Below are 55,350 nucleotides of genomic sequence, written 5' to 3'. Positions count from 1 at the left end.
GTGGGGAACCTGATCCCGCGGAAGGGGGCGACGACGCTGCTCTCCGCGCTCGCTCGCGTCGACCGCGAGTACGGGTGGCGACTGACCGTCGTCGGGAGCCACGACGCCGACCCGGCGTACGCTCGAGCGGTCCGGAATCGTGCCGTCGCGCTCGGAGTCGCCGACCGCGTCGCGTTCACGGGCGACGTGCCTGCGAGCGACCTCGAGGCGATCCTCGAACGGAGTCACGTCCTCGCCGTACCCGCCCGCCACGAGGGGTTCGGGATGGTCTATCTCGAGGCGATGGAGTACGGCGTCGTTCCGATCGCGAGCGCCGTCGGCGGTGCCAGCGAGGTCGTTGCGGACGGGCGAAACGGGTTCCTCGTCTCGCCAGACCGGCCCCGTCGGATCGCCGGCCGTCTCGAGGCACTCGCCGGCGACCGCGACCGTCTCGGATCACTCGGCGTGGCGGCGCTCGAGACGGCGGCCGACCGCCCGAAGTGGGACGAGACGATGGCGCGAGTGCGATCGTTCCTTCGCACGCGCGTCGAAGCCGATCGCGATCGCGACGACGCGTCCGTCGCGAGCGGAGAGACGAGAGGGACGCGAACGGTGGCGGGTGACTCGCCGTGACCGACGCTGTCCAGGCGTTCCTGGCGAGCAAGCGGACCGTCGACGACCGCGCACTAAACCGACGCGTTCTCGAGCAGTTCAGTACCGGGCTCGCGAGGCGGCAGCGAGACGGATCGGGGACGGCCGAGCCGGTTCGGATCGTCGAGTTCGGTGCTGGCGTCGGCACGATGATCGCCCGCCTCGCGTCGTGGGGGCACCTCCCGGATCGCGTCTCCTACCGGGCGATCGATCGCAACGAGGAGACCATCGCGTACGCCCGCGAGCACCTTCCGGCGTGGCTCGAGGACGCGGGATACGAGGTGAGCCGATCCGACGACGGCCTGCTCGCCCGGTCGGGGAAGCGACGGCTCGAGGTACACCTCGAGGTCGGGGACGCGCTCGCGGTGACCGGCGAGGAGACTGCCGCAGACGCCGTCGTCGCGGCGGCGTTTCTCGACGTCGTCGACCTCGAGACGGCGCTTTCGGCGGCGCGCGAGCAGCTGGCCGACGACGGACTACTGTACGCGCCGATCACGTTCGACGGCGGGACGACGTTCGTGCCACCCCATCCGCTCGACGAACGGGTCGAGCGACTCTACCACCGGCACATGGACGAGGTTCGCGACCAGCCGGGGAGTAGCCAGGCAGGACGCGACCTGCTGACCGCGCTACCTGACGCGGGATACGACGTGCTCGCTGCCGGCGGCGCAGACTGGATCGTCAGACCACGCGAGGGCGCGTACCCACACGACGAGTCGACGTTTCTCGAGTCTCTACTCGAGACGATCGACGGGGCGCTGGCCGACTACCCCGAGACCGAACTCGACGCCACGAGCCGGCGGCAGTGGCTCGAGACGCGACGCGACCAGCTCGAGCGGGGTGAACTCGTGCTCGTGGCACACCACCTCGACGTCCTCGCTCGCGCGTAACGTCGCGAAACTCGACATGGACCTGACTACGCTTTCCGTCCTCCCCGCCGTACTCGCCACATGTCTCGCAGGCGTTCACGCGTTCGCCGGCCGGGCGAGCCGCCTCGGCGAGGTACCCCGCAGTCAGTGGCTGTCCGTCGCCGGCGGTGCGGCCGTCGCCTACGTGTTCGTCCACCTCCTTCCCGAGGTTGGCGAGGCTGCGCGGACGGTGGTCGAAACGCTCGCCGTCCCGGTGACGCTGCTCGAGCGACACGTCTACGTCGTCGCGCTGGTCGGCTTCGTCACGTTCTACGGCCTCGAACGGTACGCGGCCGTGGCCTCCGGTCGGAAGGGAGCGGGGGGAAGGCGCATCGACGCCGGCAGCGAACGCACCCGATTCTGGATTCACGTAGGATCGTTCGCCGTCTACAACGCCCTCATCGGCTACCTCCTCGTCCACCGAGAGGCTCCCGGCGCGCTCGGCCTCGTCCTGTACGCGACCGCGATGGGGCTACACATGCTCGTCAACGACTACGGACTACGGGGCCATTACGGGGACGCGTACCACCGGGTCGGGCGCTGGCTGCTCGCGGGTTCCGTCCTCGTCGGCACCGCCGTCGGTTATCTCACCGTCGTCCACGAGGCGGCAATCGCACTCGCGCTCTCCTTTCTCGCCGGCGGCGTCGTCCTCAACGTCATCAAAGAAGAGCTGCCGGCCGAACGCGAGAGTCGGTTCGGCGCGTTCGCGGCCGGTGCAGGGAGCTACGCGGCGTTGTTGCTGGTCGTCTGATGGCGTCTGCCGTACCCGCATTGCCAGAGAACGACAGAGGAAAAACGAACGCCGGTCGCCGTCGGTCGGAGCCTCGGACGTTACTCGACGAGGACGTCGTCGAACTCGCCCGCGTCGACTTTCTCTTTGAACTCGCGTGCGTTCTCGCCTTCGATGGTGACGCCCATCGAGGCGCAGGTTCCGACGACCTCCTTGGCCGCGTTCTTGGTGTCGTAGGCGAGCAGGTCGGTCTGCTTCTGCTCGGCGATCGTCTTGACCTGGTCGATCGAGAGGTCGGCGACGAAGTCCTTCTGGGGTTCGCCGCTGCCGGTCTCGAAGCCAGCCTCGTCTTTGATCAGTGCGGCCGTCGGCGGAACGCCGACGTCGATCTCGTAGGAACCGTCGTCTTCGTACTCGACGGTGACGGGCACTTCGGTGCCGTCGAAGGCGGCGGTCTGCTCGTTGATGTCGTTGACGACCGCCTGTACGTCGACGGGCGTCGGTCCGAGCTCGGGACCGAGCGGCGGGCCAGGGTTGGCCTGGCCACCCGGAACGAGCACTTCGATGGTTCCAGCCATACCCGATAGAATCCCCGCGCGAGTTTTAAGGGTTGCTTTTTCGGGCAGTCGTCATCGACGACCGGACGGATTCGAACGACGGTCGGCGACCGCTGCGAGCAGCGTGTAAATCGTTTCAGTTGTTACTGTAGTTACGCGACGGTGTCGTCGCGCCACTCGGCGAACGACTCGAGGACGTCGTCCTCGTCGAATCGCTCGATACAGGGGACGTCGTGCGGGTGGATCTCCTGGACGTGGTCGACGAGGTCGTCGTACGCGTCGTGGGTCGTCTTCACCAGCAAGAGGGCCTCTTCCTCCCGGTGGACCTCACCCTCCCACCGGTAGGTCGACCGGATCGGGAGGTGGTTGACGCAGGCGGCGAGTCGTTCCTCGAGGAGCGTCTCGACGATGTCGTCCGCGGCGGGAATCGGCGCGGTGATGTAGACCGTCGGCATGGTCGTCGGCTACGAGAGACGCGAGGAAAAACGTGTGGAGAGATCGTACCCGTGCGCCGCTACGGTCGCCGGTCGAGTAGCCGGACGATCGATCGCAGAGTCGCCGTCAGTGGCCGTCGAGTGGATTGAACGTCCCGTTGATGTCCCACTCGTGGATGCAGTGGGGATTCCCGGTCAGCTTCTCGCCGTCCTCGCGGACGAGTTGCCAGGCGTCGAGTTCTTCGTCCCATCGCTCGCGTCGGCCACATCGTTCGCACTCGCGTACAGTCGGTTTCTTCAGTTGTGCGCTCATTATCGGGTATGAGAACTGGACACATATAACCGTGTTCGTGTCCGGCAAGGTCTGCCACCACGGCGCACTCGTGCGATCTCGAGTGACGACCCCCGACGCTCAAGGCCGATGGCGTAGAAGTCGGTCACTGGACGAACTGGAGACGAACTCGAGCGACCCCTGCCGACACACCACGATGGCGTTCGTCCGACGGAGACACGCCATGCCGACGCGCCGACGGACCGTTACGACGCTGTTCGCTGGACTGAGCGCCTGCTGTGCCGGCTGTCTCGACGAGGAGGCCGATCAGGACGAGCAACCGACCGACGACGAAACCGGCAACGCCACCGACGGCGGTGGCAGTGCCGACACACCACCCGAGGACACGACCATGCAACTCGACGCACCCGACATCGACGACGGCGAATCGATCCCGACCGAGTACACCTGCGACGGTGCGGACGTCTCGCCGCAACTCGAGGTCGACGGCGTCCCGGACGACGCCGCGGCGCTCGCCATCGTCGTCGACGATCCGGACGCTCCGGCGGGCGTGTTCACCCACTGGACGCTCTGGAACCTCCCGCCGTCGACGACCGAGGTGCCGCGGGAGGTCCCGACCGAACCGGAACCCGCCGACCTCGAGGGCGCACGGCAGGGCGAGAACGACTTCGGCGAGGTCGGCTACCGGGGGCCGTGCCCGCCGGAGGGCGACGGGCCACACAGGTACCGGTTTACCCTCTATGCACTCGAGTCCGAACTCGCCCTCGAGGGCGGCGCGACGGTCGACGAGGCGACCGACGCGATCGACGGCGAATCGACGGCGTCGACGACGCTCGCCGCGACGTACGAACGGTGACCGACGCGTCGATTTCACGTCCGGCCCAGGGGCGACGGCCGTCGCCGGCCAGGAGGCCCGCTATCCCGATCGCTCCCTGAGTCGTCCGATCCGTCTCGCCGGCGACGGCTCCATGCGAACGATCTCCTGGCGACGTGACCACGTCAGTGGACGATCGTTGATCGCACACTGCCACTCGAGTGCGTCCACGACAGCGTCCGTCCCGACTCGACTCGCCGCGTACGCGTCGCCGCGGTAGACGAGCCGTCGGCCCTGCCAGAGGGCGACGAGGCCGACGATTCCCGCAGCGACCGAGACGAGCCACGACCGCCCCGGGAGTGACTCGAGAGTCGGCGCGACCACGCCGAGCACCAGGCCGATCGTGATCGTGAGGCGACTCTCGAGGTGGAACGTCCGGGCCCGCCCGGCCTGGAGTGCCAGCAGCGCACGCAATCGGTCGTCGTCGGCACACTCGAGCAAGTAGTCGGTGACGAACAGGTGGCGTCGAGGGAGGGGAAGTCCCCGGAGGACGGCGAACGCGTGGTTCGCGTCGCTCGCTCGCAGGATTCGGACGCCGACACCGTCGAGACCCGTCCGCTCGAGGAGCGCGGCGATCCGCTCGCGCTCGTCGTCGTCCGGCCGTCGCGTCGGTTGCAGGAGTCGAACCACGAGCGGCGTCGCCCACAGCAGCGAGACGACCATCCCGACCGACGCCACCAGGACGACGACGCCCGCCGGGAGTGTGGCAAGCAGCGGGTCGACGACCGCACCGAGCGCGAGCAACAGGACGACGAACAGCGCGACGAGGCCGGCGACTGACCGCGCCAGCAAGAGGACGACGCGAGTCGGGGACACCGTGAGGTTCCGGAGATCCACCACGACTGGGAGCGCACCGAGGTAGGCGACGACCACCGCCAGTGCGGGCGTCCCCAGCAGGAGAACGAGTGCGAGCACGTTACCGACGATCGTCTCGCCGAGGGGAACCCACGCGACGACGGCGTCGACGACCTCGAGCCAGCCGGTCGCGGTCATCGTGATCACCGCGAGGACGTACGTCACGGGTAGTCCGACTTTCAGTGCCAGACGAAGCCGGGCCAGTGCACGCGTCCGGTCGCCACCACGTGCGAGTAGCCGTCCGTACCCGTAGTAGACGAGCGAGACGCCGCTCCCGACGCACGCGAGAGCGAGGAGACTCAGGGCGCGTTCGATCAGTTGCACACGCCGACTGTCTCGTCGATTGATAGAAGACGGTGTCGATTTGTCGAACGGGCTACACTGTTGATCCTCGAGACAGGATACCGTCTCCACGTCCACGCAACCGGAGACGGTCGCGGGCGCGCGCCCGTCAGTACGTCGCGTCTTTGATTTCCGGATCGAGGTCGTCGAACTTCTCGAGGTATTCGAGGCGTTCCTCGCGGAGGGCGGTGGCGGCCTCCTCGTAGTCGTCGACGTGGTCAGGGACGTAGTACTCCTCGACGTCGAGTCCGGGGACGCCCTCGGGGATCGTCAGACCGGTGCGATCGTCGTCGGTCCACTCGACGGTGCCGCGTGCGAGTTCGGTGAGGATCGTCACCGACTCGGTGACGCCGACGTCTTTCGACTCGTCGCCGAGGTAGCCAGTGTTGATGACGTAACAGTCGACCTCGAGGTCGGCGATGAGGTCGCGGAAGTGGTTGCCTTCTTCGCCCTCCGAGCCGATGATGAAGGGGTTGGTGCCGACGACGCGGATCGACTCGCCGGCGCGGGAGGGGTCGCCCGCGCTCGTCTCGATCGACTCGCCGAGCATGAACGCGACTGCGGCTTCCTCCTCGTCGAGTTTCGCCACCGGCGGCATCAGTGGGTTGCGCGTGATGAAAAAGACCTGGTCGACCCGGTCGAGGTCGATCTCGTCGTCGGCGCTCTCGAGTTCCGACCGCTGGATCACGGCCCGGGAGTTCGAGGTGTACCGGTTTTCCTCGAAGTGGACGGTGCCGTCGTCGTCGACGGCGACGTTCTCGAGGACGGCCGACCCGTCGGTGGCCGCCTGGTAGAGCGCCGGCTGTTCGTCTTCCTCGAGGCCGATCGTCTTGATGTACAGCCCCTGTCCCTCGCTCCCGGCGACGGACCCGTCGGGCAGGAGTGCACAGACGTCGTCCTGGAGCATGACGGCGTCTTCGGGATCGTCGAGCCAGAGGCCGTGGGACGTAAGCGTCGACTTGCCGGTCGCCGAGAGGCCGAGGAAGACCTGGCCGACGATGCGCATGTCGCCGTCGCCGTCGCGAACGCGGACGCGCTTGCTCCCGGCGTGGAGGCCGAGCCCGCCGAGTTGCTTCGTGCGGTACATAAACAGGCGCAGGAACGACTTCTTCGCCTCGCCGGTGTAGTCGCTGCCGAGGACCGCAGTGAATCCCTCCTCGGGAAGGATGCGAATCGCCGTCTCGTCGTAGTCCGGGTCCTGGACGGTCACGAGGTCGGGTTCGCGACCGTCCGTCGGTTCGAACAGGTTGGCCCACGCGAGCGCGATACGAGCGTACTCCGTCGGAACGAAGAGCCGACAGCAGAACGTCGCGTCGGGGTGGCGGCCCATGAGCCGGTCGACACAGAGCATCTCGCGCTCACCTGCGGCGTCGGCCGCGTCCTCGAGCAGACGCCGGTCGGCGTCGGTGAACTCGTCGTCGATCGCGTTTTTCGTTCGGTCGGCACTCCGTGATCGGAACTCGCTGACGTACGACGGCGATCCGTACTCGGTCGTCGTCTCGTCCGCGCTCGCGAACTCGCGTATTTCCTCGAGCGAGGGATTGTAGACGATGTTCGACGCCGTCTCTGGATCCGGAAGCCGTCGTGTGAGCGGCCGGGGTTCCGTCCCGGTTTCAGACATACTAGAGCAAGCATCATCCCGGTGCATAAACGTAGAGGATCTCCGCGCGTGTATATGGTAGTATAACGCGTCTCACACCCTCGTATGACACTGTATAACCGATCTGACTATCGAGGTAGGCGTGCCGTAATCAGTTTTGGATCACCGTACGGACGCGTCGCAATGACGGGGTCGGTAGCGAAGGTGACGCCGCCGACCGCCGGGCCGGACGGCGAATCGACAGAGCGAAAAGCCGACCCGGAGATCGTTCGACCGACGTGATCAAACTGGTCAACCTGCTCGTCCGGAAGGAGGAACTGACCCACGAAGAGTTTCTCGAGCGCTGGACCGGCGACCACGCCGACCTCGCCCGCGACCTGCCGGGGCTTCGCAAGTACACGACGTCCGTGCCAAGCGACCCCGAGAAGGCCGGCTACGACGGCGTCGTCGAACTCTACTTCGAGGACTCGAGCGCGCTCGCGGCGGCGTTCGACTCGGAGGTCGGCCGGGCCGTCCAGGCCGACGCGGCCGAGTTCGTCGACACGGAACAGGGGCCGACGCTGGTCGTCGAGGAGACGGTCCAACTCGACGAGACCGAGTGATCGGGGCCACCGCGGCCAAGCCCCGCTGGAGACGGAACGATTTTCACCGAGTGCTTCCTCCGGGGAGCCGATGGCTCACCTCGAGCGGATCCTCGTCTACCCTATCAAGTCACTCGACGCGGCGGCGGTCGAATCGGCGACGATCGTCGAGAACGGCGGCCTCGAGTGGGATCGCCGCTACGCAATCGTCGATGCCGACGGCGAGTACGTAAACGGCAAGCGAGAGCGGCGAATCCACCGGTTGCGGGCCGCATTCGACCTCGAGCGTGGGACGGTCGCACTCTCCGAGTACGACGGAGACGGGGCCCGGCAGACGATGGTCGACCCGCAGACGTTCCACCTCGAAGACGATCGTGGCGCGCTCGACTCGTGGCTCTCTGCGTTTTTCGACCGCCCGGTCGAACTCGTCCACGACGACGAGGGTGGGTTTCCCGACAACACGAGGGCGACAGGTCCGACCGTGGTCGCCACGGCGACGCTCGAGGCGGTCGCCTCGTGGTACGACGGGATCGACGCCGTAGAGATGCGCAGACGGCTCCGCGCGAACGTCGAGATCGGTGGGGTCCCCGCGTTCTGGGAGGACCGTCTCTACGACGATCCAGGACGAGTCGTGCCGTTCGAGATCGGCGACGTGCGATTCCACGGCGACAGCCCGTGCCAGCGGTGCGTCGTCCCGACCCGGCATCCGGACACCGGCGAGTCGACCCCGGGATTCCAGGAGACGTTCGTCGAGCGCCGGGAGGCCACCTTACCCGAGTGGGCGACCGAGTCGCAGTTCGACCACTACTTCCGGCTGATGGTCAACACGCACGTCCCCGAATCGTCGTGGGGCGACCGACTCGAGGTTGGCGACGCGGTCGACGTCTGCGATCCGATCGACGCCCCCGAATCGTCGTAACGTCACCACGACCACGGCCGGTGCGGCCGCCGACGTCGATCGAGTCCGTTCGCTGTCGATTCACCCGACCATCTGCGTCTCGGCATCGAGCGCCGTCGCCGTGTAGTACGCCGCCCCGTCGGGGACGGCGACCTCGAGGTCGCCCGTGGAGACGCCTGCTCGTTCGCTTGCCAGCGCATGGGTTCGTTACTTTCACACGGATTTCGTAGGGGCGATCGATGACCGACGTTCAAAAGCTCGAGACCGAAGACCAGTACCACCACGTTCGATTCCGCGCTCCGGATCGCTTCGACGAGATCCGGACGCCGGACTGGGCGAAGAACGCGGCGGAGTCGGTCAGCGAGGGGAGCGAAGTTCGGACGGGGAAAGTCAAAGACGGCGACGACTGGGAGGTAGAGAGCGTTCTGATCCCGAAAGAGGTCGACGAGGACGAGGCGCGATCGGACGCGAAACAGATCGTCGAGAAGATCGAATCCTGAGCACAGACGTCGCGTTCGACCGGGTCGGCTGATTTTCAGTTCTGGTACTCAGGGCCAAACTACCAATAGGGCCCCCCGTTTCTCCGCGGTCATGGTAAACGGCCTCGACATCGGAACGGGGGCTCTCCGATCGGCCAGGGACGACCTCGACGGCCCCGCCGTCGACGCGGAATCGCCGGTCGTCCTTCCGACCGACGGCGCGACCCTCGAGGCGGCCGGACTCGCTCCCGCCGACCTCCGTTCGATCGACGACCAGGACGCCACGTACGTACTCGGTGACGACGCGACGGTCGCGGCCGACGCGACCGGCGGCGACCTCGAGTCGCTGCTCTCGCATGGCTTTCTCGCGGTCGAGGAGTACGCCGAACCGGCACTCGAGGCGCTCCTCGAGGACCTCCTCGACGACGCGATGGGAAACCGACTCTGCTACACGACGCCGGGAACGCTACTCGACGCCGAAGAACCGGCACGAAGACACCGGGACGTGCTCGAGGAGATCCTCGAGCGACAGGGCTTCGACGCGACACCGGTGAGCAAGGGCTTCGCGATCGTCTACGACCAGCTCGCGGAGGACAACTTCACCGGACTCGGCGTCTGCATCGAGGCGGAGGCGACGAGCGTCGCGCTCGCGTACTACGGCGTGCCCGTGCTCGCCTTCTCGCTCGCGAAGGGGAGCGAGTGGATCGTCGATCGAGCAACCGAGGAGACGGACCACTCGCGATCGGCGGTCGCCGCGACGCTCGAGGAGTTCGCGCTCGATCCGAAGGCTGCAGCCGGTGGCGTCGAGAGCGCGCTGGCGCGGGCCTACGACGCACTCGCCGAGGAGTTGATCGACGCCATCCGCGACGAAGCCGAAGAGGCAGACCTCCAGCACGGGATCGCCGTCCCAGTCGCCATCGGCGGTGGCCAGGCGATCGAGGGAGTCGAGTTCCTCTTCGGCGGACGGTTCGACGCGGCGACGCTCCCGTTTTCAATCCGCGGTGCCAGGCTCGCGGACGAACCAGCGGAGAGTCCCGTTCGGGGTGCACTCGCGGCCGCACGGGACGACGTCGACGCCTACGAAGCCGTCACCTGGTCGACGGAGCCGGACGACGAGGGAGCCGACGCAGCCGGCGTGGACGCGAGCCTGTCGTTCGACGAGGGAGAACTCGACTTCGAAGACGAGGAGCCGACCGATCCCGGCGACGACGCCGTCGAACAGCTGTTCGACCGGCTCGCGAACCGCGACGAGGAGATCGAGTCCGTCACCGAGGAGGTCGAAGCCCTCTTCGAGGACCTCGAGGAAGTCGAGCGACGCACCGCCGCGGCCGACGAGGTCGAAGACCTCGACGAGCGGATCGAGCGGTTCGCCGCCGACCTCGAGGACGTCGCCGACTCACACGCGACGACCGACGAGGTCGCGGCCCTCGAGTCGGGACTCGAGGAGCTACGCGACGCCCTCTCGGGACTCGAGGACGACCTCGACGGGCTCGCTGCGAACGTATCGACGGTCGAAGACGCCGCTGCCGACGAACGAGCCGACCTCGCGGCCGACGTCGACGAGATCGAGTCGGACGTCGAAACGGTCGCCGAACGAACGAACGGTCTCGAAACGGCTCTCGAGGACCTCGAGGCAGATCTGACCGACCTCGCGGCCGACGCCGCGACGGAGACCGACCTCGCGGACGTCCGGGACGACCTCGGCTCCCTCGAAGACGACCTCGAGCAGGTCGACGACGGTCTCGAGCGAATCCGCACGCGTGTCGAGGGGCTCGCCGGCCGGATCGAGGAACTCTCCGAGCGGACGGACGCCCGCTTCGAGGCCGTCGAAGCCGACGTCGACGAACGGATCGACGACCTCGAGTCGACGGTCGACGACGAAGTTACGTCGCTCGCAGACGATCTCCAGGCGCGATTCGCGTCCGTCGGGAGCGACCTCGAGGACGTCCGCGACGCGCTCGACGAACTCGCGGCCGACGCCGCGACGAGCGCCGAGGTGGATGCGCTCGAGGCCGACGTCGCAGACGACCTCGACCAGGTGCAGGCCGGCGTCGAAGACGATATCGACCGACTGCAGACCGGCGTCGTGGACCTCGAGACGACCGTCGACGACCTCGAAGGCGAGGTAGCCAATCTCCGGAATCGGGCCGCTGACGCCGGCGACCTCGAGTCGCTCGCGGCCGACGTCGAGACGATCGCGGATGCACTCGACGCGCTCGACGACCGCGTCGACGAGACCGAAGCGTCGTTCGAGACCGACCTCGACGACGTGACGACGTCGCTCGAGAACGACCTCGCAGATCTCGAGGAGACGATCGCGTCGGTTGAGGCGAGGGCGGCGGGCGAGACGCAACTCGCGGCAGTGTGCGACGACCTCGAGCGAACCAACGACGCGCTCACCGACCTCGAGGACGAACACGAACGTCTCGAGACGACGGTCGCGGTGCTCGACGACCGCGTCGAAGCGGTCGAATCCGACCTCGAAACCGAGACGGCGGCGCTGTCGACGGCTATCGACGAGGTCGACGACGACGTCGACGCCCTCACCACCGATCTATCGTCACTCGAGACTGCGGTCGACGACGACGTCGACGCCCTCACCACCGATCTATCGTCACTCGAGACTGCGGTCGACGACGACGTCGACGTCCTCGGAACGCAACTCGACGACCTGGCAACCGACCTCGAGGACGTCCGCGGTGACCTCGAGTTGGTCGAATCCGCAGTGCAGTCCGCCGCGAGCGAGCGAGCAGTCGAAGGCCTCGAGACGGACCTCGAGGACGTACGAGACGATCTCGAGTCGGCATCGGACCGACTGGCCGACGTCGACACGTCGGTCGAATCGCTCGAGTCGGGACTCGAAGACGAACGCGAGCGGCGCGAGGCGGTCGGTTCGGCCGTCGACGAGGTCGACGACCGGACGATCGGCCTCGAGACGCGTCTCGGCGAACTCGAGTCGGAGCTCGAGGCGGTACGAGGCGACCTCGAGTCACTCGCGGCGGCCGACGACGAGGACGCACTCGAGAGCGTCGAGTCGGACCTGGCGACGCTCGAGCGTCGCCTCTCCGAGCTGTCGGCGACGGTTCGCGACCTCGAGGAAGACGCCCTCGACGCGGATCGCGTTGCCGCCGTCGAGGCGGACGTGGCAACACTCGAGTCGGACGTCGACGACCTGCAGCCCGCGATCGACGACGCGGCCTCCACAGCGGCACTCGCGAGCCTCGAGACGCGCGTCGACGACCTCTCGACGTCGCTCGAGACGGCAGCCGAGGGACCGAGTGACGCCGACCTCGAGGCGTTCGACGATCGGCTCGCGGCGCTCGAGGCGGCGGAAGACGAGCGCGAGCAGGCTGTCGAAACGATCGCCGACCTCCGCGAGGATCTCGAGGCGGTTCGATCGAACGGCGACGGACTGGCGACGCCGGTGCTCGCCGGCGGCGGTGGCGCTGGCGTCGTCTCCGGCGGCGTGGTCGCGCTCACCGGGAGTTCGCAGATCGGCGTCGTCGCCGCGGCGCTCGGCGTGCTGTTGCTCGTCGTCGCGTATCTCGCGTCGGATCGATAACCGTCGCCAGGCTCACGCCCTCGACGCCGTCATTCGTCGACGATCCCGTCGTCTTTGACGTTCGGCGAGCCGACGACGAGGAGTGTGCTCTCCTCGCGAGCCTCGAGTTGTCGCCAGGACTCCGGCGGGACGACGAGACAGTCGTGACGCGATAGCTCGACGACCTCTCGGTCGCCGTCGTGTTCGATCGTGGCGTCGAATCGACCGTCCAGGACGACGTAGAGTTCTTCCTGCTCGTCCTGTCGGTGGGAGACGTTCGACTCGCCAGCCTCGTACTCCCAGACGTTCGGGCGCATCTGCTCGGGGCGGAGTTCGTAACCGATCGCCCGGAGCGTCGGTCGCTCGTCGTCGACGTCGCGCTCTTCGACCTCGTCGATCGTGATACGTGAGTACATATCCAGCCGATTCGACGGGGCAGGGTAAAAACCTGCACTGTCGTCGTCGCTGGCGACGGTCGTTCGAGTGCGATCGACGTGTGAATCGTTTTGCCAGCAGTATCACTCCGCCGGGACGTACTTGTAGCCGCCGCCGTCCGTCTCGCCCTCCTCCGGGTTCGGCGCGCGTTCGGCGACGTAAATCGCTCCGTCGTGGACCCGTGGCGTGCTCGTGACCACACCATCGTGGTCGACGTGCCAGACCTCCTCGCCGGTCCGCTTGTCGACGGCGTAGAGTGTCCGATCCTTCGACCCGAAGACGATCCGGTCGGCACAGACGACCGGACAGCCGGTGAGCGCACCGTCGGTCGAGAATCGCCAGTACACCTCACCCGTGTCGGCGTCGAACGCGTAGAGCGTTCCGTCGTGACTCCCGGCGAACACCGCGTGAAGCGTCGGATCGACGGCCGGCCCGGTCATCGACAGCCCGCCGGTTTCGAACGACCAGTCTTCGGTCCCGTCCTCGAGGTCGACCCGGTAGACGTGGCGGTCCCACGAACCGAAGAACGCTCCGCCGTCGTAGGTCACGACGGGACCCTTGATCTCGCCGTTCGTCCCGTTCTCGGGCGTCGTCTCGAACGTCCACGCCAGTTCGAGCGTGGTGGCGTCCCACCCGTAGAGGACGCCGTCGTTCGCACCGACGACCAGCCGTTCGGCCGCGGGGTCGAGCGCCGGCGTCGAGTGTGGGTGATCGGTGGGCCGACGCTCTTCGTCTTCCCAGCGGATCGTGCCGTCGTCGGCATCGACGGCGAAGATACTCCCCTCGGGGTCGGAATACTCGACGGCCATGAAGACCGTCCCGTCGGCGTAGAGTGGACTCGAGCCGATCGAGCCGCCGAGTTTCGTCTTCCACACCCGGTCGCCGGTCGCCGCGTCGAAGGCGTAGAGGACGCCGTCGTACGCGCCGACGTACACCCGGCCGTCGGCGATTGCGGGCGTGCCGTGGACGCCCCGTCCGTCCATGTCGGTCTCGGCTCGCCAGCGAACGTCGCCGTCGGCAAAGAGCGCGGTCACGTGTCCCGTATCGCCGGGGAGAACGACGCCACCGTCGGGGTGTGGGACGGAGCTCGCCTTCGCGGCCGTGTGCTCGCCGGTGTTGACCTCGGGCACTCGCCACTCGCGTTCGACCGCGTCGGGTACGGTCTCCTCGGGGTAGTACCCCCAGCGCTCGAGCGAGTGACGGAACTGAACGACGCCGTCGGGGATCGTCTGGGTCAGCGCGGAGCCGTCGTGGTCGGGAATCGGCGTCGACGTCCCGGATCGCAGTTCGTCGAAACCGAGACAGCCGGCCGTCAGTGAGAGCGCAGTTGCGCCGGCAGCATGTAGCAGTCGGCGGCGAGAGGGGGAGGGAGTCGTGGGCATCGTCTGTGGCGTCTCACCACGAACGTATCAATGTTCGTCACCGCTCGCACTCGAACGACCGTCGCCAGCGGCGACGGGCCCCGAGACGCGCTCGAGTGTACTGACTGGTGTCCGGCAGTATCAGGCGAGGAGTTCCGTCAGGTCCGCCACGTCGTGCTCTTCGAGCGTCCTGATCGTCTCGACGATCTCGTCGCGTCGCGTCTCGTCCAGGTACTCGCCTGCGGTTCGATCGAACTTCTCCTCGAGGTCCGCCCATCCGATCGGATTGCGCGGGTGGCCGTGGAACGCATCTTTCTCGATGCGGAACGTGGTCCCGTCGTCCATCGTCACGTCGATGACCGCGGGCATCTCGCCCGACTCGAAGCGGTCGGTGAGTTCCGGATCCTCGGTCACTTCGACGGTCCGGAGCAACTGCTGGACGTCGTCGGCGCGAATTCGTTCTGGTTCGTACTGCTCGAAGCCGAGTTCGCGGTCGATCAGCGCCACCGCGAGCATGTAGGGGAGCGAGTGGTCGGCCTGCGCTCGACTGTCGACCTCGTAACGGCTCCCCTCGCCGCCGCCGATGATGAGTTTCGCCCCAGCGAACGTCTCGAGGCGGATCTGGGCGACGGCGTCCGGATCGATGGCCTCGCTCTCGGCGAGTTCGATGACGCCCTCGACGGCCGACTGCGCGTAGGTCTCCGCGACGTACCGTTTGGTCATCACGTCGTGGACGCGCTCGCCGGGTGACAACTCGAGTTCGAACGGTCCCGAGATCACGTCTTTCCACCCCTTCTGTCCCTCGAAGAGGTTTCGCGGCCCCTCCATCCCGTTTTTCGCGAGCATCGCCGCGTAGACGGCGTTTCGCGCCGCGTTGGCCGACGCGACACCCTTCCACTCGTTGATCCCTTCGGTCCGGGTCACGCGCAGGGCGTTGTGACCCGTCCCCGCGATGGCGATCGCGTTTCGCGTCTGCTCGCGGTCGAGTCCGAGGAGTTTCGCCGCTCCCGCGGCGGCGGAGACGACGGTGTGAGTGACGTGGTCGAAGCCCCGCTCGCGAACCGGCGCGTTCCAGGCGAGTTCACCCTGGATCTCGTAGGCGATCGCGAGTCCCGCGAGCAGTTGCGCGCCGGAGCGGTCGGCGTACTCCCCGGCGGCGAGGATAGACCCGAGGTTGTCGCTGGGATGGGGCGTCTCGCCGGGCGCGAGAAACGAGTCCATGTAGTCGAGGTACCGCACGAGGGCGGTGTTGTGCGTCGCCGCGCCGACCGGCGACGCTCCCGCGTCTCGTCCCCACAGCGTACAGGGGCCGTCCGCCTCGAGGTCGGACACCGTTCGAAAGACGACCTCGGGCGGCTCGGCGACCTCGGCGGCGATCGCGATCCCGACCGAGTCGAGTACCCGTCGTTTCAGCGCGTCGCGGACGTCGTCCGAGAGGTCGTCGTAGTCGGTTTCCTGGACGAACGAGGCGAGTTCGAACGTCGACGTCATGGTCGTCGCTTCCACGGACGGCGAAAAACAACTTCTCCAGCCTCGAGCGGACAGTCACGCTCACGGTACTGTCTGCGGCGGCGATCGGTGTGACCGCGAGTCAGGAGTCGATCGGAACCACGTTGTGCATCTCGCCCCCGCATCGTGGACAGGTACTCACGAGTGCATCGTCCGGCGTCTGCCGGAAGCCACACCGGACGCACTCGTACTCGAGTCTCACGGCGTCTCCCATGTACGACCGTTCGTCCCGTTGTATGTTAACTATTTCCACTATCCCAGGCTACGACGACGGTTGCGGGCCATCCCGACGCATGGCCATAAAGATAGTCGGTCTGATAGGTCGACGAGACTCGAGGTCAGGATCGGTCGGTAAGCAAGAGCGCAGCGGCCAGGACGGTCGCCCCGGCGACCGATGTCGCGAGCAACCAGAACGCCGGCCGGAAGCCGACGGTCTCCGAGAGGTAGCCGACGATCGCCGGGGCGATGGCACCCGCGCCCATCAACAGCGTCCGAACGATGCCGAGGCTGCCGCCCGCGATAGATGGCGGGACGGCCGACATCAGGTATGCGCCGCGGACCGGCCGGAAGCCGTGAGAGCCGAGGCCGACCGCGACGAGGGCGACGCCGAACACCAGCGGATTCCCGGTATCCGTCAGCGACACGAGCGCAGCGAGCGCCACCGACGCCAGTCCGAGCGTGAAAACGATGACCGGCAACGTTCCGATCCGATCGCCCAGTTCGCCGGTCGCGACCTGGACGAGACTCGCCGCGAACAGCGCGCTGTAGAGCAGACTCGCGGTTGCGGGGGCGAGTTCCGCCGCTTGCGTGAGATACAGCGGCGCGAACGCGACGAACCCGTTGTAGGTAAACGAGAACAGCACCGTGGCGGCGACGAAGACGGTGAACCGCCACTCGCGGAACAACTCGAGATACCGTCGGAAGTCCGTGTCGGCCGCCGCGTCGACGCCCGGCGCTCCAGTCGTTTCGTCGGGCAACCGTTTCGGGACCCAGATGGCAAACGCCACCGCCAGCGCGATTCCGACAAGTCCGGCGACGAAGAACAGGGCTCGCCAGCCCGCGTCGAACAGCAACGGGGTACTCGAGAAGAAGACGACTGCGGCGGGGGCGGCGACGCCACCGAACGCGCCGAACGTGTCGAGAATACCGAGTGCACGTCCCGTTCGCGCGGGGTAGGCACGCGAGAGGAGGCGGACGGCGACGGTCTTGTGTGCGCCCGTTCCAGCACCCATGACGAGCATCGCACCGACGAGGACCGGAAACGGCGACTCGAACACGACGGCGAACGCGGCCAGGGTCGCGACGAGCACGCCAGCGACGATCACCGTGACCGATCCGAGTCGATCCGCGAGCAGTCCGGACGGAAACTGCATCACCGCGTAGACGAGCATGAGGCCGGTAAACGCCGTCCCGAGGACGGTGTTCGAGACGCCGTAGGTCGCCTGCAGCGGTTCGAAAAGCGGTGGAAAGGCGTAGCGGAGGAACTTCGCGAGAAACCAGATCGACGCCGTCAGAAACAGGGCGTCGAATCGACCGAGTCGACGAAGCGTCAACAGTGACGGTCGAGCAGGAAGCGACGTTCGATTCACGCCCGTCAAACGACGACGGGGAAACGAGAATGCTCCGATTGCGATCGATCGTCGGTGTTCATACTGCCGGACAAAACGGTTCAGCCATCGATCGCACTCGAGACGCTGTCGTCGCTGACGACAGTCGTCGAGACGCGATCGAGTAGTCACTGACTGTTGTCCGGTAGTATCACCCCTCGACGTCCCAGTCCCGAAGCTCGTACGTCGTCTCCTCGTAGCGCTCGCCGCCGATCACCGTCTCTCCCGTCTCGACGGATTCGAATCCTGCCGTCCGGTAGAAGGCGTCCCCCAGGTCGTTCTCGGCGAGGACCATCGCCCTGATCCGGTCGGCCGCGCGGTCGGACGCTTCGCGGATCGTCCGTCCGAGCAGTTCCTTGCCGATCCCCTCACGCCGCGCCTCCGGGTGGACGTACAGCCGGAGGATCGTCGCCTCGCCGCCGGTGACGACGGCGTGTGCGAACGCCACGGGACCGTCGTCGCCGTCGTCGGCCTCGGCGACGAGCAGGATCGACCCCGGCGCGTTGAGTTCTCGCTCGATCGCGTCGCTACCGTACCACTCGTCGACTGCCTCGTCGGCGGCCGTCTCCCGGCTCAGAATGTCGGGGTAGTCGGCCTCCCACGACGCGCGGGCGATCCGTTCGATCGCCGCGACGTCGTCTCGAGTTGTCTCACGGTATCGCATACCACGTCGTTCGATATCGATCGCAATCGGTCTTTCCCACGGGACCCCCGCCGAGATCGGCCGCGCGCCGACGGTCGCGCGACAGCCGAAACCGACGTGACGGGCGATCCGCCACCACGAGAAGAACAGGTTCTTTTCCCAACCCGCCGAATTCGGGATATGGGATTCCACACGTTCCCGATCGACCGGGCCGACAACCTCGAGGACCCGTCTCGATACCGCTTTTGCTCGCGAGAGGAACTGCTCTCGCTGCTCGATCCGGGATCCGACTACGCCGTCGCCGACCTCGGTTCCGGAACGGGATTCTTCACCGACGACGTGGCACCGTTCGTCGGAACGGCCTACGCCGTCGACGTCCAGGCGGAGATGCACGATTTCTACCGCGAGAAAGACGCCCCCGAGAACGTCGAGTTCGTGACGGCCGACGTCTCCTCGCTGCCGTTCGACGACGATCACCTCGACGGCGCGTACTCGGTCGTGACCCACCACGAGTACGCGACCGACGACGCCATGTCGGAACTCGCACGGGTCCTCCGACCGGGTGCGCGACTCGTCACCGTCGACTGGTCCGGCGACGGCACCGGCGACGACGGTCCGTCGCTCGACGAACGGTTCGGCCTCGGGGAGACCGTCGACCAGCTCGAGCGAGCCGGATTCACCGTCGTCTCCGCCCGGAATCGACCCGAAACGTTTGCCGTCGTCGCTCGACGATAACGTATTTCGAGGCCAGATACCTCGCCAAAATAGAGTCGATAACTCGAGTTTCTATACATACGTTCTGAAGGAACCCCTATAGACCTACGGACGTTGTTTTCCACCATGGCACCTGCCGACCCGTACACACCGAGTGGAGCCTACTACGAGTGTCACAGCTGCGGCTACCGGGGAACGGCGGCGCACACGCCGGGGTCGTGCCCCAAGTGTAGCAGCAGTGTAAAGAACATCGGCGTCCCACAGGAGTAACGCCAGTCGATCACGAATCGACTCTCTCCTCGACCGTCGTCCGGTGTTTTCGCCGCCCAAAAGCGGTCCGCTCGAGCGGACGCTCATACGACCGGTCGACAGTCCGCACACACCCGATTGCGTCTCGAGTGCGACGCCGTCTGAACCGTATCGTCCGGCAGTATCACTCGAAGTCCGGGAGGTCCTCCGGCGGTTCGTAGTTGGCCTCCCAGTCGATGTACTCTTCTTTCAGGACCGTCGAGACGATCTGTCCCAGCTCCGTAAGTTCGGCGTTGATTCCCGAGACGGTTCCCCACGAGTCGAGTTCGGGGTGGTAAGACCGTTCACGCCAGTCTTCGGGAATCCCCGGCGCGTGGTAGCCGACCCGGTCGGCAAAATCGTCCCAGAAGAAATCAAATTCGCCGAACAACTCGAGGTCGCGGGCGATCTCGTACTCTGCCTGTTCGAGGTCGGCACGCTCGGCCCACTGCTGGAACGACTCCTCCCAGGCACCGTCTTCGAGGAACCCCTGGAGTTCCTCACGACGGTAATCTACGTCCTCGCTCCCGTCGCCGACCGTCGCATCCTCGTACTGGTTCGGATCGACGAACGACAGCTCCGGCGGATCGGGGGTTTCGACCTCGAGTCCCATGGGTCGTCGTTGGCGCGGTTCGCGGATAAGAATTCGCACTACGGTCGCGACGAGAGACGCCGCGAGACGCGGGAGTTCGATCGATTTTATTGCAGGTCGCGCAGTTGCCGCTCGAGTCGTCCGAGTTGACGCTGCATGTACAGCAGGTAAGCGAACAGTGCAACGAAGATCGAGCCGTATCCGGCAAGAAGGAGCGGCTCCATCGTCAGGCCACCTCCCCCTTCTGGAAGACGACTCGATCCTCGAGTTCGTGGAGTCGGATGCGAACTGCCATCAAGTAGACGTAGAGCAACCCGAGCGCAATAAGCGACACGACCAGCGTCAGCGGGTCGATGTTCGCGCTCACGCCGGAGTTGGCGATCGTCGGTTCGTGGAACGTCGGCGTCCACAGGCGGCCGGCGGTGTAGGTGATCGGAACGGTGACGAACGCGACCGTCCCGTAGACCGCCGCGAATCGCTCGTCGCTGCCCCGTTCGGTCGAGGCGTACACGACGAGATAGCCCGCGTAGATGAACCACACCATGAGAAACGTCACGAGTCGCACGTCGCTCCACTCCCACCAGGAGTTCCAGACGATCCGGCCCCACATGCTTCCGGTGATGAGCGTCAGCGTCGCGAACAGGAAGCCGAGTTCGCCGCCGCTGTGGGCGAGTCGGTTCCAGAAGCGCCCCTCGTACTTGAGATAGAGGACGCTCCCGACGAACGTCGTCGAGAGGGCAAACGCCGTGAGAAACGCGAGCGGGATGTGCCAGTAGGCGATGAGATTGATTCCGTGTTCGATGCCGTACATCGTCCGCGAGGCAAAGCCGAAGACGAGAGTGAGCGATACCAGTCCGGAGACGAACGCTCCCCACCGCACGACCCGACTCCACATGACGCGGTGAAGCAGGGCAATTAGAGAGCCGAGACGTCTCGAGAGTGCACGCATACCGCCACTCTTGAAAGAGGCAGACTTAACGCTTTCCAATGGCGGTCAGACCAGCGCTGCCAGCACGGCCTTGTCGAGTTCGAAGAGCAGGCCGATCCCCGTCACGACGAGGGCGTAGCCGCTCAGACGCCGCACCAGCGCTGGGCGGTTCAACGACCGGACGCGTCGAGTGAGCCAGCCACTCGCTCGCTTTCCGCCGTACGCGACGATCAGAAGCGGGATCGAGAATCCGACGCCATACGTGAACAGCAACGCCGCGCTCTGTGTCGTGTTTCCGGACGTTCCGACGAACGCGAGGACGCTGCCGAGGACGGGCCCGACGCACGGAAGCCAGATGACCCCGAGGAACGTCCCGAGGACGAACCCGCCGACCAGCGGGTGGTGTGTGTCTTCGACGGACGTGGTAAACCGGGTCGCCGGACCGGTGATTCTCGAGGCGCGGGTCGTGTACGCGGCGTGGAGGTCGTCGTCGGCCATGATCGCGCCGAACGCGATGATCATCGCCACGAACGGCAGGCGAAACGTGTCGGGCGTGACCGAACCGACCAGTGCGGTCACGACGCCGAGTGCAGTAAACGACGTAATGCTTCCGGAGACGATGGCAAGCGGGCGGAGCCGGTGACCGACGCTGCCCGCGAGCAATGGCGGGAGCATCGGGAGACAGCAGGGCGTAAGCGCAGTCAACACCCCCGCGACAAAGACTGCGGCGATCCCTGGAGAGTCAAGCATCGACTGGGTACGTTTCGGGACGGGCTAAAAGAACGTGACGGATTACGAGAGGCGACTCGCGTTTCGAGACGCCGCTCTTACAGCCTAGATCGACTCCTCACGGAGCGGCTGGTCGTAGCGGTCGACGTCGTCCGGAATGTCGTCCTCACTGAGTTCCTCGGTTCCAGTCGGGATCCCGGCCAACTCGAGTTTCTTCTTCATCGGGTTCATCTCGTACCCGAGTTCTTCCTGGTTTCGCTCGTAGTAGACTGCTTCCTCCGGCGGACCGGTGACCGGCCAGTCTTTTTCTTTGCCGACGAACTCGGGGCGGTCGTGGCCGTTCATGAAGCCGGCGATGTCCTGGACGTCGCGCCAGTCGGACACCGTGTGGGGAGCACCGTACGGCATCGCCTCGCGGATGAACGCAGACGACGTGTAGATGCGACCCATACCGGCACCGTCGTTGAAGGAGTCAGGACCCCAGAGTGCCGTACCCTGGCCCTCGACGCCCTGGCCGTCCGCACCGTGACAGGAGGCGCAGTTCTGGAGGTAGAGTTCCGCGCCACGGACGGGGTTGACCTCTTGGACCGGGACGCGTTCCTCACCTTCTGCCTTGTTCAGGTGCGACCAGTAGGGCTGGCCTTTCACCGGAACGCCCTCGCTCAGCCACTGCATGTAGGCCTCCATGGCCTGCATTTCGCGACTGTCGTAGGCCGGCGTTCCGTTCTCGGAGTCCTGGGAGTTCATACTCCGGTCGAAACATCCCATCAGTCGCTGACGGGTGTCGCGCATCCGATCGCGCCGGTTGGTCCACTCCGGCAGGTCGGCGTGCGTCCCGACGAGCGGGATCATGGTGATGTCCTGTCCGGGCAGACCCTGGGACATGTCCCGGTCGCTGCCGCCGTGGCAGCTCCCACAGGACAGTTCGTTGCCGACGTGGTCGGGCATCTCCGCGGACGTGTTCTCCATGAGTTCGCGCCCGTAGATGACCAGCTCCCGTTCGTTCTCGTTCTCGGGGAGCGTCGAATTGTTCATCGCCTTGGGAACGAACTTGATCTCGTCACCGGCCGTCGCGTTCCGGTAGACCATCTGGTCTTTCGACTCGTTCTGGCGGAGATCACCGTCTAACACGTTACGATCCGGCCACTGCTCCGGGGCCTCGACCGGCCCACCAGCGCTAGCACCGTCGTCGTCTTCCATCACTGCCGGAGCCGAACAGCCAGCTAGAGCGACCAATACTACTGTCGCGAATAGAAGCAACTTTCGATTCACAGTGTGGATACACCCCCGGTGGATGGTTCCCACATGCCTTCGATTAATGGCATCGATACCTCGTAGTGCGAACCGATAATTAAACATTTATGGTCGGCGGACGGCGACCGTCGTAGTAGACTCGAAAGTATGGGGATGACAACAGCTATCCTACCCACATCTACGCGATGACGTTCGTGACGCCACGAAAGTTACTCACGATTATGCTTCTCGTTACAGCCCTCGGAATCGGCTACTACTCGATGAACGCCGCGCCAGTCTTGAGCGACGAATCACACACCTACCACGGAGACACTGCGTGGAAGACGGACGTAGAGGAGGCTCGACAGGTCGCCGCCGAGGAGAACAAGCCGCTTCTCATCTACTTCTGGACGACGTGGTGTACCTACTGTGAGAATTACAACAGCAACGCGTACACCGATCCGACGGTTCTCGATCGACTCGACGACTTCGTCCTCCTCGCGATCAACCTCGACGACGGGAGCCCGGAAGCGCGCGAACTCCAGCAACGGTACAACGCGAACTATCCACCACAGCACGTCGCGATTACGCCCGACGGTGAGGTGCTGATCGAGATCAACGGCTACGCCGAAACCGACTCGTTCGTCGCGTACCTCGACGAGGCCAGATCGGAGTGGGAGGAACGATGACGATCGGAACGGTGCTGGTCGCGGTCGCACTGCTCGCTGGACTGGCAGCGACGGTCGTGTTGTTCCACAGTTACCTGCGTCGTGACGACCGGTACGTCGACGCCGTAACCCCGCTGATCGGAGCGACCGCCGGGTTGCTGGTGATCGCCCTCGGCTATCTCACGTACCAGTTCGTCGTCACCGACTACTCGAACGCCTATGTGTGGAACAACACGGCGAACTACATCCCGGTTCTCTACCGCATAACTGGCGTGTACGCTGGTAACGAAGGATCGGTCTTGCTGTGGGCGGCGTTTACAGCCGTCGTAGCCCTCTGGGCGGCCGTCGTTCGTGGGCTAGACGGCCGTGACACGAAACTCGTCCAGGGGATCACGATGGGCATCGTCACCTACTTTACGGCGATGCTGTTCGTCGACAGTCCGTTCCGGTCGATCACCCAGGAGTTCCCCGAAGCGGGCGAGGGGTTCGTCCCCCTCGACGGAACGGGACTCAATCCGCTGTTGATCGACCCGTACATGGCGATTCACCCACCGATCACGTTCATCGCTTACGCGCTGTTGACGATGCCGTTCGCCATCGGCGTCGCACACTTCGTCTCGACGATCCGTGGCGACGGTGGGATCTTCGCCGAGTGGATCGGCAGCGTCACGCGCTGGCTTCGAATCTCGTGGCTGTTTCTCACCGCCGCCATCGTCCTGGGATCGCTGTGGTCGTACACCGTCCTCGGCTGGGGCGGCATCTGGGCGTGGGACCCCGTCGAGACTGCAGTGTTGATTCCGTGGCTGTTCCTCACGGCGACGCTCCACGCCGTCATGAACTACCGGTCCCAGTCGACGTACGCGACGCTCGCACCCGCGATGACCGCCACAACGCTGGCGCTCGTCGTCTACGCGACGGCCATCGTCCGAAGCGGCGTGTTCCGCAGCGTCCACTCGTTCGCCAACGACGGGATCGGTGGTGCGTTGCTGATCCTGCTCGCGGCGACCGCGACGCTCGGCATCGGCCTCCCGTTCGGTTACTGGCTGCTCAGGGAGCCAGAGAAGGACGTCGACGACTCGCGGACGTGGCTCAGCCGAACGAACCTGTTGCACCTCGCCGTCCTCGGCGTCGGACTGCTCGGGTTCGTCTCCGTCTGGGGACTCACCTTCCCCGTTCTCAACAGCTACGTGACCGGCATAGAAGTCGAGGTAACGGGACGGTACTACAACCTCTGGAGCTATCCGATCGCGATCGGTGTGTTACTGTTGCTCGGCTTCTACATGGACTACGACGTCCAGGGGAAGCGTCGCGCGCTGATCTCGCTCGCCGTCTTCACCGCCGCGACGATCCTCGCGGCACTGGTCGCCCCGAGCGAAACCTGGACGCTGTCGGACGTAAGCGCGAACGACGCGCTGTTCTACCGCATCGTCGGCAGCGCGAGCGCCCTCTCGGTCGTCCCGCCGGCGGCGTACGTCTGTCTCACCGTCGTCAACCGCGCACTCGAGCTCGTTCCCGGCTCGCCGAACCGGAACTTCCAGCTCAAACAGGCGGGGATCGCGATGATTCACGTCGGCTTCGCGCTCCTCGTGGTCACGCTGGCGTTTTCCTACCTGTTTACCGCCCAGTCGTCGCTGGTCGTCGCCGACGCCCAGAACGAGGCGACACTCGAGGACGCGCCGGTTCACGACGTGCCGGGCTCTTCGTACGCCGTCGAAGTCACCGACTACCGCGACTACCGGCTGCCGGAAGATCCCGACGTGCGAAACGTCGCGCTCTCGGTCGAGCAGGTGATCGATCGCGGCGAGGGGATACACGAGACGAGACAGCCGGTCTACGGGACCGTGACCCAGGTGAACCAGGGACCGGAGGCGACGGTGATCCAGCTCGACAACTCGAGAATCTGGCTCGGCGTAGTCGGTGAAAGCGGCGAGACTGTCGACGTCTCGGAGGGCGATCGGGTCGTCGCGGTCGGCACCGTCATGTGGGACTTCCTCCCGGAGATGCAACAGTCCGACGCGGTCGTCGTGGCCGAACCGGCGAACGTCGGTCCGGTCACCGATCCCCCGCAAGCGCTGGATCAGACGCGCGTCGAAGGAAGTTCCGCCGGGCTCGTCGTCTACGAGGACGGCAACCGGATCGCGAGCGGCGAGGCCGGACAGGAGCGCTACGTCCAGCAGGGCGGAATGGAGGTCCGGAACGTCCTCGTCGATCGTGGACTCGCCCACGACACGTACGTCATCGCGGCGGTCGACGACGGGACCGTCTCGCTGACGATTCGGCAGATCCCACTGATGACCGCGATGCGTGCGAGCGTCGGCCTGTTGCTCCTGGGAATGGCCTTCGTCGTCCTGTTCGACCCCGCCTACGGCCTCGTTCGATCGTGGCCGCGAACCGCCCGCCAAACGAACGCCGTCGAAACATCTGATTAATCGATGTCGAAACTCCCACTCGTACTCGCCGTTCTCGTATCGCTCGTGATCGTCCCCGGTGCCGTCGCCGCAGACGTTACCGGAACCGTGACCGTCGCAGACGGCTCCGCCGACGGCGACGCGGTCACCGTCGCGCCGCTCGACGACGGCTTCCAGACCGTCGCCGATCCAGTCGAGACGACCGTCGGCAACGGATCGTTTAGCTACGAACCCGTCGACAACGCCTCGATGTACTACATTCGCCTCGAGCACGACGACACGTTCCACTACGCCCTCGTCAGCGAGGGCGATTCGCCCACGTTCACCCTGAACCAGACGGTCTCCGGCGAACTCGTCGACGAGAACGGCTCGCCGGTCTCGAACGCCACGATCAACGTGACGAGCCAGTCGGGCCCGCCCGTCGATCAGGTGAACGCGAGCGACGACGGTACGTTTACCGTCGGTCCGCTACAACCAAACCGGGAGTACCCGCTGCGCATCCAGGCTAACGGGGCCGTCTACAACCGAACGCTGACGACCGGAAACGACACGGAAGACGTCACGTTCGAACTCCCGACCCCGACGTCCGACCGGGACGTCCTCAGCCTCGGTGGCGGACAGCCCGCGAATCACTACCTGCAGGTCGGGCCGACGAACAACGGAACCGGACTGTTCGTCATCGACGTCCTCTCGATGGAAAACGGTGCCGACCGGCCGTACGTCGGCGACGTCGACGTGAACGTCCCCACCGACGCGGAGGTCGTGACGGCGATGGTCGGCAACCAGCGGGCCCCGGTCGAACAGGCGAACGGAACGGCGACGGTCGACGCGTCGATCGGCGAAGGCGAGACGACCGAAGTCGCCGTCTTCTACCGACTCGAGGGCAGGACGGTCGAGAAGACGGTCGATCACGACGTCGAACAGTTCGCCGTCGCGTTCGCGGAGTACGACCTGAGTCAGATCGAGTCTTCCGACAACCTGGTCGAAGGCGACGCACCGATACCGATCCTGACAAACGACGCGCCGCTCGAGGCGGGTGACCAGATTTCCGTGACCGTCGATTCCGACGGCGGCGACACCATGTCTGGAAACGAGTCGGTCGGCGGGTCGCAAAGCGACGACCTGCCGCTCGGGCTGTTGGCTGCAGGATTCCTCGCCGTGGTCGTCGGCGGACTGGCTGCGTATCGATACCTGTAGCCGTCCACTCGCCCTCGATCGAACCGTCGGAGAACGAATTTCGAGTTTCGTCTTCTCTCGTATCCATCGAACCGCGTGGCGTAGTATCGGAGATTCACCAACTGGTCATACTGCTGGACAACACGGTCCAGACATCGATCGCACTCGAGACGCTGTCGCCAGCGGCGACAGACGGCGAGACGCGATCGAGTATTCACTGACTGTTGTCCAGTAGTATCAGCCTCGGATGGCTCGACTGACCACGGTTACGGTCTGGCCGAGAAGAAACGCGAGAGCGGCGGCGAGAAGGTAGAAGTACGCGGTTCGGATCAGGTAGTAGCTGAAACCGGCCATCGGCAATAGTCCGTCGACGAGGTCGAAGAGTACGACGGCAACGTACCAGACGAGAATGAACGGGTAGAGAACCGGGTAGTACCACTGATACTGTGGCGCATTTCCACCGCTGTATCGCGAGACGGCGTTCCCGTGCGCGTCGACGGTCCCGCCGGCGTAGCCGTAAACGACGTCCGGCGTGATGAAGTCCATGAAGATGGGAAACAGGACGAAAAACGCGAAGATGGCCAGCACGTAGCGGTCCGGGCGAAGGATCCGGTAGAACCTTCCGTCGCTCATCACCGAGTGTTTGGTCCGTCTCCTCCTTAATGGTGGATGTCGGTGATTCTCCGAAACGTGGACGGGCCTGTTAACGACTGTTAGCGTTCGACTACGTACTCGAACGTCGCCAGCCCGGTGAGAAAGAGGACACCGTCGTAGACGAGCAAGAGCTGCAGCCAGCTCGCAGTCGGGAGCCCGTCGGTGATCGCGCGCGTGAGTTCGACGCCCGCGAGCAACACCGGGATGACGAGCGGGACGAGCAAGAGCGGCAACAGGAGTTCACGGAGTCGCGCTCGAGTCGTCATCGTCGCGATGAGGACGCCGGTCGAGGTGAATCCGAACGCGGCCAGGACGACGACGAGCAACAGCAGCGGGATCGACGCGGGGTCGACGTCGAAGCCGAGGAACACGACGGTACAGCAGAGCGTCACGAGCGCGACGGCCGTCGTGAACGCGGTGTTGCTCACCACCTTCCCGACGTAGATCGCCGACCGATCGACCGGTACGAGCAACAGCCCGTCGAGTCCGGCGTCGGCCTCCTCGGAGGCGGCGCTCTGGCTCACGCCGAAGGTGCCGGCGAAGACGAACGCGATCCAGAGCGCGCCGCTGGCGACGACGCCGACGTCCTGGAACGACCGGGCGAAACTGAACGCGAAGATGACGACCACCAGCAGCGAGAACACGACCGCCGTGTTGAGCACCTGTCTCGAGCGCAACTCGACGAGGAGGTCCTTGCGCGCGACCTCGAGGACGACGCGTCGGTAATCGCGGACGGCGTCGATCATTGCGGTTCGGCCAGGCCGATCGCCCGTTCGTACACCGTCCGGAACGCGTCGGCGTCTCGGTCGTCGGTTCGAACGTCGCGGACGACGTCGCCGTCGACGAGGACGAGCGCCCGATCACAGACGTTCGCCCCCCGCTCGAGGTCGTGCGTGGCGAGCACGACGGTCCGGTCGTCGAACTGCTCGAGGATCCGTCGGAGGTCGGCGGCCGAGCGCTGGTCGAGACCGGTGTAGGGTTCGTCGAGCAACAGGACCGTCGGATCGTGCAACACCGAGCGGGCGATCGCGAGTCGTTTTCGCATTCCGTGTGAGTACTCCTCGACGCGCGTCGAGGCACGCGTCCGGAGATTTACCTGCTCGAGGACCCGTTCGACGCGGTCGGTACTGACGCCGCGCAATCGGGCGTGGAGGCGCAAGTTCTCGCGGGCGGTGAGCGTTCCGTAGACCATCGGGCGGTGTCCCACGACGCCGAGTTTCCGGCGGACGTCGGTCGCGTCGGGAGTCACCTCGGCACCGTCGATGCGGATTCGTCCCTCGGAGGGCGCAGAGAGCGTCGAGAGCATCTGCATCAGCGTCGTCTTGCCCGCCCCGTTAGGGCCGAACAGCCCGACGTGCTCCCCTGATTCGACGGTGAAACTCACGTCGCCAACGGCGACGGTCGATCCGAGCCGTTTCGTCACGCCGTCGACGTGAATCGATCCCATCTCAGGCGTGTTCTTCCGGTGGCTCGGCGCCGTCCTCCTCGTGTGCTCTGACCGAGAGTTCAGTGGCCCGGAGCGTATCGCCGTCGACGGTCCCTTTCGCGACGACGATTCGGCCTTCGGCCATCGTCTCCGGCATGGTTCCGTCGTAGACCACGTCGACCGACGTGTTGCCGTCTTCGACGGCGAAGGTCAGTCGGCCGTCGGCCTGTTCGAGGTCGGCCACCTGTCCTTCGAGGTTGACCCACTCACCTTCGTAGTCGCCCTCGTCGACCGACGTCGGCGTGACGAACTCCGCGGAGGCGCTCATCACCGTCGTTCCGAGGACGGCGAGGAGTAACACTACTCCCACGCCGGCGAAGAGTAGCTTATTTTTTCGTCTCATAGCCCGGTATGACCGGCAGGCGCATTTCAATCTTCTGTGTTCGGACCGTCACTACCCTCGGTCTATTCGATGGTCACAGCTAGCACGGCGAGTCCCGTTCGTCGGGGACCCAAACGCTCAATCGACCCGAGGCCGTCGATTCGCGTGATGACCCGATACGAGGCGGCGATCCTCGACGTCGACGGGACGATCGTTCGCGGCGACCGGTTGCTTCCCGGCGCGACCGAGGGACTGCGGGCACTCGAGGACGCGGGACTGTCGTGGCTCCTGTTCTCGAACAATCCGACTCGAAGCCCGGACCACTACCGGAAGCGGCTGGCCGAACACGGGATCGACGTCGATCTCGAGCACGTCCTCACGTCCGCCACGGTCACGGCGGAGTATCTCGCCGCGAATCACGACGACGACGCGGTGTACCTCGTCGGCGAGGACCGCCTCGAGTCGATCCTCGAGGAGACCGGCCTCGAGGTGACGACCGATCCGACCGAGGCGACGCTCGTCCTCGGGTCGATCGACCGGGGGTTCACCTACGAGCGCCTGCGATCGGCGCTCGAGACGCTCGAGGGGGACGTCCCGTTCTACGGCACCGATCCGGACGTGACGATCCCGACCGACGACGGCGCGATCCCGGGATCGGGTGCAATCCTCGCCGCGATGGAGGCGGTCGCGGGTCGCAAACCGGACGCAGTCTTCGGGAAGCCGTCGTCGGTCGCGGCGAGTGCGGCCACGACGAGACTGGGAGCCAGCGCAGAGGACACGCTCGTGGTCGGCGATCGACTCGACACTGACGTCGAACTCGGTACTCGCGCCGGGATGACGACCGCGGTCGTCCTGACGGGCGTCACGACCCGGGCGGACCTCGAGCGGTCGGCCGTCGAACCCGACTACGTCCTCGACTCGCTCGCCGAGGTCGACTCGCTGCTCGAGCGCTGAACAGTGTGGGGATCGATGGCACACCGAACATAACTATTTGAACGACCCGCGAGTTCGACCGAGCATGCCGGAATTTCGTACGCCGCCGCCGCTCGAGCGCGGTGACAGGGTCGCGATCGTCGCACCCGCGTCGAATCCCGCACCCGAGGCACCGCACGTCTACGAACGCGGTCTCGAGCGCCTCCGGACCGTCTTCGACCTCGAGCCGGTCGAGTTCCCGACGGCCACGAAGGATTCGGCGTACCTCTACGAGCATCCCGAGGAACGGGCGAAAGACGTGATGGACGCGTTCGAGGACCCCGACGTCGGTGGCGTCGTCACGGTCATCGGCGGCAACGATCAGGTGCGGATCATGGATTTCCTCGAGCCCGACGTGCTCCGGGACAATCCAACGCGGTTCTACGGCTACAGCGACAATGCGCACCTCTCGTTGTTCCTCTGGACGCTCGGCGTCGTCTCCTACGCCGGACCGAGCGTAATGACCGAACTCGCGATGGACGGCGAGCTGTTCGACCTGACCGTCGAGTACACCAGGCGAGCGTTCTTCGAGGAGTCACTCGGGGAGATTCGACCCGCAGCGGCGTTCACCGACGAACCGGGCGACTGGGAGGACGAGGACGCACTCGAGGAGCCTCGAGAGACGGAGCCGAACCCGGGCTGGACCTGGGCCGGTGGCGACTCGCGCGTCGAGGGTCGCGTCTGGGGCGGCTGTCTCGAGATTCTCGACCAGGCGTTTCTCGCCGCGAAGAATCTGCCGGATCCCGACGCGCTGGAGGGGACGGTCCTCGCACTCGAAACGTCCGAGGAGATCCCGGACGCAGACTGGGTGGCCGGCGCGTTGCGCGCGCTGGGCGAACGTGGGCTGCTCGAGCGGTTCGCCGGCGTCCTCGTCGGCCGCGCGCCCGCTCGGTCGCACGTCGAAGACCGTCCGCCGGCGTGGCGCAAGCGATATCGACAGCGCCAGCGGGACGCGATCACGAGCGTCTTCGCGGAGTACAACCCCAACGCGCCGGTCGTCCTCGACGTCGACTTCGGCCATACGTATCCGACGATCCCGATCCCGATCGGCGGGCGCGTCGAGATCGATCCTGGAACGGAGACGATTCGATTTCGCTGACGGGGCTACCGACCGCCGTTTTCGCCCTCGAGCGCCTCCCGTCTGAGCCGTTCGCCCTCCGCCGAACTGACGGTGAGTTCCGGAACCGGGGTCGGAGATCCGTCGTCGTCGATGGCGACGAACGCGAAGTACGACTCCGTGGTCTTCTCCTGTTCGCCCGTTCGGAGGTTCTCGCGGTAGACCCGCAGGCGAACCTTGATACTCGTCTCGCCGGCGTCGTAGACGTAGGCCGTGATGAAGGCGGTGTCACCGACGGGGATTGGCCGCTCGAAACTCATCTGGTTGACCCAGGCGGTGACGCAGGTTTCGCCCGAGAACCGCATCGCTGACATCGCGCCCACCTCGTCCATCCACTTCATGACGTTGCCGCCGTGGGCGGTCTCGAGCATGTTCGCGTGGTTCGGTTGAACCATCTCGCGGTTCTCGATGAACGTCTCCATCAGATCGGTCATCGACGGTTCTTCCCGGGGAACTGCAATCAGTCTTCCCGTCTGCTGGCGATTTCGCCGGTCAGTGTGATAGCGCCCCGCAGTTCGATACTGGTAAAAGTCGTGGGGTATTTAACGCCTCTAATGAGTGACGCAGGCGACGCGAGCGTTCCGGAGCCACCCGATCCACCGGAGCGCGAACGAGGTGACGTCCACGTTCTCGGCACGGCACACGTCTCACAGGCCAGCGTCGACGAGGTCAACGAGACGGTCGACCGCGAACGGCCGGACGTCGTCGCCGTCGAACTCGACGAAGGCCGGTACCGCCAGATGCAAGGCGGGACGCCGGAGGACGTCGAGGCCCACGATCTGCTGAGCGGCAACACCGTCTTTCAGTTTCTCGCCTACTGGATGCTGTCGTACGTCCAGTCGCGACTGGGCGAGCAGTTCGACATCGAACCGGGCGCGGACATGAAAGCGGCCATCGACGCCGCGGAGCGAAACGGACTGGGCGTCGCCCTCGTCGACCGGGACATCCAGGTGACGATGCAACGCTTCTGGGCACGCATCTCCCTCCTCGAGAAACTGAAGATGGTCGGCGGCCTCGCACTCGGAATCACCGACTCGCGGACGCTCGGCTTCTCGTTCGGTGCAGGGTTCGGAATCTTCGGTGGACTCGTTTTCGCGGCGTTTCTCGCACCGCTGGTCGGCTTCGGCGACGTGTTCGCGCTCGGCATCTCCGATCCGACGACGCTGCAGTACGTCGGTGCCGCTGGCATCGGCCTCCTCGTCGGCCTCGCCGCCGGCATGCTCTTCTTGCCGTCGCTCGAGGACGCAGGACGGTACGCGGGCGGCCTCGTCAACGGCTTTTCGATACGAGTCTTCTCCGGGGCCGTCCTCGGCATCGTCGGCGCGCTCGTGCTCGTGACGACGGGGACGTTCGTCGGCCCGTTCGACGCCGGAACGTTCGAGAGTGCGGGCTATCTGACGATTCGGGGTACCGTCGGCGTGCTCGCCGGCCTCGGATTCGGCGTCGCCGTCGGCGGTGTCCTCGGAATCGTCTTCGATGCGGTCACCGACGACGTCGAGGACCTCGACGAGATCGACATCGAGGAGATGACCGACGGCGACGTCGTCTCGGCGATGATGGAGGAGTTCCGCCGCTTCAGTCCCCGCGGAGCGAACGCCCTGATCGACGAGCGCGACGCCTACATCGCCCACAAACTCCACGCGCTCCGCGAGCAAGGCTACGACGTCGTCGCCGTCGTCGGTGCCGGCCACAAGGCGGGGATCGACCGCTACCTCGAGAACCCCGACACGCTCCCGCCGCTCGAGTCGATCACCGGAACCGACTCGGGACGGCGGTTCTCGCCGCTGAAGATCTCGGGCTACCTCGTCATGCTCGGGTTCGTCGCCTTCTTTTTCCTGTTGCTCATGGCCGGCGTCCAGAACACGTTCTTGCTCCAGGTGTTTCTCGCGTGGTTCCTGTTCAACGGCATCTTCTCGTTTACGCTCGCCCGGCTGGCGGGCGCACGGTGGACGAGCGCAGGCGTCGGCGGCGCGGTCGCGTGGCTGACCAGCATCAACCCCCTGCTCGCGCCGGGCTGGTTCGCCGGCTACATGGAACTTCGACACCGCCCGGTCAACGTCGGCGACATCCAGGCGCTCAACCGGATCGTCGACGACACCGAGCAATCCCTCGGCGAAGCGCTCGAGGCGATGTTCGACGTGCCCCTCTTTCGGTTGATCATGATCGTCGCGCTGACGAACGTCGGGAGTATGATCGCGACGTTCCTGTTCCCGATCGTCGTCCTCCCGTGGCTCGCCCCGGAGATCGGCGGGATCGACGCGCTGATGGGTGAACTCCTCCGCGGTGCCAGAAACAGCCTCGAGTTGCTGCGGGAGGTGTTCCTGTGAGCTACCGAACCCAGTCGCCGTTCTCGTTCACCGAGAAGGAACTGTTCGACCTCGCGCTCGCGTGGGTGACGCTGAGCGTCGCGTTCGCCCTGCTGTTGAGTCCGATCCACCTCGGCATGGCCTCGGTCGGGAGCTTCCTCACGATGATCGCGCTCAGCTTCGTCACCGTCGGCGTCGGCTTCCTGGCGCACGAACTCGCCCACAAGGTCGTCGCGATCCACTTCGGCCAGGTCGCCGAGTTTCGCGCCGACTACCAGATGCTCTTTCTGGCGATCATGAGCGCGCTCATCGGCTTTCTGTTCGCCGCGCCCGGTGCCGTCTACCACCGCGGACGGCTCACCTACCGCCAGAACGGGCTGATCGCACTCGCCGGGCCGCTGACCAACCACGCGCTCGCGGCGCTTTTCTTCCCGCTTTTCTTCCTGCCCGGCATCCTCGGCCAGGTCGGCCAGATGGGCGTCTGGATCAACCTCTTTCTCGCCGCGTTCAACATGGTCCCGTTCGGCCCGCTGGACGGGCGATCGGTGCTCGAGTGGAACAAAGCAGTCTTCGCCGCCGTCTTCGTCCCGAGCGTCGTTCTGGCGGGGTACGTGATCCTGTTCGTCGGGATCTGACGTCGCCGACCGGCCGCCCACGCCGTCGGTTTTTACTGTACCGTCGTCGATACCAGTCGTGATGTCCAGACCGACCATCTCTCACGACGACGGCACGATCTACGAGTTCACGCCGGACCTCGAGGGCGTGCGCACCGTCGAGTCGGGCGACCGGGTGACGATCGAGACGATCGACAGCCTCGAGGGCGAACTCCAGTCGGCGGCGGACGTCCTCGAGTCGGTCCCCGAGGAGGTCAACGCCGCGACGGGACCGATCGACGTCGAGGGGGCGGAGCCGGGTGACGTCCTGGCCGTCGAGATCGAGGAGATCCGGATCGCAGAAGAGCGGGGACGGGTCGTCACGATCGACGGGTTCGGTCTCCTCGACGGCGACGACGCGATCGACGCCCCGCGGACGGTGCCGACGCCGGTCGACGACGGGTCGCTGACGTTCGGCGACCTCGAGGTGCCGATCGAACCCGTCGTCGGGACGATCGGCGTCGCGCCCGCCGGGGAGTCGTACACGACGCTCGTCCCCCACGATCACGGGGGCAACCTGGACACGACCGACGTGACCGCCGGCAACACGATCTACTTCCCCGTCTTCCAGGCGGGCGCGATGCTCGCGATGGGCGACTGCAAGGCTGCGATGGCCGACGGCGAGATGTGTGGCACCGGCTCCGAAATCGCCACCGAGATCGACGTTACCCTCGAGGTCGTCGACGATCCCGCGACGCGGCTCGAGCGGCCGCTGATCGAGACGCCAGACGCCTGGAAGACGGTCGCAAGCGCCGAGACACTCGAGGAGGCTTGCAAGCGGGCGAATCTCGACGCGATCGAACTCCTGACGGCCGAACACGGCGTCGATCCGACCGAGGCGTACATGTTCTCGAGTCTCGTCGGCGGCCTCGAGATCAGTCAGGTCGTCGATCCGCTGGTGACCGTCCGCAACGCGATTCCGAAGGCGTACCTGTCGGATCCGCTCTGAGCGGGTCGGCGTCGATCCCGAGGCCGGACCGGTGGCCTTTTGCTCGCTGCCCGAGGCTTCCCGGATATGAGCGACTCTGACGACGGCGAGGGACTCACCTACGCCGAGACCGGGGTGGACATCGAGGCCAGCGAGGATGCGACGGCTGCGCTACTCGAGGCCTTCGGCAGCGATCTGACGACCGAGTACGCCGGCTTGCTCGACATCGGCGACCGCTACCTCGCGCTGGCGACCGACGGCGTCGGGACGAAACTGCTCGTCGCCGAGGCCATCGAGGACTTCTCGACGATCGGCATCGACTGCATCGCGATGAACGTCAACGACCTCGTCGCCGCGGGGGTCGAACCGGTCGCGTTCGTCGACTACCTCGCGATCGACGAACCGGACGACGACCTCACCAACGAGATCGGCGAGGGGCTCGCGGTCGGACTCGAGCAGGCCGACCTCACCCTGCTGGGCGGCGAGACGGCGGTCATGCCGGAGGTCGTCGAGGGGTTCGACCTCGCCGGAACGTGTGCCGGCCTCGCCGGGAAAGACGAGATCTTCGAGGGTGAGGCCGCAGTCGGCGACGTCCTCGTTGGCTTCCCCTCGAACGGCATCCACTCGAACGGGCTGACGCTGGCCCGCGAGGCGGTCACCCGGAACCACGAGTACACCGATGCGTTCCCCCACGACGACGAGCGGACGATCGGCGAGGAACTGTTGCGCCCGACCCGGATCTACACGGATCTGCTCGAGCCGATGCACGACCACGGCGTCCGCGCGGCGGCCCACGTCACCGGCGGCGGCTTCACGAACCTGCTGCGGATGGGCGACCGCAAGTACGTGGTCGACGATCCGCTGCCAGCACAGCCGGTCTTCGAGTTCGTCCAGCAGGAGGGCAACGTCTCCGACGAGGAGATGCACCGCACGTTCAACATGGGCACGGGCTTCGTCGTTTCCCTCCCCGAAGACCGCGCCGAGGACCTCGTCGCCGAGACCGACGGTCAGGTGATCGGCCGCGTCGAGGAGGGCGCGTCCGTCGAGATCCGCGGCCTCTCGCTTGCCTGATCACGCCCGAACGGCGTCGGCGACCTCGCGAACCGTCTCGTACTCGCCGTCAGAGTAGGCGATAAAGCGGACGTCAGAAAGCGTCTCCGGGTCGTACGCAGCGATCTCCTCTGTGATGATCCGGGCCCCGTCCTCGAGGTCGAACCCCGCGACGCCACAGCCGAGTGCGGGAATCACCAGCGACTCACAGGCGAGGTCGTCGGCGCGCTCGAGTGCGTTTCTGGTCGCGTCGCGGATGCTCTCGGCCGTCGCCCGTCCGTCACCGTAGTGGGGCATCGCGGCGGCGTGGATCACGTACTCGGCGTCCAGGTCGTAGGCGTCGGTGACGGCGACGTCGCCGAGGTCGACGGGCCCCTTCTCGATCGCCTCCTCGTTTATCGGGCCGCCGGCACCGCGTCGGAGTGCGCCGGCGACGCCGGAGCCCATCCGGAGGCTCGTGCCGGCGGCATTGACGAGCGCGTCGGCTGACTGTGCGGCGATGTCACCTTGAACGACGTCGAACTCCATACGCGCCAGTACCGGACGAATCCCAATGAACGTTGGTCGTGACGAAGGACCCGTCGGCCACCCGACGATCGGCTCAGTCAGTTCGAACCCAGTCGCCGTCTTCGGGAATTTCCGGGAGGTCAGTTTTCGCGACGCCGTAGAACTTCTCGCGGCCGATTGGCGTCTGGAGACGGAGGATGCAGGTGTAGTCGGTCGCCTCGAACGCAGTGAGCGACCGGTTCGATCGGCGGTGATCCAGGGCGAACAGCCGCGTCGCGTCCGATTCGACGGTGACGCGGTGGCCGAGAGACCAGCTCAACGACTCGATACGGTCCTCGTCGACGTCGAAGAGGCTGGCGATCAACGCTTTTCCTCGGAGTGGTCTCGTCGCCCCATGTGAGCACCCCTCGTGTGAACTCATACTCCAATCGTGGGCGTCATCAATGAAAAAAGATGCTATCCGCTCGAGCGAACGCGAACCGAACGGATCGGGTGTCGACGCGCTCTCAGCTGGCGTGATCGTCACTGTAGAGAGAAACTGCTAAACGAACGACCGGATAACGTCGGTGTATGAGCCAGACCGTACGGATCATCGGCGCACCGATGGACTACGGGGCGAACCGACGCGGCGTCGACATGGGGCCGTCGGCGATCAGGTACGCGGGACTGTCGGACGAACTCGAGGACGCGGGCGTCGAGAGTACGGATTCGGGTGATCTGCTCATCCCCCGGGCTGAAGAACGTGATCCGGACGCAGCTCAGCCCCGTGAGGGCGAGGCGAAGTTCCTCCGCGAGGTCGAGGAGGTCTGTACGCGCCTCGGCGATCAGGTCGCAGAGACGCTGGCCGAAGGCGCGTTCCCGCTCGTGCTGGGCGGCGATCACTCGATCGCGATCGGGACAGTCCACGGCTCGTCTCGCGAGGCCGACCTCGGCGTGCTCTGGTTCGACGCTCACGCCGACATCAACACCCCCGAAACCTCTCCCAGCGGGAACGTCCACGGGATGCCGCTGGCGGCGGTCCTGGGACGGGGAATCTTCGACGAGCTATCGTGGGCGCGTGCGCCGGGTATCCGCGAAGAGTCGGTCGCCTACGTCGGTCTGCGGAGCATCGACGAGCGCGAACGCGAACTGATCCACGACAGCGACGTCACGGCGTTTACCATGTCCGACATCGACGAACGCGGCATCACCGCCGTCGTCGAAGACGCCCTCGAGGTCGTGACCGACCACACGGATGGCGTCCACGTCAGCCTCGACCTCGACTGGCTCGACCCCAAGACCGCACCCGGGGTAGGGACGCCGGTTCGCGGCGGCGTCACCTACCGCGAGGCTCATTCGGCACTCGAGGTCGTCTCCCAGCGCAACGAGCGCGACGGCATCTTGCGCTCGATGGACGTCGTCGAGGTCAACCCGATCCTCGACGAACAGAACGAGACGGCGACGCTCGCGGCCGAACTCGCGGCAAGCGCGTTCGGCAAGCGCATCCTGTGACTACGTCGTCGGACGGATCGATTGCATCGCTCGTTTCGACGAACGTCCGCCGAAATAGCGTGTGTGAACTGAACGCATGCCTCCCGCAGTTTCAACACCTTTGTATCGGATGGTTTCCGACTGTCCACCATGACAGAGAACGTCGTCGTCCTTGGCGCTGGATACGCTGGTGCCGGTGCGATAGCGAAACTCCAGTCGGAGCTCGGGGGTAACACACGGCTAACGTGGATTTCTGAGACGAACTACCACCTCGTTTTGCACGAGTCTCACCGCGTCGTTCGCGATCCGTCCGTCCGCTCCGACATCACAATTCCGATCAACGAGATCGCAGCGCCGACGACGCAGTTCATCCAGGATCGCGTCGTGAACCTCGACGTCGACGACCAGATCGTCGAACTCGAGGATGGCGACGACGTCGAGTACGACTACGTGCTCGTCGCGCTGGGGAGCCAGACCGCCTACTACGGCATCCCCGGCCTCGAGGAGCACTCGCTGACGCTCAAGAGCTTAGACGACGCACTCGAGATCCACGACGCGATCAAAGCCGCGAGTCGGGAGGCCACCCGCGGCGAACCCGCACAGGTCGTCGTTGGCGGTGCCGGGCTCTCGGGCATCCAGACCGCCGGCGAAGTCGCCGAGTTCCGCGACGCGAACCGCGCTCCCCTCGAGATCCACCTCGTCGAAGCGCTCGACGAGATCTTCCCCGGCAACGATCCCGAGATCCAGCAGGCGCTGCGCGACCTGCTCGAGGAAGCCGGCGTCCGGATCCACACCGACGACCCGATCACGGAGGCCGAAGACGGCGTCATCCACTTCGACGAGGGCGACCCGCTCGAGTACGACGTGCTCGTCTGGACCGGCGGTATCACGGGACGGGACGCACTCGAGGAGACCGGCCTGGAGAAAGAGCACAACCGCGTCAACGCGAAGGCCAACTTCCAGACCAGCGACGAACGGGTCTTCGCGATCGGCGACTCGGCGATCATCGACCAGGGCGACCAGCCCGCACCGCCGACGGCGCAGGCGGCCTGGCAGGCCGCCGAGGTCGCCGGCGAGAACATCGCCCGTGCGATCGAGAACCGACCGCTGAAGACCTGGGAGCACGACGACAAGGGGACCGTCATCTCCGTCGGCGACAAGGCGGTCGCTCACGACGTCGAGATGCTCCCGGTCGACACCTTCGGCGGCTTCCCCGCGAAGAACCTGAAGAAGTTCATCGCCGCCCGCTGGATCGCCGACCTCACTTCCTGGAACCGCGCCCGCAAGTGCTGGTCGTCGCTGTAGACGCCCGCTGAATCACGTCTAGTTAGCCCCGGAATCCGAGTCGTCTCCGTCTCGCGTTTTCATCGGCACCGCGGGAACGCCAGCGACTGTCTCGCCCGGCGGAACGTCGCGCGTCACGAGCGAGTTCGCCGCCACGCTCGCACCTTCGCCGACCTCGACGCCCGGCAGGAGTATCGCGCCGGCACCGATCATCGCCCGTTCGCCGACGACGACCTCGCCCGTGCGGTACTCGTCCTGGAGGAACTCGTGACAGAGGATCGTCGCGTCGTAGCCGACTATGGCGTGGTCCTCGAGGGTGATCAGGTCCGGCCAGAAGACGTCCGGAGTCGCCTCGAGACCCCACGAGACGCCCTCGCCGACCGTCACGCCAATACGGCGCATGAGCCAGCGTTTCAGTTTGAGACTCGGCGAGATGCGCACGAGCCAGACGACGACGTAGTTGATCGCCACTCGCAGCGGGCTTCGAGCCGTCGTCCAGTGTGCAAGCGAGTTCGCCACGCCGGGCGTCGGATGGTGAGTCACGCGGTCGTGTCGGGTGTCTGCGTCGTCGGTCACTGGTCGTGACCTTCGGGACGAGTCGATATGAAAGTGATCGAAGCCCGCGTCGCGCTATTGATTCAAAAACCGTAGTGGATAGCTATCGAATTCGTAGCAATGGTTCAGTCACCGCGCAGTTCCGCCATGTGGTCGATCCGCTGCTGGACGAGATCGGCTTTCCCGATGTCGTGGCGCATGTGCAGGCCCTCGTCGCCGGCGACTGCAAGGGCGTCTTCGGCGATCTCCTCGGCTTCGTCGAGCGTGTTGGCGATTCCGACGACGGCAAACGAGCGGGAGGTCGTCGTGTAGATGCCGTCGTCACGCTCGTCGACGCTGGCGTAGTACAGCAGCGCGTCGCCGGCACTTTCTTCGTCGACCTGCACTTTCGCGCCTGCCTCGGGGTCCGTCGGGTACCCCTCTGGCACGGCGTACTTGCAGACCGTCGCCTGGTCGGCAAACTCGAGGTCCGGCAGGTCCTCGCCGTCGCGGGCCGCCGTGAGCACGTCGAGGAAGTCGGTCTCGAGGACGGGGAGAGTGTTCATCGCTTCGGGGTCGCCGAAGCGGGCGTTGAACTCGATGACCTTCGGTCCTTCTGCGGTGAGCATGAACTGGCCGTAAAGGATGCCCTTGTACCCCTCGAGGGCGTCGACGGTCGCCTCGAGGATCTCGACGGCGGCCTCGTAGTCCTCCTCGGACATAAAGGGCAGCTCGCGGGTCGCGTCGGAGTAGCTACCCATCCCGCCGGTGTTCGGTCCCTCGTCGCCCTCGTAGGCGCGTTTGTGGTCCTGGACGGCGGGTGCGGTCCGGATCTCGCCGTTGGCGACGAACGCCTGGATCGTCAGCTCCTCGCCGATCAGTCGCTCTTCGAGGACGATTCGCTCGTAGTCCGACTCGCGGATGTACTCCTTGCCTTCCTCGGGGGTGACCTGGTCGCCGATGACCTTCACGCCCTTCCCGCCGGTGAGGCCGGCGGGTTTGATCGCGAGGTCGCCGTCGTACTCGTCGATGAACTCACAGGCCGCCTCCACGTCGTCGAAGGTCTCGTAGTCCGGACAACCGGGGATGTCGTTCTCGGACATGAACCGCCGCTGGAACGCCTTGTCCGTCTCGATCCGGGCCTGCTCCTGGCGCGGACCGAAGGCGTAGACGCCCGCCTCCTCGAGTGCGTCTGCGACGCCTGCGTCCAGCGGGGCTTCCGGACCTACGACGGCGATCGTCGCCTCGACCTCCGCGGCGTAGTCGACGACAGCCTCGGGATCGGTCTCCTCGAGCGTCTCGAAGTCGGTCGCGATCCGGGCGATGCCGGGATTCCGGTTGCCCGCACAGGCGTACAGGTCACACTCGCTATCCTCGAGCGCGCGGGCGATGGCGTGTTCGCGTCCGCCGCCGCCGATCAGGAGCACGTTCTCTCGCATAGTCGAAAGCGGAGCACACGATAGTGTAAAGCTTGCCCTTTCTCGAACCCAGGTTACCCACGTTTGTGCATAGCTCCGCTCGAGGCGCGAGCGGTGGCACCCACGCGAGCGCTACCGCTTGTGGACGACCATCTCGACGGGATCCGTCGGCCGTAGCGTGATCACCGGTCGGATCGAGAGATCGCTCGACGCTGGCTCGAGTCGCCAGCAGGACGCGATCGTCGCCAGAACGAGTCGCGCCTCTACGGTCGCGAACCGGTGCCCGATGCAGTGGCGAGGGCCGCCGCCGAACGGAAAGTAAGCGTACTCGGGCCGATCGCGCTCCTCGAGCCACCGGCCGGGACGGAACGTCTCGGGGTCGTCCCACCAGCGGCCGTCGCGGTGGAGGATCCACTGTGGCAGAAAGATCGTCGAGCCGCCGGGAACGACGTACTCACCGAACGCCACGTCCTCGGTCGCTTCCCGGGCGGTGGCGTGCGTCGGCGGATACAGTCGCAACGCTTCGGAGACGACCGCCTCGGTGTACTCGAGCGCCGACAGGTCCGCGAGAGTCGGAGTCGCGCCGTCGAGGACCTCCTCGAGTTCGGCGTGGAGTCGGTCCGTCGCGTCCGGGTGAGTGCCGAGCAGGTGCCAGGCGTACGTAAGCGCCAGTGCGGTCGTGTCGTGGCCGGCCGCCAGCAGGGTCACGACCTCGTCGCGGACCGCCTCGTCGGTCATCCGCTCGCCGCGCTCGTCCTCGGCGACCAGCAGCGTCGAGAGGAGGTCGTCCCGGTCTGCGGCGCTCTCTCGCCGTTCGTCGATCAGGTCGTAGACGATCGCGTCGAGGCGCTCGCGCCCGCGCTCGAACCGCCGGTTCGCCGGCGTGGGGAGCCACCCCGGCAGCCAGGTATTCACCCCCTCGAACCGCCCCATCACCAGTTCGAACGCCTCGCGGATCTCCGCCTCGCGCCCGCCGAGGTCCGTGCCGAACAGCGACTGGACCAGGATGCCGAGGGTGAGACGGCGCATCTCCTCGTCGACCTGGATCGTCTGTCCGGGCACCCACCGCTCCGCCGTGGCCGCCGCTTGCCGTCTCATTACCTCGGCGTACGCGGCGATCCGATCCGGACGGAACGCCGGCTGCATGCGCGTTCGCTGTCGTCGCCAGTACTCGCCGTCGCTCACCACCAGCCCGTTCCCGAAGATGGGCTCGAGTCGACCCTGCCCCAGTTCCGCCTTGCGAAACCGGTGGTCGTCGGTGACCAGCACCCGTTCGACGTGGTCCGGATGGGCCACCATGTACGTCTCGCCGGCGACGTTAGTGTAGACGACGTCGCCGTACTCCCGGGCGCAGGACTCGACGAACGCGAGCGGACCGCGGAGGTACCGGTGGAGGTTCCCGACGACCGGCAGTCCCGACGGTCCGGGCGGTCGTCTCCCGGCCACGACGTCGGTTTCGGTTATCGTGTTCGACGCCATCGTTCGAACGTCGACGCCGGGACGGATCGTCTTTCGGTCGGACTCACTAGCGTCTTCAGGAGGGCTACGGGAAGCGCAGCCGAGAGATCGCCGCCAGCAGCGGGCAGATCACGAGTAGAACAGCGGCGGCCGCCGCTCCCCGCCGTGCTCGTCCTCGGGCACGTAGGCCTCGAGAGCGTCCTTGCTCTCGTTTCCGAGCAACTGATCGAACACGTCGACGGCCGCCTGTCGGTGGAGCGGCTGGTTGTCGTTCCCACACTGGTCGTCCATCACGCAGGCCGGACAGCCGTCGACGCGACCGCAGTCACACCCCGCGACGTGCTCTCGAGCGCGAGCGGCCACCGCCTCGAAGTTCTCGTAGATCGCCCGCGAGAAGCCCAGGCCGCCCTCGATGCCGTCGTAGACGAACCAGCCGCTCGCAGGTTCCCGCTCGAGGGCGTCGGCCTGCGCTTTCACGACGGCTTTCGCCGCTGCGAAGCTTCGCGCTCTCTCGCTTTCCTCTCCGTGCTCGTCGTCGGACGCGACGGCCAGGTGCGAGTCGATCGTGAGCGTGGCGAGCCCCCCGAGGTCGCGTTTGTCGAGGGTCAACTCGAGCGGTGCCACGCCGATCGTCGCGTGTTCGGCAGCGTGGAGCCCGCCCGCGTAGCCGACGTGGGCAGCGTCTCCACCGTCCATGTCGGGAACGCACCAATCGCGGTACTTCTCGAGCAGCGCCCGCTCGACGTCGGCGGGGACCTCGAGCCAGCACAGCTGGGTCTCGATCTCGAGTGGTGGGTTCTCGGTCGAGATGCCGGCCGTTTTCGTCGTCCCGCCGTGGACGGCGACCTCGTCGTAGACCCCGTGGTAGACGAGGACGGTGCCGTGGCCGTAGTGGAGGGTAAAGTCGCCGATCTCGCGGGAATCCTCGGAGACGGCGTCGAGAACTGTCACTTCGCTCCGCGATCGGGTGTAGTAGTCGACGTCGACCGGCCAGACGACCACGTGCGGGTTCGGTGAGTCGTGGACCACGTCAGTCACCTCGTACTGTCTGCCCTCGTGGAGCCTGATCGCTCCCTCGTGGAAGTCCCGGAGCACGCGCTCGCGTGCGAGCGGTTCCATCTCTGGGTCGTGGCGGTCGTCAACGCCGTCGGCGAGTCGGACCTCGTACTCCTCGCTCGCCGTCGCGTACAGCGAGACGTCCGTCTGTGGACGTGGCGCTCCGGTGTAGGAGACGCCCGTCTCGAGATGTCCCCGCACCTGTCCGGCTCGCCGCCACATCTCGACGGCACGCTCCAGGCGGTCCCGTGAGGCGAAGGTCCCGACGTCGTCCTCGTCGACGGCGAGTTCGTCGGCGGCACAACGGAGGTGCTGGGAGAACACCGCATCGTTACCGGGGTCGACGACCGCGTCCTCGACGTCCTCGTCGAGCAGATAGTCGGGATTCGAGACGACGTACTGGTCGAGAGTCCGGTGTTCGGCCACGAGCACCGACAGTGCTCGCTTCTCGTCTCTGCCCGCCCGGCCGATCTGCTGCCAGAACGACTGTCGCTGTCCGGGATAGCCCAGCTGCACCGTCGCGTCCATCTCGCCGACGTTGATGCCGAGCTCGAGGGCGTTCGTCGAGGCCACGCCGTCGAGCGTTCCCGTCTTCAGCCCGTACTCGGTGGCGTGGCGTTTCTGCCGGGAGTGGCCAGCGTGGTAGGGCTCGAGGTCTCCCCTCGAGTGTGGATTCGCGTAGTAGAAGTCTCGATCCGAGCGGTGCTTTGTCGCCCGTTTCACGGAGAGTTCGGCGAGTTTCCGCGAGGGAGTAAAGAGCAGCGTCTGGGCGTCGTGGTAGGTGAGATGCGAGAAGATCCGCGGGGCTTCGACGGTCGCGGGCAGGCGTTCGTAGTCGTCGTCGGGCGTCCAGTCGCCGTTCGAATCGGCCTCGGCCTCGAGTCCCGACTGATCGTCCTCACGCACTCGAGGCGGCGGGTTCCACAGCACCAGGTCCCGCGGCCCCTGCGGCGACCCGTCCTCGGCGACCACGGTGACGGGTTCGCAGGTCAGTGCCTCGGAGTGCTCGCCGGGGTTGCCGATCGTCGCGCTCGTGAGGACGAACTGGGGGGCCGCGCCGTAGTACTCGAGTACCCGCTCGAGTCGGCGGAGGATCCAGGCGACGTGCATGCCGTGGACGCCTGTGTAGGTGTGTGACTCGTCGATCACCAGGAGGTCGCAGGCCCGGAAGAACCGGGCCCACCGGTCGTGGTCGTGGAGGTAGGTGTTCACGCCTGCGAAGTTCGTGATGATGACGTCGGCCTCCTCGCGGATCTGCCGGCGGGTCTCGCCGCGTTCGGTGTCGCCGTCGTAGACCCTGACGGTGACGTCGACTCCGAGATCGGCGAAGACGTCGTTGAGTTCCCGTTCCTGGTCACGCGAGAGGGCCTTCGTCGGGTAGCAGACGTAGGCCGTCGACTCCTCGCCGCTCGCGCGTGCCTCCAGTACGTTCCTGGCGATCTGAAGGGCGTAGACCAGCGTCTTCCCCGAGGAAGTGCTGGTCGCGACGCAGACGTTCTCCCCCGCAGCGAGCGCCTCGAGTGCCGCCGCCTGGTGGGTGTAGAGGTCGTGCTCGAGCGCTCCCGCGAGTTCGGGGCGCAGGACCGAGCGGTTGGGAACCGTCGCGGCGTCCCGGCCTGACAACTCGAGGACGCTCACGTCGCCCTCGGCGTGGTAGCCGGGGAACGTCTCGAGGAGTTCCTCGCCCGTAACGGGAATGTCGTCCGCTCGTTCGGTCCGTTCCTCGTTCTCGTCGTCGCGTTCGCTCGCCATACTTAGAAGTCACTCAGTCCGGTCTGGCCGGTCTTTCCGCCCGCTCTCTCGCTCGTACTTCCCGTACTCCCGCTCGAGGCGGCCGACAGCCGTGGCGCGTCCCGGAGCCGTTCGTAGACGTGCCATAGTGCCCGGCAGTCGTCCTCGCAGTAGGCCTCGTGGCGGTCCCACTCGAGTTCCGCGCCCGTCCACCTGAACCGTTCGTAGGCCGCCGCCGTGGCCGCCCCGTCGAGTCCCGTCCCGGCGTGCTCGTAGCCGAGCGCGGCCGCGACGTCCGCCAGCCTGTTGGTCCGTCCGGGCAAGAGTGCGTTCGTCTCGCGGACGGCCCACAGATAGCAGTCGAGTTTCGGGATCCGCTCCCATTCCTCGGCGTACCCCGGCAGGTAGCGGTTGATAAAGGCCCCGAGGTGGCGATAGTCGAAGCGCCAGCCGTTCCAGGTGAGCAGCGCCCGGTCGGGGTAGACGCCGAGTAGCCAGTCGAGAAACGCCTGCAACACCGAGCGCGGATCGTCCGGGTTCGAATCCTCGAGAAACGCCCGATGGCTGTCCTCGAGCGGATCGTAGACGCCGACCTGCCAGACGATCGTCGGCGAGAGACCATCGGTTTCGATGTCGAGACACAGCGGCGGCCGCTCCCAGTTCTCGCCGGGCAGCGGCTCGTCGGTGAGTCGTCGCGGCTCGCCAGTCTCGAGCACCTCGGCGTGAGCCAGCATCCGTTCGGCGCGATCCCGGCCGATCCCCGGCAGCGAACGGAGCGTCTCGAGGTCGGTCTCGAGCAACCGAGCGCGAGTCGTGATCCCCTGGTTCTCGAGCCGGTCTGCGGTCTTGGGTCCCACTCCCGTCACGGCCTCGATTCCGAAGGCGTCAGCGTCGAGCGTTTCGACGGCGACCGCACCGTCGCGTGACAGCGAGAACCCGGAGATCGACCGGGCGTCGCCGTGACTCTCGACCGGGCCGGTGCCGTGAATCCTGACCGAGACGACGTCGTCGGTATCGAGGTCGGCTTCTGCGATCGGGTCCCGTCCGACGCCGAGTGGTTCGCCAGTTCGCTCGAGGTGCCACGTTTCGTCGTAATCTGCCGGCAACCCACCGGTGAGCACCGTCACGCCGCTTCCGTCGGCCGGGACCGCCGCTGCGAGTTCGGCAGCGTACTCGAGATGCGTCTCGAGGGCCGTCGGCCGGACGGTCGTCGTCACGTCGTCGCAGACGAGCACGACGTGGTCGACGATAGAGAGCGCACTCTCGAGTGCGTCAACGGCCTCCTCGAGTATCGTCCCGCGCTGGACGGTGACGATGGGAAATCCATCGAGTTCGTCGCGCGTTACGGGGCCGGCGTCGGCCAGCGGCGGGTGGACGACGGGCCCGGCGAAGACCCGGCGTGCTCGAGCGACCGCCCGCGGTTCGCGACGGGGGCCGGGGATCACGATACCGTCGGGGTCGAAGTAGCCGCGGGCGTCCTCGAGCGCCGGAATCGGCCGCTCGAGGGCGACCGACGGCGGGAGGGCGAGCAGTCGAACGCCGTCGCGTTCGGCCATTGCGACAGGCGTCGCTGGGGATCGTAAAGAGCGTTCCGCCATCGGTGCAAGAGGTTCGCCTCGCCGATGCTGGCGATAGTTACTCGTCGGTTCTGGCGACGGCTACGCGTCCGGGTCGGCGAGCATCTTGCGAATCGCGACGGCCATGTCCTCGAACGGGTCCATCTCGATGCCGTCGCTGGTGACGATCACGCCGTGGTCGTCGACGATGACTCGACTGATAAACCCCGCAGAGAAGACGCGAATCGTGAACTCGTACTCGCCGACGTCGGGTTCGAGGTCCGGCTCGGTCGCGAGTCGATTGTACGTCTCCTTGTCCTCGAACCCGACACGTTCGTTCTCGACGAACGTAGACTTCGCCCTGCGCAGTGCGTCCTCGTCGCCCTCGTAGAGGTCCGACCGAACGTACAGGAGTTCGAAGTCGTCGGGGGTGAAGTAAACGACCGATCTGAGCGAGTCGCCGACCGTGACTCTGCAGGTGCTGACGAGCGATTCCGCGAATTCGTCGGTGACGAGTTCCGCCATGTGCCGTAGGCAGGCTGTCAGACGGCATCAACTCGCTCCCTACTTTCGAACAGATTGCGTGGCTTCATATGACCTCGAACGAAACGCCAGTACGATGCGACAGTACCTCGACCTCGTCGACGCGGTCCTCTCCGGGGGAACGTACAAACCGAATCGGACCGGCGTCGACACCATCTCGTCGTTCAGCCAGCACTACGAGGTCGACCTCGAGGAGGGGTATCCGCTCTTGACGACCAAGAAGATGGACGGCTACCGGTGGAACTCGATGATCCACGAGGTCTGCTGGTACCTCTCCGGGGAGGAACACATCCGGAACCTCCGCGAAGAGACGAAGATCTGGGACGCCTGGGCCGACGAGGAAGGCCGCCTCGACACCGCCTACGGCCGCTTCTGGCGTCGGTTCCCGGTTCCGGAGGAGCCGGCTCAACTCGAGGGCGAGTCCTGGCCCGACGACGCCCACCAGTGGGTGACCGTCGAAGACGACGGCCGTCGGACGTTCGATCAGCTCCAGTACGTGATCGACACGCTCGCCGACTCACCCAACTCGCGCCGACTCGTGGTCAACGCCTGGCACCCGGCCAACGCCGCCGTCTCGACGCTGCCGCCGTGTCACTACACGTTCGTCTTCAACGTCCAGGGCGACCGGCTCAACTGCCATCTGACCCAGCGTTCGGCGGACATCGCCCTCGGCGTCCCGTTCAATATCGCGGCCTACGCGCTGTTGACCAAAGTCGTCGCCCAGCAGACTGGCTTCGAACCCGGCACGTTCGCGCACACGCTCGTCGACGCCCACGCCTACTGCGGCCGGGGCGAACGCGGCGAGTGGTACGGCGAGAACCTCGAGGCCCTCCAGCGCCGACTCGCCGACGTCACGGCGCGCGAGGAGTACCTCGAGGTCAAAGACTGGCTCGAGAGCGAGGCACCGCCCGAGGCCGAGGGCGACGACCGCCTCGACCACGTCCCCGGCCTGCTCGAGCAGCTCTCGCGGGAGCCACTCGAGCGGCCGACACTCGAGGTCGCGGACGTCACGATCGACGACCTCGCCTACGAGGACGTCGACCTTCGCGGGTACGACTCCCACGACGGGATCAGGTTCTCGGTGGCCGAATGAGCGGGTCGATCGACGCGGGCCTCGAGACCGACCACGAACTGGTCGCCATCGTCGCGGTCGCCGAAAACGGCGTCATCGGCCGCGACGGTGAGATGCCCTGGCACCTTCCGGAAGACCTGAAACACTTCAAGCAGGTCACGACCGGCCACCCCGTGATCATGGGCCGGGTCACCTACGAGAGCATCCTCGAGGGGCTCGGCGAACCCCTCCCCGGTCGGACGACGGTCGTCCTCACGAGCCGCGACCTCGAGACGCCCGAGAACGTCGTCACCGCGAGCGATCTCGAGGAGGCGCTCGAGGCGGCCGACCGCGCCGCCGAGAAGCGCCACGACGGTGCCGATCGGATCTTCGTCGCCGGCGGGGCGACCGTCTACGAGCAGCTTCTCCCGGCGGTCGACCGACTGATCGTGACCGAAGTCCACGACAGCCCCGAGGGAGACGCGTACTTCCCGACGTGGGATCGCGAGGCGTGGCGAGAGGTCTCTCGAGACGAGCGCGACGGATTCGCGTTCGTCGAGTACGTGCGTCGGTAGCCTTCCGGCGTCGTTACTGCGTTACGGCCGCAACGGGAGTTCGCCGCGGCCGTTGTTCCGCATAAACTCCCGGTTCCGGTCGGGCCACGTCGCCAGTCGATTTCTGAGCAGGTCTCCGTCCTCGGTTTTCGGATCGGGGCCACCCAGTTTGGCGCTGAGCGTCAGGATCGCCCAGCCGCCGTAGCCGAGAATCACGGTGACGCCGGTCAGAACGACGATCGAGACGACGAGTCCCACCAGTCGCTCGAGAAACGGCTCGTCCTCCCGTACTGGATCGGGACCGGGTGACATGTGTGTGCCGTATGGCGGTATAGCTGTTAACTGTATGGGACGTTCTCAGACAGAACGCCCGTACCGGCCAAAAAAGCTGTCGCGAGCGCGGAGAGGAAGCGGCGTCGGATTCCACGGACGCCGTGCATGGTTCTTTTGCCACCGCCGTCCGTAGGTCCGCACATGGAATCTCCGACCCAGCGAAATCGCCTGGACGAGGAGGAAAGCCCCTACCTGCGCCAGCACGCGGACAACCCCGTCAACTGGCAGCCGTGGGACGAGGCGGCCCTCGAGGCGGCCCGCGAGCGCGACGTGCCAATCTTCCTCTCGATCGGCTACTCGGCGTGTCACTGGTGTCACGTCATGGAAGACGAGAGCTTCGCGGACGAGACGGTCGCCGAGTTCCTGAACGAGCACTTCGTCCCGATCAAGGTCGACCGCGAGGAGCGCCCGGACGTCGACAGCATCTACATGACCGTCTGCCAGCTCGTGACCGGCGGTGGCGGCTGGCCACTCTCCGTGTGGCTCACGCCCGAGGGGAAACCGTTCTACGTCGGCACCTACTTCCCGAGAGAGCCAAAGCGCGGCCAGCCCGGCTTCCTCCAGGTGCTCGAGAACGTCCACAACTCCTGGGAGAACGACCGCGAGGAGGTCGAAAACCGCGCCGCCCAGTGGACCGCGGCGGCGACAGATCGCCTCGAGGAGACGCCCGACGCCGTCGCCGCGAGCGAACCGCCGACGAGCGACGTCCTCGAGTCGGCGGCCGACGCGGCCCTCCGGAACGCCGACCGCGAGTACGGCGGCTTCGGCTCGAGCGGGCCGAAGTTCCCCCAGCCGTCGCGGCTGCACGCGCTCTTCCGGGTCGCCGACCGGACGGGACGCGACGAGTACCGCGAGGTCGCCGTAGAGACCCTCGACGCGATGGCGTCCGGTGGACTCTACGACCACGTCGGCGGCGGCTTCCACCGCTACTGTGTCGACCGCGACTGGACGGTTCCCCACTTCGAGAAGATGCTGTACGACAACGCCGAGATTCCGCGGGCGTTTCTCGCTGGCTACCAGCAGACCGGCGACGACCGGTACGCCGAGGTCGTCCGCGAGACCCTCGCGTTCGTCGACCGGGAGCTGACCCACGACGAGGGTGGCTTCTTCAGTACGCTCGACGCCCAGAGCGAAGCCGAGAGCGGCGAACGGGAAGAGGGTGCGTTCTACGTCTGGACGCCCGAGGAAGTCCGGGACGTCCTCGAGGACGAGACGGACGCCGACCTCTTCTGCCGTCGGTTCGACGTCACCGAGTCGGGCAACTTCGAGGGGGCGACCGTGCTGAACGTCGAGACTTCGATCGGGGACCTGGCTGCAGCGTTCGATCTCGAGGAGAGCGAGGTCGAGACTCGACTCGAGTCCGCCCGCGAGGCGATCGTCGAGGCTCGCGAGCAGCGTCCCCGGCCGAACCGCGACGAGAAGGTGCTCGCGGGCTGGAACGGGCTGATGATCTCGGCGTTCGCCGAGGCCGCAGTCGTCCTCGGCGAGGACGCGTACGCCGACAGCGCGGTCGACGCCCTCGAGTTCGTCCGCGACCGGCTCTGGGACGCCGACGAGCAGCGACTCTCCCGCCGGTACAAAGACGGCGAGGTCGCCGTCGACGGCTACCTCGAGGACTACGCCTTCCTCGCTCGCGGTGCGCTGGGGTGTTACGAGGCCACCGGCGAGGTCACTCACCTCGCCTTCGCGCTCGACCTCGCGCGGACGATCGAGTCGGAGTTCTGGGACGACGATCGGGGGACCCTGTACTTCACCCCCGAGAGCGGCGAGTCGCTCGTCACCCGCCCGCAGGAACTCGACGACAGTTCGACGCCGTCGTCGGCGGGCGTCGCCGTCGAGACGCTGCTCGCCCTCGATCACTTCACCGACGAGGAGTTCGAGACCATCGCCGAGCGCGTCCTCGAGACTCACGCCAACCGCCTCGAGTCGAATCCACTCCAGCACGTCACGCTCTGTCTCGCCGCCGACCGGCTCGAGGCGGGGCCACTCGAGGTGACGGTCGCGGCCGGCGAGGTGCCCGATACCTGGCGCGATCGGTTCGGCGAGGCGTACCTGCCGGACCGGCTGTTCGCCCGTCGACCGCCCACGGAATCGGGACTCGAGGCGTGGCTCGAGCAACTCGAACTCGAGGACGCCCCGCCGATCTGGGCCGGTCGAGAGGCCCGCGACGGCGAACCGACGCTGTACGTCTGCCGGTCGCGAACGTGTTCGCCGCCGGTCCACGACGTCGACGACGCCCTCGAGTGGGTGGGCGAGGTCGGGTCGGACGACGGGGAGTGACCTCGTCAAAAAAGGGCGACTAGGCGGTCTCGAGCGCGTCTTCGATCTGCTCGGCGAGGTAGATCGCCGGTGGGAGTCGCTCGCTCTCGACGAACCGGGCGATCTCCTCGCCCTCGTCCGGATCGTCGGGGGCGTGCTCGACGACGACCGTCGGGATGTACTCGACGTCGAACGCCTCGACTTTCGGCCCCTGTTTGTCGTGGTCGACGGGAATCTCCTCGACGCGTTCGCCGGGGACCTCCGCGGCTTCGAGCGCCGCCGCGAAGTCGGGAAGCAGCGCCCGGCAGTCTTTACACCAGTCGCCACCCCAGACCCTGTAGACCAGTTCGTCGCGGTGTGCGGCGAAGACGTCGACGGTGTCCTCGTACGACGCGGCGTCCCACGTCGGGTTCGGCCGCATGGTTTCGAGACTCATGGACTCGAGTTACGTCGGGAGACGCTTAATCGACCCGTTTGTGACACGGCATTCGAGAACGCGGGCCGATCCGCCTACGACATCTGCTCGCCGTAGCTGCCGACCCGTCGTTCGCCTGCCTCGGCTAACTCCGTCACGACTGACTCGATCGTCTCGATTTTCGAGAACTGCTCTTCGATCGCGTCGGTGACGTCGTCCAGATCGTCACTGATCGACCGTGCCTCGTCGTCGATCGCGTCGATCAGCACGGCCATCTCTTTTGCGTTCGCGGCCTGCTCGTCGACGAGCGAGGAGAGGTCCCCGACTTCCGTCGTGAACTCGTCGACGCGCTTGCGGATCTCGTCGAGACTGTCGTCGAGAGCCGTGATTTCGTCTACGCTCTCGGCCACGCGTCGCTGGTTGTCCTCGAGGGAGGATACCGTCTCGTCGGTCTGCTCTCGGACCGATTCGACTCGCGCGTCGATCTCGTTCGTGCGGTTCTTGATCTCCTCGGAGAGGTACTTGAACTCGTCGGCGACGACGTTGAATCCCTCACCGCCACCGGATCGCTTGGCCTCCAGGTTCGCGTTGACCGCGAGCGTCTTCGTCTCCTCTGCAGCGTCGGCGATCGTGTCGACGAGGTCGTCGATCTCGTCGACCGTCTCGTGGAGCTCCTCGACGTCCCGGTGAACGCGCTGGCCGACGTCGCTGACGTCGGTCATCGCCTCCAGTGCCCGTTCACAGCGCTCCTCGCCGGTTTCGACCTGCTCTAGGATCTCGTCGTCACGGCCGGCGATCGCGTCTGTCGTCGTCGCGAGTTCCTCGATCGAGCCGCTTACGTCCTGCATTTCCGCCGCCGCCCGTCGCGTCTGCTCGGACTGTTCGTCGACGGATCGATTGATGTCGTCGACGCTCCGGGCGATCGCCTCGCCGGCCGTCGAGATGTCCTGCATCGCGTGTGAGACCTGGCTCGTGACGTCCCGTTGGTGCTCCAGCAGGCCCTCGACGTTCGAGTAGGAGTCGATGTACGTGTCGATCGCGACCTGCATGTCCAGATTGAGGACCTTGAGTAGCGAGTGGAGTTCGTCGATGCGCTCGTCGATGCGCTCGGAGAGTTCTCCCTCGAGTTCCGAGATCGTCGTGTCGAACGCCTCGTCTGCGTCGTCGTCGTCGTTGCGACGTCCGAGAAGCGAGGAGAGCCGTCCGCCACTCTCCCGGTCGTCGTCCCGGAGTTCTTCTTGCCGTTCGATCGCCTCTCTGATCGCCTCAGAGATGTCCTGTTGGATCTGTTCCGAGATGATCGGAAGGAGCAGGTTGTAGTAGACGCCGTACTGGCCGACGTAGTGTTTCATCGGCATGTCGAGCATGTCGTGGAGCTTGCCGATGCGGGCACGATTCTCGAAGTACTCCTGGTCGTACTCGCCAGTCGCGAGCGTCATCAGGTACATCTTCTGGGACCACTTGAGCTGCTCGACGCTTCGCGGTGACCGCTCGAGGACGTCGAGTACCTGTGGATTCTCCTCGATCTTTTCGTAGAACATCTCGGCGACGTCGTCACCACGGAGGTTGAACGTCTCCTCGTACCGTCGGAGTCGTTCGACGTCGTCGTCCGTAAAGTCGATGAACTGCTTTCGCCACTCGATCTCCTCTTCGGTGAGTCCAATTCGCTCGACCAGGTCCTGTGCGTCGACGCGGCTACTGTATCCGACTGCACCGAACTGTTGGGAGTCCCCCATGTAAACAATCAAAAATAAAGAATCTCACGAGTAAGTATGTGATGGCCACGTGCGCAGATGTGGGGCAGTCACCGGGACCAGTGAACGACCCTCCGGCACGACCTGCCGGGGTCCAGTACGGGTTTACGTGTCGGCTTCCAAGGAAGGGGAAATGAAAGGAAGCATCCTGGACACTATCGGGTCTCCGCTCGTCCAGGTGGACTCACCCGAGGGGGCGGCGGTCGCCGCCAAGATCGAGTCGTTCAATCCCGGCGGATCGGCCAAAGACCGCCCCGCGATGGCGATGGTCTACGCGGCCGAACGCGACGGGATCCTCGAGCCGGGCGATCGGATCGTCGAACCGACCAGCGGGAACACCGGCATCGGCCTCGCGCTCGTCTGTGCCGCCCGCGGGTACGACCTCACGATCGTCATGCCGGCCTCGAAGTCCGAGGAGCGTCGCCGGATCATGGCCGCCTACGGCGCCGACCTCGAGCTCGTCGAGGGGGACATGACCGACGCCCGCGAGCGGGCGGACGAGATCGAAGCCGAGGGTGCAGTACAGCTGGGGCAGTTCGAGAACCCCGCGAACCCGGAGGCACACTACCGGACGACCGGCGAGGAGATCGTCGAACAGGTCGGCGACCGCGAGGTCGACGCCTTCGTCGCGGGCGTCGGCACCGGCGGGACGCTGTCCGGTGTCGGCCGACGGCTCCGCGAGGAGTTCCCCGACGTGGAGATCGTCGCGGTCGAACCCGAACGCAACCCCGTCCTCTCGACCGGCGAGTCCGGGCAGGACGAGTTCCAGGGGATGGGGCCCGGATTCGTCAGCGACAACCTCGACGTCGACCTGATCGACGACGTCGAGACGGTCAGACTCGAGGACGCAGAGGAGGAGTGTCGCCGCCTCGCGCGAGAGGAGGGGATCCTGATCGGCCAGTCCAGCGGCGCAACGAGCCTCGTCGC

57 protein-coding genes (2 of these 57 cut by a window edge) are annotated in these 55,350 nt (G+C 66.0%); 25 read left to right on the top strand and 32 right to left on the bottom strand.

Features of this window, described 5'->3' with window-relative positions; genetic code table 11:
• The 3 genes in view from MU558_RS16225 to MU558_RS16215 are tightly spaced (at most 16 nt apart) and all read left to right on the top strand, a layout consistent with a single transcriptional unit that may run on beyond the window.
• Nucleotides 1-612, top strand: the 3' portion of a protein-coding gene (locus MU558_RS16225; protein WP_246968989.1) for a glycosyltransferase family 4 protein. It extends 525 nt beyond the left edge of the window; only the last 612 of its 1,137 coding nucleotides appear in the window; its start codon lies beyond the left edge, outside the window; its stop codon occupies nt 610-612.
• The gene (locus tag MU558_RS16220) at nt 609-1,520 is read left to right on the top strand and encodes a class I SAM-dependent methyltransferase (RefSeq protein WP_246968986.1); all 912 of its coding nucleotides are present in this window, start codon (nt 609-611) and stop codon (nt 1,518-1,520) included. The genes MU558_RS16225 and MU558_RS16220 overlap by 4 nt, the downstream gene beginning before the upstream one ends.
• A gap of 16 nt (nt 1,521-1,536) precedes the next feature.
• Nucleotides 1,537-2,289 (top strand): hypothetical protein, encoded by a 753-nt coding sequence (locus MU558_RS16215; RefSeq protein ID WP_246968983.1) that lies wholly within the window; start codon nt 1,537-1,539, stop codon nt 2,287-2,289.
• An 80-nt stretch (nt 2,290-2,369) separates the two neighbouring features.
• Here the strand turns inward: MU558_RS16215 and MU558_RS16210 are convergent, their stop codons facing one another.
• The 3 genes from MU558_RS16210 to MU558_RS16200 form a co-directional block, all read right to left on the bottom strand.
• A complete protein-coding gene (locus tag MU558_RS16210) occupies nt 2,370-2,846 on the bottom strand; it encodes a 50S ribosomal protein L11 (RefSeq protein WP_246968967.1) in 477 nt (158 codons plus the stop codon).
• A gap of 131 nt (nt 2,847-2,977) precedes the next feature.
• On the bottom strand, nt 2,978-3,280 hold the full coding sequence (cutA, locus tag MU558_RS16205; RefSeq protein ID WP_246968963.1) for a divalent-cation tolerance protein CutA: 303 nt from the start codon (nt 3,278-3,280) through the stop codon (nt 2,978-2,980).
• Nucleotides 3,281-3,386: 106 nt separating this feature from the next.
• Nucleotides 3,387-3,572, bottom strand: coding sequence for an HEWD family protein (locus MU558_RS16200; protein ID WP_246968960.1), 186 nt, complete (start codon nt 3,570-3,572; stop codon nt 3,387-3,389).
• 202 nt (nt 3,573-3,774) lie between these two features.
• Here MU558_RS16200 and MU558_RS16195 point away from each other — a divergent pair, with 202 nt between their 5' ends.
• Nucleotides 3,775-4,407 carry a YbhB/YbcL family Raf kinase inhibitor-like protein gene (locus MU558_RS16195; RefSeq protein WP_246968957.1) on the top strand — a complete coding sequence of 211 codons (633 nt, stop codon included), beginning with the start codon at nt 3,775-3,777 and terminating at the stop codon, nt 4,405-4,407.
• Nucleotides 4,408-4,467: 60 nt separating this feature from the next.
• Here the strand turns inward: MU558_RS16195 and MU558_RS16190 are convergent, their stop codons facing one another.
• The gene (locus MU558_RS16190) at nt 4,468-5,604 is read right to left on the bottom strand and encodes a M48 family metalloprotease (RefSeq protein ID WP_246968952.1); all 1,137 of its coding nucleotides are present in this window, start codon (nt 5,602-5,604) and stop codon (nt 4,468-4,470) included.
• 127 nt (nt 5,605-5,731) lie between these two features.
• Entirely contained in the window at nt 5,732-7,243 is a 1,512-nt protein-coding gene (locus MU558_RS16185) for a phosphoenolpyruvate carboxykinase (ATP) (protein ID WP_246968949.1), read from the bottom strand.
• A gap of 257 nt (nt 7,244-7,500) precedes the next feature.
• On the opposite strand from MU558_RS16185, the gene MU558_RS16180 reads away from it, so the two are divergent.
• From MU558_RS16180 to MU558_RS16165, 4 genes are all read left to right on the top strand, one after another.
• Nucleotides 7,501-7,824 (top strand): EthD family reductase, encoded by a 324-nt coding sequence (locus tag MU558_RS16180; protein WP_246968946.1) that lies wholly within the window; start codon nt 7,501-7,503, stop codon nt 7,822-7,824.
• Nucleotides 7,825-7,894: 70 nt separating this feature from the next.
• Nucleotides 7,895-8,722 carry an MOSC domain-containing protein gene (locus MU558_RS16175; protein ID WP_246968943.1) on the top strand — a complete coding sequence of 276 codons (828 nt, stop codon included), beginning with the start codon at nt 7,895-7,897 and terminating at the stop codon, nt 8,720-8,722.
• Between the two features lie 218 nt (nt 8,723-8,940).
• Nucleotides 8,941-9,201 (top strand): hypothetical protein, encoded by a 261-nt coding sequence (locus MU558_RS16170; protein ID WP_246968940.1) that lies wholly within the window; start codon nt 8,941-8,943, stop codon nt 9,199-9,201.
• 91 nt (nt 9,202-9,292) lie between these two features.
• Nucleotides 9,293-12,742 (top strand): disk-shape morphogenesis protein volactin, encoded by a 3,450-nt coding sequence (locus MU558_RS16165; RefSeq protein WP_246968937.1) that lies wholly within the window; start codon nt 9,293-9,295, stop codon nt 12,740-12,742.
• 29 nt (nt 12,743-12,771) lie between these two features.
• On the opposite strand, the gene MU558_RS16160 is transcribed toward MU558_RS16165, so the two are convergent.
• The 6 genes from MU558_RS16160 to MU558_RS16135 all read right to left on the bottom strand — a co-directional run bounded on the left by MU558_RS16160 (nt 12,772) and on the right by MU558_RS16135 (nt 18,297).
• Nucleotides 12,772-13,137 carry a cupin domain-containing protein gene (locus tag MU558_RS16160; protein ID WP_246968934.1) on the bottom strand — a complete coding sequence of 122 codons (366 nt, stop codon included), beginning with the start codon at nt 13,135-13,137 and terminating at the stop codon, nt 12,772-12,774.
• 102 nt (nt 13,138-13,239) lie between these two features.
• Complete coding sequence (locus MU558_RS16155; RefSeq protein WP_246968931.1) at nt 13,240-14,538, bottom strand: outer membrane protein assembly factor BamB family protein; 1,299 nt, start codon at nt 14,536-14,538, stop codon at nt 13,240-13,242.
• Nucleotides 14,539-14,658: 120 nt separating this feature from the next.
• A complete protein-coding gene (locus MU558_RS16150; RefSeq protein WP_246968928.1) occupies nt 14,659-16,008 on the bottom strand; it encodes an MmgE/PrpD family protein in 1,350 nt (449 codons plus the stop codon).
• 100 nt (nt 16,009-16,108) lie between these two features.
• A complete protein-coding gene (locus MU558_RS16145) occupies nt 16,109-16,240 on the bottom strand; it encodes a rubrerythrin-like domain-containing protein (RefSeq protein ID WP_246968925.1) in 132 nt (43 codons plus the stop codon).
• A gap of 124 nt (nt 16,241-16,364) precedes the next feature.
• A complete protein-coding gene (locus MU558_RS16140; RefSeq protein WP_246968909.1) occupies nt 16,365-17,615 on the bottom strand; it encodes an MFS transporter in 1,251 nt (416 codons plus the stop codon).
• Nucleotides 17,616-17,784: 169 nt separating this feature from the next.
• Nucleotides 17,785-18,297: a GNAT family N-acetyltransferase gene (locus MU558_RS16135; protein WP_246968906.1), complete on the bottom strand. Its 513-nt coding sequence runs from the start codon at nt 18,295-18,297 to the stop codon at nt 17,785-17,787.
• Between the two features lie 159 nt (nt 18,298-18,456).
• Between MU558_RS16135 and MU558_RS16130 the strand changes: the two genes are divergently transcribed.
• Nucleotides 18,457-19,011 carry a class I SAM-dependent methyltransferase gene (locus tag MU558_RS16130; protein WP_246968903.1) on the top strand — a complete coding sequence of 185 codons (555 nt, stop codon included), beginning with the start codon at nt 18,457-18,459 and terminating at the stop codon, nt 19,009-19,011.
• A gap of 105 nt (nt 19,012-19,116) precedes the next feature.
• Nucleotides 19,117-19,260 carry a rubrerythrin-like domain-containing protein gene (locus tag MU558_RS16125; protein ID WP_246968900.1) on the top strand — a complete coding sequence of 48 codons (144 nt, stop codon included), beginning with the start codon at nt 19,117-19,119 and terminating at the stop codon, nt 19,258-19,260.
• A gap of 163 nt (nt 19,261-19,423) precedes the next feature.
• Here the strand turns inward: MU558_RS16125 and MU558_RS16120 are convergent, their stop codons facing one another.
• The 5 genes from MU558_RS16120 to MU558_RS16100 form a co-directional block, all read right to left on the bottom strand.
• Nucleotides 19,424-19,891, bottom strand: a complete 468-nt coding sequence (locus MU558_RS16120; protein ID WP_246968883.1) for a DUF7992 family protein — start codon at nt 19,889-19,891, stop codon at nt 19,424-19,426.
• 86 nt (nt 19,892-19,977) lie between these two features.
• On the bottom strand, nt 19,978-20,094 hold the full coding sequence (locus MU558_RS16115) for a CcmD family protein (RefSeq protein WP_246968880.1): 117 nt from the start codon (nt 20,092-20,094) through the stop codon (nt 19,978-19,980).
• Between the two features lie 2 nt (nt 20,095-20,096).
• On the bottom strand, nt 20,097-20,819 hold the full coding sequence (locus MU558_RS16110; protein ID WP_246968877.1) for a cytochrome c biogenesis protein: 723 nt from the start codon (nt 20,817-20,819) through the stop codon (nt 20,097-20,099).
• A 45-nt stretch (nt 20,820-20,864) separates the two neighbouring features.
• Nucleotides 20,865-21,548 (bottom strand): cytochrome c biogenesis CcdA family protein, encoded by a 684-nt coding sequence (locus tag MU558_RS16105; RefSeq protein ID WP_246968874.1) that lies wholly within the window; start codon nt 21,546-21,548, stop codon nt 20,865-20,867.
• 84 nt (nt 21,549-21,632) lie between these two features.
• Nucleotides 21,633-22,727, bottom strand: a complete 1,095-nt coding sequence (locus MU558_RS16100; protein WP_246968871.1) for a c-type cytochrome — start codon at nt 22,725-22,727, stop codon at nt 21,633-21,635.
• Between the two features lie 275 nt (nt 22,728-23,002).
• On the opposite strand from MU558_RS16100, the gene MU558_RS16095 reads away from it, so the two are divergent.
• The 3 genes from MU558_RS16095 to MU558_RS16085 are packed head-to-tail and all read left to right on the top strand — an operon-like array spanning nt 23,003 to nt 27,033.
• Complete coding sequence (locus tag MU558_RS16095) at nt 23,003-23,449, top strand: thioredoxin family protein (protein WP_246968868.1); 447 nt, start codon at nt 23,003-23,005, stop codon at nt 23,447-23,449.
• On the top strand, nt 23,446-25,857 hold the full coding sequence (gene ccsA, locus MU558_RS16090; RefSeq protein ID WP_246968865.1) for a cytochrome c biogenesis protein CcsA: 2,412 nt from the start codon (nt 23,446-23,448) through the stop codon (nt 25,855-25,857). Before MU558_RS16095 ends, ccsA begins: the two co-directional genes overlap by 4 nt.
• Before the next feature lie 3 nt (nt 25,858-25,860).
• A complete protein-coding gene (locus MU558_RS16085) occupies nt 25,861-27,033 on the top strand; it encodes a carboxypeptidase-like regulatory domain-containing protein (RefSeq protein WP_246968850.1) in 1,173 nt (390 codons plus the stop codon).
• Between the two features lie 216 nt (nt 27,034-27,249).
• Here the strand turns inward: MU558_RS16085 and MU558_RS16080 are convergent, their stop codons facing one another.
• The 4 genes from MU558_RS16080 to MU558_RS16065 all read right to left on the bottom strand — a co-directional run bounded on the left by MU558_RS16080 (nt 27,250) and on the right by MU558_RS16065 (nt 29,495).
• Nucleotides 27,250-27,645: a hypothetical protein gene (locus MU558_RS16080; protein ID WP_246968834.1), complete on the bottom strand. Its 396-nt coding sequence runs from the start codon at nt 27,643-27,645 to the stop codon at nt 27,250-27,252.
• A gap of 80 nt (nt 27,646-27,725) precedes the next feature.
• Nucleotides 27,726-28,412, bottom strand: a complete 687-nt coding sequence (locus tag MU558_RS16075; protein WP_246968831.1) for a heme exporter protein CcmB — start codon at nt 28,410-28,412, stop codon at nt 27,726-27,728.
• Nucleotides 28,409-29,113: a heme ABC exporter ATP-binding protein CcmA gene (gene ccmA, locus MU558_RS16070; RefSeq protein ID WP_246968815.1), complete on the bottom strand. Its 705-nt coding sequence runs from the start codon at nt 29,111-29,113 to the stop codon at nt 28,409-28,411. Before ccmA ends, MU558_RS16075 begins: the two co-directional genes overlap by 4 nt.
• Before the next feature lies 1 nt (nt 29,114).
• The gene (locus MU558_RS16065; protein ID WP_246968812.1) at nt 29,115-29,495 is read right to left on the bottom strand and encodes a cytochrome c maturation protein CcmE domain-containing protein; all 381 of its coding nucleotides are present in this window, start codon (nt 29,493-29,495) and stop codon (nt 29,115-29,117) included.
• Nucleotides 29,496-29,642: 147 nt separating this feature from the next.
• Here MU558_RS16065 and MU558_RS16060 point away from each other — a divergent pair, with 147 nt between their 5' ends.
• A complete protein-coding gene (locus tag MU558_RS16060) occupies nt 29,643-30,428 on the top strand; it encodes an HAD-IIA family hydrolase (protein ID WP_246968809.1) in 786 nt (261 codons plus the stop codon).
• A gap of 64 nt (nt 30,429-30,492) precedes the next feature.
• Nucleotides 30,493-31,545: a S66 family peptidase gene (locus MU558_RS16055; protein ID WP_246968806.1), complete on the top strand. Its 1,053-nt coding sequence runs from the start codon at nt 30,493-30,495 to the stop codon at nt 31,543-31,545.
• 5 nt (nt 31,546-31,550) lie between these two features.
• Here the strand turns inward: MU558_RS16055 and MU558_RS16050 are convergent, their stop codons facing one another.
• Complete coding sequence (locus MU558_RS16050) at nt 31,551-31,997, bottom strand: acyl-CoA thioesterase (protein ID WP_246968803.1); 447 nt, start codon at nt 31,995-31,997, stop codon at nt 31,551-31,553.
• A gap of 120 nt (nt 31,998-32,117) precedes the next feature.
• Between MU558_RS16050 and MU558_RS16045 the strand changes: the two genes are divergently transcribed.
• From MU558_RS16045 to purM, 4 genes are all read left to right on the top strand, one after another.
• The gene (locus tag MU558_RS16045; protein WP_246968800.1) at nt 32,118-33,890 is read left to right on the top strand and encodes a TraB/GumN family protein; all 1,773 of its coding nucleotides are present in this window, start codon (nt 32,118-32,120) and stop codon (nt 33,888-33,890) included.
• The gene (locus tag MU558_RS16040; RefSeq protein ID WP_246968797.1) at nt 33,887-34,504 is read left to right on the top strand and encodes a zinc metalloprotease; all 618 of its coding nucleotides are present in this window, start codon (nt 33,887-33,889) and stop codon (nt 34,502-34,504) included. The genes MU558_RS16045 and MU558_RS16040 overlap by 4 nt, the downstream gene beginning before the upstream one ends.
• A gap of 61 nt (nt 34,505-34,565) precedes the next feature.
• Nucleotides 34,566-35,471 (top strand): acetamidase/formamidase family protein, encoded by a 906-nt coding sequence (locus MU558_RS16035; protein WP_246968780.1) that lies wholly within the window; start codon nt 34,566-34,568, stop codon nt 35,469-35,471.
• Between the two features lie 66 nt (nt 35,472-35,537).
• The gene (gene purM / locus MU558_RS16030) at nt 35,538-36,521 is read left to right on the top strand and encodes a phosphoribosylformylglycinamidine cyclo-ligase (protein WP_246968777.1); all 984 of its coding nucleotides are present in this window, start codon (nt 35,538-35,540) and stop codon (nt 36,519-36,521) included.
• On the opposite strand, the gene MU558_RS16025 is transcribed toward purM, so the two are convergent.
• Nucleotides 36,522-37,028 (bottom strand): macro domain-containing protein, encoded by a 507-nt coding sequence (locus MU558_RS16025; protein WP_246968762.1) that lies wholly within the window; start codon nt 37,026-37,028, stop codon nt 36,522-36,524.
• 73 nt (nt 37,029-37,101) lie between these two features.
• Nucleotides 37,102-37,428 carry a single stranded DNA-binding domain-containing protein gene (locus MU558_RS16020; RefSeq protein ID WP_246968745.1) on the bottom strand — a complete coding sequence of 109 codons (327 nt, stop codon included), beginning with the start codon at nt 37,426-37,428 and terminating at the stop codon, nt 37,102-37,104.
• A 149-nt stretch (nt 37,429-37,577) separates the two neighbouring features.
• On the opposite strand from MU558_RS16020, the gene rocF reads away from it, so the two are divergent.
• A complete protein-coding gene (rocF, locus tag MU558_RS16015) occupies nt 37,578-38,498 on the top strand; it encodes an arginase (protein ID WP_246968729.1) in 921 nt (306 codons plus the stop codon).
• A 129-nt stretch (nt 38,499-38,627) separates the two neighbouring features.
• Nucleotides 38,628-39,782 carry an NAD(P)/FAD-dependent oxidoreductase gene (locus MU558_RS16010; protein WP_246968727.1) on the top strand — a complete coding sequence of 385 codons (1,155 nt, stop codon included), beginning with the start codon at nt 38,628-38,630 and terminating at the stop codon, nt 39,780-39,782.
• Between the two features lie 18 nt (nt 39,783-39,800).
• On the opposite strand, the gene MU558_RS16005 is transcribed toward MU558_RS16010, so the two are convergent.
• The 6 genes from MU558_RS16005 to MU558_RS15980 form a co-directional block, all read right to left on the bottom strand.
• Entirely contained in the window at nt 39,801-40,337 is a 537-nt protein-coding gene (locus MU558_RS16005) for an acyltransferase (protein WP_246968724.1), read from the bottom strand.
• 104 nt (nt 40,338-40,441) lie between these two features.
• Complete coding sequence (purD, locus tag MU558_RS16000) at nt 40,442-41,734, bottom strand: phosphoribosylamine--glycine ligase (RefSeq protein ID WP_246968721.1); 1,293 nt, start codon at nt 41,732-41,734, stop codon at nt 40,442-40,444.
• A gap of 111 nt (nt 41,735-41,845) precedes the next feature.
• Nucleotides 41,846-43,192 carry a cytochrome P450 gene (locus tag MU558_RS15995; RefSeq protein ID WP_246968718.1) on the bottom strand — a complete coding sequence of 449 codons (1,347 nt, stop codon included), beginning with the start codon at nt 43,190-43,192 and terminating at the stop codon, nt 41,846-41,848.
• A gap of 108 nt (nt 43,193-43,300) precedes the next feature.
• On the bottom strand, nt 43,301-45,979 hold the full coding sequence (locus MU558_RS15990; protein ID WP_246968715.1) for a DEAD/DEAH box helicase: 2,679 nt from the start codon (nt 45,977-45,979) through the stop codon (nt 43,301-43,303).
• 2 nt (nt 45,980-45,981) lie between these two features.
• On the bottom strand, nt 45,982-47,514 hold the full coding sequence (locus MU558_RS15985) for a ribonuclease H-like domain-containing protein (RefSeq protein ID WP_246968713.1): 1,533 nt from the start codon (nt 47,512-47,514) through the stop codon (nt 45,982-45,984).
• 102 nt (nt 47,515-47,616) lie between these two features.
• On the bottom strand, nt 47,617-48,039 hold the full coding sequence (locus tag MU558_RS15980; protein WP_246968710.1) for a DUF7522 family protein: 423 nt from the start codon (nt 48,037-48,039) through the stop codon (nt 47,617-47,619).
• A gap of 94 nt (nt 48,040-48,133) precedes the next feature.
• Here MU558_RS15980 and thyA point away from each other — a divergent pair, with 94 nt between their 5' ends.
• Nucleotides 48,134-49,150 (top strand): thymidylate synthase, encoded by a 1,017-nt coding sequence (thyA, locus tag MU558_RS15975; RefSeq protein WP_246968707.1) that lies wholly within the window; start codon nt 48,134-48,136, stop codon nt 49,148-49,150.
• Nucleotides 49,147-49,683 carry a dihydrofolate reductase gene (locus MU558_RS15970; protein ID WP_246968704.1) on the top strand — a complete coding sequence of 179 codons (537 nt, stop codon included), beginning with the start codon at nt 49,147-49,149 and terminating at the stop codon, nt 49,681-49,683. The genes thyA and MU558_RS15970 overlap by 4 nt, the downstream gene beginning before the upstream one ends.
• A gap of 21 nt (nt 49,684-49,704) precedes the next feature.
• Here MU558_RS15970 and MU558_RS15965 read toward each other — a convergent pair whose 3' ends face one another.
• Complete coding sequence (locus MU558_RS15965) at nt 49,705-49,974, bottom strand: hypothetical protein (RefSeq protein WP_246968701.1); 270 nt, start codon at nt 49,972-49,974, stop codon at nt 49,705-49,707.
• A gap of 162 nt (nt 49,975-50,136) precedes the next feature.
• Between MU558_RS15965 and MU558_RS15960 the strand changes: the two genes are divergently transcribed.
• Nucleotides 50,137-52,275: a thioredoxin domain-containing protein gene (locus MU558_RS15960; RefSeq protein ID WP_246968698.1), complete on the top strand. Its 2,139-nt coding sequence runs from the start codon at nt 50,137-50,139 to the stop codon at nt 52,273-52,275.
• Between the two features lie 19 nt (nt 52,276-52,294).
• On the opposite strand, the gene MU558_RS15955 is transcribed toward MU558_RS15960, so the two are convergent.
• Together MU558_RS15955 and MU558_RS15950 are read right to left on the bottom strand one after the other, a co-directional pair.
• On the bottom strand, nt 52,295-52,690 hold the full coding sequence (locus tag MU558_RS15955) for a TlpA family protein disulfide reductase (RefSeq protein ID WP_246968696.1): 396 nt from the start codon (nt 52,688-52,690) through the stop codon (nt 52,295-52,297).
• A gap of 74 nt (nt 52,691-52,764) precedes the next feature.
• Entirely contained in the window at nt 52,765-54,405 is a 1,641-nt protein-coding gene (locus MU558_RS15950; RefSeq protein WP_246968693.1) for a globin-coupled sensor protein, read from the bottom strand.
• A gap of 151 nt (nt 54,406-54,556) precedes the next feature.
• On the opposite strand from MU558_RS15950, the gene MU558_RS15945 reads away from it, so the two are divergent.
• A protein-coding gene (locus MU558_RS15945; RefSeq protein WP_246968690.1) for a PLP-dependent cysteine synthase family protein crosses the window boundary here: on the top strand, nt 54,557-55,350 show its 5' portion. 193 nt of this gene lie beyond the right edge of the window; the window shows 794 of its 987 coding nt (coding positions 1-794); it begins with the start codon at nt 54,557-54,559; the stop codon falls past the right edge of the window.

It is taken from the genome of Natribaculum luteum, from assembly GCF_023008545.1.
Lineage (GTDB): Archaea > Halobacteriota > Halobacteria > Halobacteriales > Natrialbaceae > Natribaculum > Natribaculum luteum.
This window is presented reverse-complemented; position numbering and strand designations above follow the sequence as displayed.

What these genes read in the sequence shown, in the direction of transcription:
- MU558_RS16215 (WP_246968983.1), top strand. Translation starts at nt 1,537, where the DNA reads ATGGACCTGACTACGCTTTCCGTCCTCCCCGCCGTACTCGCCACATGT.
- MU558_RS16210 (WP_246968967.1), bottom strand. Translation starts at nt 2,846, where the DNA reads ATGGCTGGAACCATCGAAGTGCTCGTTCCGGGTGGCCAGGCCAACCCT.
- cutA (WP_246968963.1), bottom strand. Translation starts at nt 3,280, where the DNA reads ATGCCGACGGTCTACATCACCGCGCCGATTCCCGCCGCGGACGACATC.
- MU558_RS16200 (WP_246968960.1), bottom strand. Translation starts at nt 3,572, where the DNA reads ATGAGCGCACAACTGAAGAAACCGACTGTACGCGAGTGCGAACGATGT.
- MU558_RS16195 (WP_246968957.1), top strand. Translation starts at nt 3,775, where the DNA reads ATGCCGACGCGCCGACGGACCGTTACGACGCTGTTCGCTGGACTGAGC.
- MU558_RS16185 (WP_246968949.1), bottom strand. Translation starts at nt 7,243, where the DNA reads ATGTCTGAAACCGGGACGGAACCCCGGCCGCTCACACGACGGCTTCCG.
- MU558_RS16175 (WP_246968943.1), top strand. Translation starts at nt 7,895, where the DNA reads ATGGCTCACCTCGAGCGGATCCTCGTCTACCCTATCAAGTCACTCGAC.
- MU558_RS16170 (WP_246968940.1), top strand. Translation starts at nt 8,941, where the DNA reads ATGACCGACGTTCAAAAGCTCGAGACCGAAGACCAGTACCACCACGTT.
- MU558_RS16165 (WP_246968937.1), top strand. Translation starts at nt 9,293, where the DNA reads ATGGTAAACGGCCTCGACATCGGAACGGGGGCTCTCCGATCGGCCAGG.
- MU558_RS16160 (WP_246968934.1), bottom strand. Translation starts at nt 13,137, where the DNA reads ATGTACTCACGTATCACGATCGACGAGGTCGAAGAGCGCGACGTCGAC.
- MU558_RS16155 (WP_246968931.1), bottom strand. Translation starts at nt 14,538, where the DNA reads ATGCCCACGACTCCCTCCCCCTCTCGCCGCCGACTGCTACATGCTGCC.
- MU558_RS16150 (WP_246968928.1), bottom strand. Translation starts at nt 16,008, where the DNA reads ATGACGTCGACGTTCGAACTCGCCTCGTTCGTCCAGGAAACCGACTAC.
- MU558_RS16145 (WP_246968925.1), bottom strand. Translation starts at nt 16,240, where the DNA reads ATGGGAGACGCCGTGAGACTCGAGTACGAGTGCGTCCGGTGTGGCTTC.
- MU558_RS16135 (WP_246968906.1), bottom strand. Translation starts at nt 18,297, where the DNA reads ATGCGATACCGTGAGACAACTCGAGACGACGTCGCGGCGATCGAACGG.
- MU558_RS16130 (WP_246968903.1), top strand. Translation starts at nt 18,457, where the DNA reads ATGGGATTCCACACGTTCCCGATCGACCGGGCCGACAACCTCGAGGAC.
- MU558_RS16125 (WP_246968900.1), top strand. Translation starts at nt 19,117, where the DNA reads ATGGCACCTGCCGACCCGTACACACCGAGTGGAGCCTACTACGAGTGT.
- MU558_RS16120 (WP_246968883.1), bottom strand. Translation starts at nt 19,891, where the DNA reads ATGGGACTCGAGGTCGAAACCCCCGATCCGCCGGAGCTGTCGTTCGTC.
- MU558_RS16115 (WP_246968880.1), bottom strand. Translation starts at nt 20,094, where the DNA reads ATGGAGCCGCTCCTTCTTGCCGGATACGGCTCGATCTTCGTTGCACTG.
- MU558_RS16110 (WP_246968877.1), bottom strand. Translation starts at nt 20,819, where the DNA reads ATGCGTGCACTCTCGAGACGTCTCGGCTCTCTAATTGCCCTGCTTCAC.
- MU558_RS16105 (WP_246968874.1), bottom strand. Translation starts at nt 21,548, where the DNA reads ATGCTTGACTCTCCAGGGATCGCCGCAGTCTTTGTCGCGGGGGTGTTG.
- MU558_RS16100 (WP_246968871.1), bottom strand. Translation starts at nt 22,727, where the DNA reads ATGGAAGACGACGACGGTGCTAGCGCTGGTGGGCCGGTCGAGGCCCCG.
- MU558_RS16095 (WP_246968868.1), top strand. Translation starts at nt 23,003, where the DNA reads ATGCTTCTCGTTACAGCCCTCGGAATCGGCTACTACTCGATGAACGCC.
- ccsA (WP_246968865.1), top strand. Translation starts at nt 23,446, where the DNA reads ATGACGATCGGAACGGTGCTGGTCGCGGTCGCACTGCTCGCTGGACTG.
- MU558_RS16085 (WP_246968850.1), top strand. Translation starts at nt 25,861, where the DNA reads ATGTCGAAACTCCCACTCGTACTCGCCGTTCTCGTATCGCTCGTGATC.
- MU558_RS16080 (WP_246968834.1), bottom strand. Translation starts at nt 27,645, where the DNA reads ATGAGCGACGGAAGGTTCTACCGGATCCTTCGCCCGGACCGCTACGTG.
- MU558_RS16075 (WP_246968831.1), bottom strand. Translation starts at nt 28,412, where the DNA reads ATGATCGACGCCGTCCGCGATTACCGACGCGTCGTCCTCGAGGTCGCG.
- ccmA (WP_246968815.1), bottom strand. Translation starts at nt 29,113, where the DNA reads ATGGGATCGATTCACGTCGACGGCGTGACGAAACGGCTCGGATCGACC.
- MU558_RS16065 (WP_246968812.1), bottom strand. Translation starts at nt 29,495, where the DNA reads ATGAGACGAAAAAATAAGCTACTCTTCGCCGGCGTGGGAGTAGTGTTA.
- MU558_RS16060 (WP_246968809.1), top strand. Translation starts at nt 29,643, where the DNA reads ATGACCCGATACGAGGCGGCGATCCTCGACGTCGACGGGACGATCGTT.
- MU558_RS16055 (WP_246968806.1), top strand. Translation starts at nt 30,493, where the DNA reads ATGCCGGAATTTCGTACGCCGCCGCCGCTCGAGCGCGGTGACAGGGTC.
- MU558_RS16050 (WP_246968803.1), bottom strand. Translation starts at nt 31,997, where the DNA reads ATGACCGATCTGATGGAGACGTTCATCGAGAACCGCGAGATGGTTCAA.
- MU558_RS16045 (WP_246968800.1), top strand. Translation starts at nt 32,118, where the DNA reads ATGAGTGACGCAGGCGACGCGAGCGTTCCGGAGCCACCCGATCCACCG.
- MU558_RS16035 (WP_246968780.1), top strand. Translation starts at nt 34,566, where the DNA reads ATGTCCAGACCGACCATCTCTCACGACGACGGCACGATCTACGAGTTC.
- purM (WP_246968777.1), top strand. Translation starts at nt 35,538, where the DNA reads ATGAGCGACTCTGACGACGGCGAGGGACTCACCTACGCCGAGACCGGG.
- MU558_RS16025 (WP_246968762.1), bottom strand. Translation starts at nt 37,028, where the DNA reads ATGGAGTTCGACGTCGTTCAAGGTGACATCGCCGCACAGTCAGCCGAC.
- MU558_RS16020 (WP_246968745.1), bottom strand. Translation starts at nt 37,428, where the DNA reads ATGAGTTCACACGAGGGGTGCTCACATGGGGCGACGAGACCACTCCGA.
- rocF (WP_246968729.1), top strand. Translation starts at nt 37,578, where the DNA reads ATGAGCCAGACCGTACGGATCATCGGCGCACCGATGGACTACGGGGCG.
- MU558_RS16010 (WP_246968727.1), top strand. Translation starts at nt 38,628, where the DNA reads ATGACAGAGAACGTCGTCGTCCTTGGCGCTGGATACGCTGGTGCCGGT.
- purD (WP_246968721.1), bottom strand. Translation starts at nt 41,734, where the DNA reads ATGCGAGAGAACGTGCTCCTGATCGGCGGCGGCGGACGCGAACACGCC.
- MU558_RS15995 (WP_246968718.1), bottom strand. Translation starts at nt 43,192, where the DNA reads ATGGCGTCGAACACGATAACCGAAACCGACGTCGTGGCCGGGAGACGA.
- MU558_RS15990 (WP_246968715.1), bottom strand. Translation starts at nt 45,979, where the DNA reads ATGGCGAGCGAACGCGACGACGAGAACGAGGAACGGACCGAACGAGCG.
- MU558_RS15985 (WP_246968713.1), bottom strand. Translation starts at nt 47,514, where the DNA reads ATGGCCGAACGCGACGGCGTTCGACTGCTCGCCCTCCCGCCGTCGGTC.
- MU558_RS15980 (WP_246968710.1), bottom strand. Translation starts at nt 48,039, where the DNA reads ATGGCGGAACTCGTCACCGACGAATTCGCGGAATCGCTCGTCAGCACC.
- thyA (WP_246968707.1), top strand. Translation starts at nt 48,134, where the DNA reads ATGCGACAGTACCTCGACCTCGTCGACGCGGTCCTCTCCGGGGGAACG.
- MU558_RS15970 (WP_246968704.1), top strand. Translation starts at nt 49,147, where the DNA reads ATGAGCGGGTCGATCGACGCGGGCCTCGAGACCGACCACGAACTGGTC.
- MU558_RS15965 (WP_246968701.1), bottom strand. Translation starts at nt 49,974, where the DNA reads ATGTCACCCGGTCCCGATCCAGTACGGGAGGACGAGCCGTTTCTCGAG.
- MU558_RS15960 (WP_246968698.1), top strand. Translation starts at nt 50,137, where the DNA reads ATGGAATCTCCGACCCAGCGAAATCGCCTGGACGAGGAGGAAAGCCCC.
- MU558_RS15955 (WP_246968696.1), bottom strand. Translation starts at nt 52,690, where the DNA reads ATGAGTCTCGAAACCATGCGGCCGAACCCGACGTGGGACGCCGCGTCG.
- MU558_RS15950 (WP_246968693.1), bottom strand. Translation starts at nt 54,405, where the DNA reads ATGGGGGACTCCCAACAGTTCGGTGCAGTCGGATACAGTAGCCGCGTC.